Annotated in this window: 50 protein-coding genes, 1 tRNA gene and 2 pseudogenes (1 of these 53 running past the window's edge); 13 read left to right on the top strand and 40 right to left on the bottom strand. The window is 68.7% G+C overall.

Annotation, left to right across the window (positions count from 1 at the left end; genetic code table 11):
* The 9 genes from EDC36_RS10620 to EDC36_RS10580 form a co-directional block, all read right to left on the bottom strand.
* Positions 1-94: GTP-binding protein (locus EDC36_RS10620; RefSeq protein ID WP_018003793.1), on the bottom strand; the 94-nt coding region annotated here is incomplete at its 3' end.
* A 125-nt stretch (positions 95-219) separates the two neighbouring features.
* Complete coding sequence (fusA, locus tag EDC36_RS10615) at positions 220-2,322, bottom strand: elongation factor G (protein ID WP_132963232.1); 2,103 nt, start codon at positions 2,320-2,322, stop codon at positions 220-222.
* A gap of 104 nt (positions 2,323-2,426) precedes the next feature.
* Positions 2,427-2,897: a 30S ribosomal protein S7 gene (gene rpsG, locus EDC36_RS10610; protein WP_132963231.1), complete on the bottom strand. Its 471-nt coding sequence runs from the start codon at positions 2,895-2,897 to the stop codon at positions 2,427-2,429.
* Positions 2,898-3,100: 203 nt separating this feature from the next.
* Entirely contained in the window at positions 3,101-3,478 is a 378-nt protein-coding gene (gene rpsL, locus EDC36_RS10605) for a 30S ribosomal protein S12 (protein WP_132963230.1), read from the bottom strand.
* A 114-nt stretch (positions 3,479-3,592) separates the two neighbouring features.
* Positions 3,593-4,783 carry a D-alanyl-D-alanine carboxypeptidase family protein gene (locus EDC36_RS10600; protein WP_390617044.1) on the bottom strand — a complete coding sequence of 397 codons (1,191 nt, stop codon included), beginning with the start codon at positions 4,781-4,783 and terminating at the stop codon, positions 3,593-3,595.
* 70 nt (positions 4,784-4,853) lie between these two features.
* Positions 4,854-5,483, bottom strand: coding sequence for an alpha/beta hydrolase (locus tag EDC36_RS10595; RefSeq protein WP_132963228.1), 630 nt, complete (start codon positions 5,481-5,483; stop codon positions 4,854-4,856).
* An 11-nt stretch (positions 5,484-5,494) separates the two neighbouring features.
* Entirely contained in the window at positions 5,495-5,839 is a 345-nt protein-coding gene (locus tag EDC36_RS10590) for a (2Fe-2S) ferredoxin domain-containing protein (protein WP_132963227.1), read from the bottom strand.
* The gene (locus EDC36_RS10585) at positions 5,836-6,978 is read right to left on the bottom strand and encodes a VanZ family protein (RefSeq protein WP_132963226.1); all 1,143 of its coding nucleotides are present in this window, start codon (positions 6,976-6,978) and stop codon (positions 5,836-5,838) included. Before EDC36_RS10585 ends, EDC36_RS10590 begins: the two co-directional genes overlap by 4 nt.
* Positions 6,979-7,005: 27 nt before the next feature.
* Positions 7,006-7,434: a CopD family protein gene (locus tag EDC36_RS10580; protein ID WP_132963225.1), complete on the bottom strand. Its 429-nt coding sequence runs from the start codon at positions 7,432-7,434 to the stop codon at positions 7,006-7,008.
* Between the two features lie 59 nt (positions 7,435-7,493).
* On the opposite strand from EDC36_RS10580, the gene EDC36_RS10575 reads away from it, so the two are divergent.
* The 4 genes from EDC36_RS10575 (at position 7,494) to EDC36_RS10560 (ending at position 12,866) form a co-directional block, all read left to right on the top strand.
* A complete protein-coding gene (locus EDC36_RS10575) occupies positions 7,494-8,426 on the top strand; it encodes an SMP-30/gluconolactonase/LRE family protein (RefSeq protein ID WP_132963224.1) in 933 nt (310 codons plus the stop codon).
* Between the two features lie 76 nt (positions 8,427-8,502).
* The gene (glcE, locus tag EDC36_RS10570) at positions 8,503-9,648 is read left to right on the top strand and encodes a glycolate oxidase subunit GlcE (RefSeq protein WP_132963223.1); all 1,146 of its coding nucleotides are present in this window, start codon (positions 8,503-8,505) and stop codon (positions 9,646-9,648) included.
* A gap of 8 nt (positions 9,649-9,656) precedes the next feature.
* Complete coding sequence (gene glcF, locus EDC36_RS10565; protein ID WP_132963222.1) at positions 9,657-10,928, top strand: glycolate oxidase subunit GlcF; 1,272 nt, start codon at positions 9,657-9,659, stop codon at positions 10,926-10,928.
* 39 nt (positions 10,929-10,967) lie between these two features.
* The gene (locus EDC36_RS10560; protein WP_132963221.1) at positions 10,968-12,866 is read left to right on the top strand and encodes a sensor domain-containing diguanylate cyclase; all 1,899 of its coding nucleotides are present in this window, start codon (positions 10,968-10,970) and stop codon (positions 12,864-12,866) included.
* Here EDC36_RS10560 and EDC36_RS10555 read toward each other — a convergent pair.
* Positions 12,857-13,789 (bottom strand): LysR family transcriptional regulator, encoded by a 933-nt coding sequence (locus EDC36_RS10555; RefSeq protein WP_132963220.1) that lies wholly within the window; start codon positions 13,787-13,789, stop codon positions 12,857-12,859. The two genes, EDC36_RS10560 and EDC36_RS10555, sit on opposite strands and share 10 nt — an antisense overlap.
* An 85-nt stretch (positions 13,790-13,874) precedes the next feature.
* Here EDC36_RS10555 and EDC36_RS10550 point away from each other — a divergent pair, with 85 nt between their 5' ends.
* Complete coding sequence (locus EDC36_RS10550; protein ID WP_132963219.1) at positions 13,875-15,386, top strand: CoA-acylating methylmalonate-semialdehyde dehydrogenase; 1,512 nt, start codon at positions 13,875-13,877, stop codon at positions 15,384-15,386.
* A 61-nt stretch (positions 15,387-15,447) separates the two neighbouring features.
* Here EDC36_RS10550 and EDC36_RS10545 read toward each other — a convergent pair.
* From EDC36_RS10545 to EDC36_RS10435, 23 genes are all read right to left on the bottom strand, one after another.
* Positions 15,448-15,524, bottom strand: a tRNA-Met gene (locus tag EDC36_RS10545).
* 24 nt (positions 15,525-15,548) lie between these two features.
* Positions 15,549-15,956 (bottom strand): 50S ribosomal protein L17, encoded by a 408-nt coding sequence (rplQ, locus tag EDC36_RS10540; protein ID WP_132963218.1) that lies wholly within the window; start codon positions 15,954-15,956, stop codon positions 15,549-15,551.
* Positions 15,957-16,033: 77 nt separating this feature from the next.
* Entirely contained in the window at positions 16,034-17,020 is a 987-nt protein-coding gene (locus EDC36_RS10535; protein WP_132963217.1) for a DNA-directed RNA polymerase subunit alpha, read from the bottom strand.
* A gap of 110 nt (positions 17,021-17,130) precedes the next feature.
* Entirely contained in the window at positions 17,131-17,754 is a 624-nt protein-coding gene (gene rpsD / locus EDC36_RS10530) for a 30S ribosomal protein S4 (protein ID WP_132963216.1), read from the bottom strand.
* A 198-nt stretch (positions 17,755-17,952) separates the two neighbouring features.
* Positions 17,953-18,357 carry a 30S ribosomal protein S11 gene (gene rpsK, locus EDC36_RS10525; protein WP_132963215.1) on the bottom strand — a complete coding sequence of 135 codons (405 nt, stop codon included), beginning with the start codon at positions 18,355-18,357 and terminating at the stop codon, positions 17,953-17,955.
* A gap of 18 nt (positions 18,358-18,375) precedes the next feature.
* Positions 18,376-18,741: a 30S ribosomal protein S13 gene (rpsM, locus tag EDC36_RS10520; protein WP_132963214.1), complete on the bottom strand. Its 366-nt coding sequence runs from the start codon at positions 18,739-18,741 to the stop codon at positions 18,376-18,378.
* Between the two features lie 17 nt (positions 18,742-18,758).
* Positions 18,759-18,872 (bottom strand): 50S ribosomal protein L36, encoded by a 114-nt coding sequence (gene rpmJ / locus EDC36_RS10515; protein ID WP_132963213.1) that lies wholly within the window; start codon positions 18,870-18,872, stop codon positions 18,759-18,761.
* Positions 18,873-18,906: 34 nt separating this feature from the next.
* Positions 18,907-19,125, bottom strand: a complete 219-nt coding sequence (infA, locus tag EDC36_RS10510) for a translation initiation factor IF-1 (RefSeq protein ID WP_132963212.1) — start codon at positions 19,123-19,125, stop codon at positions 18,907-18,909.
* Positions 19,126-19,129: 4 nt separating this feature from the next.
* The gene (secY, locus tag EDC36_RS10505) at positions 19,130-20,446 is read right to left on the bottom strand and encodes a preprotein translocase subunit SecY (RefSeq protein ID WP_132963211.1); all 1,317 of its coding nucleotides are present in this window, start codon (positions 20,444-20,446) and stop codon (positions 19,130-19,132) included.
* Positions 20,447-20,475: 29 nt separating this feature from the next.
* Entirely contained in the window at positions 20,476-20,907 is a 432-nt protein-coding gene (gene rplO / locus EDC36_RS10500) for a 50S ribosomal protein L15 (protein WP_132963210.1), read from the bottom strand.
* A 16-nt stretch (positions 20,908-20,923) separates the two neighbouring features.
* Positions 20,924-21,109 (bottom strand): 50S ribosomal protein L30, encoded by a 186-nt coding sequence (gene rpmD, locus EDC36_RS10495; protein ID WP_132963209.1) that lies wholly within the window; start codon positions 21,107-21,109, stop codon positions 20,924-20,926.
* 16 nt (positions 21,110-21,125) lie between these two features.
* The gene (gene rpsE / locus EDC36_RS10490) at positions 21,126-21,647 is read right to left on the bottom strand and encodes a 30S ribosomal protein S5 (protein ID WP_132963208.1); all 522 of its coding nucleotides are present in this window, start codon (positions 21,645-21,647) and stop codon (positions 21,126-21,128) included.
* Positions 21,648-21,664: 17 nt separating this feature from the next.
* Positions 21,665-22,030: a 50S ribosomal protein L18 gene (gene rplR, locus EDC36_RS10485; protein WP_132963207.1), complete on the bottom strand. Its 366-nt coding sequence runs from the start codon at positions 22,028-22,030 to the stop codon at positions 21,665-21,667.
* Between the two features lie 11 nt (positions 22,031-22,041).
* Entirely contained in the window at positions 22,042-22,575 is a 534-nt protein-coding gene (rplF, locus tag EDC36_RS10480; RefSeq protein ID WP_132963206.1) for a 50S ribosomal protein L6, read from the bottom strand.
* A gap of 25 nt (positions 22,576-22,600) precedes the next feature.
* Positions 22,601-22,996, bottom strand: coding sequence for a 30S ribosomal protein S8 (gene rpsH / locus EDC36_RS10475; protein WP_132963205.1), 396 nt, complete (start codon positions 22,994-22,996; stop codon positions 22,601-22,603).
* Between the two features lie 20 nt (positions 22,997-23,016).
* Positions 23,017-23,322: a 30S ribosomal protein S14 gene (rpsN, locus tag EDC36_RS10470; RefSeq protein WP_132963204.1), complete on the bottom strand. Its 306-nt coding sequence runs from the start codon at positions 23,320-23,322 to the stop codon at positions 23,017-23,019.
* A gap of 8 nt (positions 23,323-23,330) precedes the next feature.
* Positions 23,331-23,870 (bottom strand): 50S ribosomal protein L5, encoded by a 540-nt coding sequence (gene rplE / locus EDC36_RS10465; protein ID WP_132963203.1) that lies wholly within the window; start codon positions 23,868-23,870, stop codon positions 23,331-23,333.
* Between the two features lie 2 nt (positions 23,871-23,872).
* On the bottom strand, positions 23,873-24,193 hold the full coding sequence (rplX, locus tag EDC36_RS10460) for a 50S ribosomal protein L24 (RefSeq protein ID WP_132963202.1): 321 nt from the start codon (positions 24,191-24,193) through the stop codon (positions 23,873-23,875).
* Between the two features lie 10 nt (positions 24,194-24,203).
* Positions 24,204-24,572, bottom strand: coding sequence for a 50S ribosomal protein L14 (rplN, locus tag EDC36_RS10455; RefSeq protein WP_043700216.1), 369 nt, complete (start codon positions 24,570-24,572; stop codon positions 24,204-24,206).
* Between the two features lie 202 nt (positions 24,573-24,774).
* Positions 24,775-25,152 carry a hypothetical protein gene (locus EDC36_RS10450; protein WP_132963201.1) on the bottom strand — a complete coding sequence of 126 codons (378 nt, stop codon included), beginning with the start codon at positions 25,150-25,152 and terminating at the stop codon, positions 24,775-24,777.
* A 91-nt stretch (positions 25,153-25,243) separates the two neighbouring features.
* Positions 25,244-26,680: an NAD(P)(+) transhydrogenase (Re/Si-specific) subunit beta gene (locus EDC36_RS10445; protein ID WP_132963200.1), complete on the bottom strand. Its 1,437-nt coding sequence runs from the start codon at positions 26,678-26,680 to the stop codon at positions 25,244-25,246.
* Positions 26,677-27,003: an NAD(P) transhydrogenase subunit alpha part 2 gene (locus EDC36_RS10440; protein WP_132963199.1), complete on the bottom strand. Its 327-nt coding sequence runs from the start codon at positions 27,001-27,003 to the stop codon at positions 26,677-26,679. The genes EDC36_RS10445 and EDC36_RS10440 overlap by 4 nt, the downstream gene beginning before the upstream one ends.
* A 22-nt stretch (positions 27,004-27,025) precedes the next feature.
* Entirely contained in the window at positions 27,026-28,171 is a 1,146-nt protein-coding gene (locus tag EDC36_RS10435; protein WP_132963198.1) for a Re/Si-specific NAD(P)(+) transhydrogenase subunit alpha, read from the bottom strand.
* Between the two features lie 211 nt (positions 28,172-28,382).
* Here EDC36_RS10435 and EDC36_RS10430 point away from each other — a divergent pair, with 211 nt between their 5' ends.
* Positions 28,383-28,886, top strand: coding sequence for an NUDIX hydrolase (locus tag EDC36_RS10430; RefSeq protein ID WP_132963197.1), 504 nt, complete (start codon positions 28,383-28,385; stop codon positions 28,884-28,886).
* On the opposite strand, the gene EDC36_RS10425 is transcribed toward EDC36_RS10430, so the two are convergent.
* Positions 28,870-29,607: a 16S rRNA (uracil(1498)-N(3))-methyltransferase gene (locus tag EDC36_RS10425; RefSeq protein ID WP_132963196.1), complete on the bottom strand. Its 738-nt coding sequence runs from the start codon at positions 29,605-29,607 to the stop codon at positions 28,870-28,872. The genes EDC36_RS10430 and EDC36_RS10425 overlap by 17 nt on opposite strands.
* Before the next feature lie 10 nt (positions 29,608-29,617).
* Complete coding sequence (locus EDC36_RS10420) at positions 29,618-30,763, bottom strand: aminoglycoside phosphotransferase family protein (RefSeq protein ID WP_132963195.1); 1,146 nt, start codon at positions 30,761-30,763, stop codon at positions 29,618-29,620.
* Positions 30,764-30,810: 47 nt separating this feature from the next.
* Between EDC36_RS10420 and EDC36_RS10415 the strand changes: the two genes are divergently transcribed.
* From EDC36_RS10415 to rsmA, 3 genes are read left to right on the top strand one after another with little or no spacing between them, the layout of a single operon-like run.
* Complete coding sequence (locus EDC36_RS10415) at positions 30,811-33,252, top strand: LPS-assembly protein LptD (RefSeq protein WP_132963194.1); 2,442 nt, start codon at positions 30,811-30,813, stop codon at positions 33,250-33,252.
* Positions 33,245-34,585, top strand: coding sequence for a peptidylprolyl isomerase (locus tag EDC36_RS10410; protein WP_132963193.1), 1,341 nt, complete (start codon positions 33,245-33,247; stop codon positions 34,583-34,585). Before EDC36_RS10415 ends, EDC36_RS10410 begins: the two co-directional genes overlap by 8 nt.
* Positions 34,582-35,400, top strand: coding sequence for a 16S rRNA (adenine(1518)-N(6)/adenine(1519)-N(6))-dimethyltransferase RsmA (rsmA, locus tag EDC36_RS10405; RefSeq protein ID WP_243646564.1), 819 nt, complete (start codon positions 34,582-34,584; stop codon positions 35,398-35,400). The genes EDC36_RS10410 and rsmA overlap by 4 nt, the downstream gene beginning before the upstream one ends.
* Positions 35,401-35,519: 119 nt before the next feature.
* Here rsmA and EDC36_RS10400 read toward each other — a convergent pair.
* From EDC36_RS10400 to EDC36_RS10385, 4 genes and pseudogenes are all read right to left on the bottom strand, one after another.
* Positions 35,520-35,915: pseudogene (locus EDC36_RS10400) on the bottom strand (barstar family protein); the annotation flags it as partial.
* 65 nt (positions 35,916-35,980) lie between these two features.
* Positions 35,981-36,316, bottom strand: coding sequence for a guanyl-specific ribonuclease (locus EDC36_RS10395; RefSeq protein WP_390617042.1), 336 nt, complete (start codon positions 36,314-36,316; stop codon positions 35,981-35,983).
* A gap of 166 nt (positions 36,317-36,482) precedes the next feature.
* Positions 36,483-38,819: an NADP-dependent malic enzyme gene (locus tag EDC36_RS10390; protein ID WP_132963191.1), complete on the bottom strand. Its 2,337-nt coding sequence runs from the start codon at positions 38,817-38,819 to the stop codon at positions 36,483-36,485.
* Positions 38,820-38,855: 36 nt separating this feature from the next.
* Positions 38,856-39,419, bottom strand: coding sequence for a hypothetical protein (locus EDC36_RS10385; RefSeq protein ID WP_132963190.1), 564 nt, complete (start codon positions 39,417-39,419; stop codon positions 38,856-38,858).
* Between the two features lie 130 nt (positions 39,420-39,549).
* Here EDC36_RS10385 and EDC36_RS10380 point away from each other — a divergent pair, with 130 nt between their 5' ends.
* From EDC36_RS10380 to EDC36_RS10370, 4 genes and pseudogenes are all read left to right on the top strand, one after another.
* Positions 39,550-40,293: a transporter substrate-binding domain-containing protein gene (locus tag EDC36_RS10380; protein WP_132963189.1), complete on the top strand. Its 744-nt coding sequence runs from the start codon at positions 39,550-39,552 to the stop codon at positions 40,291-40,293.
* A gap of 109 nt (positions 40,294-40,402) precedes the next feature.
* Positions 40,403-40,631: pseudogene (locus EDC36_RS13400) on the top strand (IS3-like element ISAav4 family transposase); the annotation flags it as partial.
* Between the two features lie 292 nt (positions 40,632-40,923).
* Entirely contained in the window at positions 40,924-41,277 is a 354-nt protein-coding gene (gene fdxA / locus EDC36_RS10375; RefSeq protein ID WP_132963188.1) for a ferredoxin FdxA, read from the top strand.
* Positions 41,274-41,675 carry a SirB2 family protein gene (locus EDC36_RS10370; RefSeq protein WP_132963187.1) on the top strand — a complete coding sequence of 134 codons (402 nt, stop codon included), beginning with the start codon at positions 41,274-41,276 and terminating at the stop codon, positions 41,673-41,675. The genes fdxA and EDC36_RS10370 overlap by 4 nt, the downstream gene beginning before the upstream one ends.
* On the opposite strand, the gene EDC36_RS10365 is transcribed toward EDC36_RS10370, so the two are convergent.
* On the bottom strand, positions 41,633-41,833 hold the 3' portion of the coding sequence (locus EDC36_RS10365; RefSeq protein ID WP_132963186.1) for an Rrf2 family transcriptional regulator. Its footprint extends 282 nt past the window's final position; 201 of the gene's 483 nt are visible here — the last part of the coding sequence; its start codon lies beyond the right edge, outside the window; the stop codon is at positions 41,633-41,635. The genes EDC36_RS10370 and EDC36_RS10365 overlap by 43 nt on opposite strands.

Genomic DNA, 41,833 nt, shown 5'->3' with positions numbered 1-41,833 from the left:
TGGCCGCCGTCAGCGTCGTCTTGCCGTGGTCCACGTGACCAATCGTGCCCACGTTGACGTGCGGCTTGGTCCGCTCGAATTTTTCCTTTGCCATGGCTGCAATCCTCGTGCAATCAAAGAACGTTCGCCCGTGCCTCGGTTAACGTCTGCCGCACGGACCGGCCACGGGCAGCCGGCCCACCGCACCCGTGCGGTGCGGCAGACGGGGGTACAACACGCTTACTTGGCGCGCGCGGCAATGATCTGCTCTTGGATGTTGCGCGGCGCTTCGGCGTAGTGCTTGAACTCCATCGTGTAGGTGGCGCGGCCCTGCGACATCGAGCGCAGCGTCGTGGAGTAGCCAAACATTTCGGACAGCGGCACCTCGGCGCGGATGACCTTGCCCCCGCCGGGCAGGTCGTCCATGCCTTGCACCATGCCGCGGCGGGACGACAGGTCGCCCATCACGTTGCCGGCGTATTCCTCGGGCGTTTCCACCTCGACGGCCATCATCGGCTCCAGGATCACCGGGTTGGCCTTCTTGCAGCCTTCCTTGAAGCCGAAGATCGCGGCCATCTTGAAGGCCTGCTCCGACGAGTCCACTTCGTGGTACGAACCGAAGTGCAGCGTGACCTTGACGTCGACCACCGGGTAGCCGGCCAGCACGCCGGTCTGCATGGCCTCTTCGACGCCCTTTTGCACCGCCGGGATGTACTCGCGCGGCACCACGCCACCCTTGATGGCGTCGATGAACTCGAAGCCTTTGCCGGGTTCGTTGGGCTCGATCTTGAACACCACGTGACCGTACTGGCCCTTACCACCGGACTGGCGCACGAACTTGCCTTCGGCCTCTTCGACGGTGGAGCGGATGGTTTCGCGGTAGGCCACCTGCGGCTTGCCGACGTTGGCCTCGACGCCGAACTCGCGCTTCATGCGGTCGACGATGATTTCCAGGTGCAGCTCGCCCATGCCGGCGATGATGGTCTGGCCCGACTCTTCGTCGGTGTAGACGCGCAGCGACGGGTCTTCGGCGGCCAGGCGGCTCAGCGCGATACCCATCTTTTCTTGGTCGGCCTTGGCCTTGGGCTCCACCGCCTGGGCGATCACGGGCTCGGGGAAGACCATCTTTTCCAGCACGATCGGCGCGGCCGGGTCGCACAGGGTCTCACCGGTGGTGACTTCCTTCAGGCCCACGCACGCCGCGATGTCGCCGGCGCGGATCTCTTCGATTTCCTGGCGGTGGTTGGCGTGCATCTGCACGATACGGCCGATGCGCTCCTTCTTGCCCTTGACCGAGTTGTAAACGGTGTCGCCCTTTTTGAGCACGCCCGAGTACACGCGCACGAAGGTCAACTGGCCCACGTACGGGTCGCTCATCAGCTTGAACGCCAGCGCGGCCAGCTTTTCGTCGTCGTCGGCGCGGCGCGTGGCTTCGTTGCCGTTTTCGTCGGTGCCCTTGACCGGCGGGATGTCCACCGGCGACGGCAGGAACTGGATGACGGCGTCCAGCATGCGCTGCACACCCTTGTTGCGGAACGCCGTGCCGCACAGCATCGGCTGGATTTCCACCGCGATGGTGCGCTGGCGCAGGCCGGCGATGATTTCCTCTTCGGTCAGCTCGCCGGTCTCGAGGTATTTGTTCATCAGCTCTTCGCTGGCCTCGGCGGCGGCCTCGACCATCTTCTCGCGCCACTCATGGGCCTGGTCCACCAGGTCGGCCGGAATGTCGCGGTATTCGAACTTCATACCCTGCGAGGCTTCGTCCCAGATGATGGCCTTCATCTTGATGAGGTCCACCACGCCCTGGAAGTTATCCTCGGCGCCGATGGGGATGACCACCGGCACGGGGTTGCCCTTCAGGCGGGTCTTGATCTGCTCGTAGACCTTGAAGAAGTTGGCGCCGACACGGTCCATCTTGTTGACGAACGCCAGCCGCGGCACGCGGTACTTGTTGGCCTGGCGCCACACGGTTTCGGACTGCGGCTGCACGCCACCCACCGCGCAGTACACCATGCAGGCGCCGTCGAGCACGCGCATCGAGCGCTCCACCTCAATGGTGAAGTCCACGTGGCCCGGGGTGTCGATGATGTTGAAGCGGTGCTCGGGGTAGTTCAGGTCCATGCCGCGCCAGTAGCAGGTGGTGGCGGCGGACGTGATGGTGATGCCGCGCTCTTGTTCCTGCTCCATCCAGTCCATGGTGGCGGCGCCGTCGTGCACCTCGCCAATCTTGTGGTTGACGCCGGTGTAGTACAGGATGCGCTCGGTGGTGGTGGTCTTGCCGGCGTCGATGTGCGCCGAGATACCGATGTTGCGGTAACGCTCGATGGGCGTGGTACGTGCCATGAGAATGCTCCAAATTCGGATGGGCAAAGCCCGCCGACCGGGATGACAGGGGTGGCGGCGGGCTTCGCTGGGGCTGCGGCTGCGCGGTGCGGGCGCGGCGCGCGTCAGAAGCGGAAGTGGCTGAAGGCCTTGTTGGCCTCGGCCATGCGGTGCACTTCGTCGCGCTTCTTCATCGCACCGCCACGGCCTTCGGTGGCCTCGATCAGCTCGTTGGCCAGGCGCAGCGCCATCGATTTTTCGCTGCGCTTGCGCGCGGCTTGCTTGATCCAGCGCATCGCCAAGGCCTGCCGACGCACCGGGCGCACTTCCACCGGCACCTGGTAGTTGGCGCCACCGACGCGGCGGCTTTTAACTTCGACGATGGGCTTGACGTTGTTGATGGCGGTGGCGAAGATTTCCAGCGGGTCTTTGCCGGTCTTCTTCTCGATGTGCTCCAGCGCACCGTACACGATGCGCTCGGCCACCGCCTTTTTGCCGCTCTCCATGATGACGTTCATGAACTTGGAGAGCTCGACGTTGCCGTACTTGGGATCCGGCAGGATTTCGCGTTTAGGGACTTCGCGACGACGTGGCATGACTGTGATTCCTTTCTTGCTTCAGTTGGCGGCCTGGTACGGCCAGCCGCGAGAACCCACCCTTGGGGCCTCACTTACTCGACCTCCTCAAGCTGCCGACGCAGCTTGCGGGGCCACACTGCCGAAACGCCGGCCAACGACGGGCATTTCGACACCGAGGTTGGACCGCCGCGCGCTGGGGCGCAACAGCCACCGCGCCAACGTCAGGCCTTCTTGGGCCGCTTGGCGCCGTACTTGGAGCGGCCCTGCTTGCGGTCTTTGACGCCTTGCAGGTCCAGCGAGCCACGCACGATGTGGTAGCGCACGCCGGGCAAGTCCTTGACCCGGCCGCCGCGCACCAGCACGACGCTGTGCTCTTGCAGGTTGTGGCCTTCACCGCCGATGTACGAGATGACCTCGAACCCGTTGGTCAGGCGCACCTTGGCCACCTTACGCAGCGCCGAGTTGGGCTTTTTCGGCGTGGTGGTGTAGACACGGGTGCACACGCCCCGGCGCTGGGGGCAGTTTTGCATCGCCGGGCTCTTGGACTTGGCCTTCTCAGCCGTCCGCCCGTGGCGCACGAGTTGGTTGATGGTTGGCATATCGTCCCTAAACGCGAAAGCAATAGATGAACCTTTCGGACAACTCCGAAAAGCCCTCAATGGTAGCACGGCAAGCAGCGGCAGGCAAGGGGGATGCGCGCAGCGCACCAGCCTTCAACGAATCCACAGCCGCAGCGCGCCCCACAGCCGCCCAAACCAGCCGGCTTCGTCCACCGTGGTCAGCACCTGCAGCGGCACATCGACCAGCGGTTCGCCCGCGGCCGACAGCACGCGCAGCGTGCCCAGCGGCTGGCCGGCCTGCAGCGGCGCCACCAGCGGGTCGGGACGCACCAGCTCAGTGCGCAAGCCTTTGGCTTGGCCCGCCGGCACGGCCACCACGACCCCGCCGGGGCGCCCGAGCGCGACGCTGCTTTGCTTGCCCTTCCACACCGGCGGTGTGGCCACCGGCTGGCCCGGGGCGCTCAGGCGCACCGCCTCGAACGCGGTGTAACCCCAGTTGAGCAGCTTTTGGCTTTCCACCGCGCGCGCGTTTTCGCTGGCGGCCCCGAGCACCACACTGAGCAAGCGGCGCTGGCCCGCCGGCCCCTCGCCCCAGCCCGGCACCGTTCGCCGCGCCGTGGCCACCAGGCAGTAGCCGGCGGTCGAGGTGTGGCCGGTCTTGAGGCCATCGACCGTCGGGTCGCGAAACAGCAGCAGGTTGCGGTTGGTCTCGTTGGCCGCCGGGGTGCCGGGGTAGCGGTAGCGCTGGATCGCGTAGTACCCCACGTACTCGGGAAAATCGCGCAGCAGCCGCGTGGCCAGCGTGGCCAGGTCACGCGCCGTGGTCAGGTGGCCCGGGGCGGGCAGGCCCTCGGGGTTGTGGTAGGTCGTGCGCGTCATGCCCAGGCGGCGCGCCTGTTGGTTCATCAGCTCGACAAAACGCTCCACCGAGCCGGCCACGCCCTCGGCCAGCGCCACCGTGGCGTCGTTGCCCGATTGCACGATCATGCCCTTGAGCAGATCTTCCACCGGCACCTGCATGCGCGGCTCGATGAACATGCGCGAGCCAGGCATCTTCCACGCCCGCTCGCTCACCGGCAACGTTTGCTGCAGCGTCAAGCGGCCCGCCTTGAGCGCATCGAACACCACGTAGGCGGTCATCAGCTTGGTCAGCGAGGCCGGCTCCACCGGTTCGTCCGGGTCTTTGGCCGCCAACACCTGGTCGGCCGTGACGTCGTACAGCAGCCACGCCCGCGCGGCGATGTCGGGCGGCTGCGGCGCCTGCGCCCACGCCGCGCGCGGCAAGCCCGCCGCCAGCAGCGCCGCCCCCAGCAACAGTCCCACCCCCAACACGCGCGTCCTCACACGGCACGCCAGCCACGACGCGCGCCGCCCCAACCACCACGATAACAACGACATGGCAATCCAACCCTCTTCAGGCCAGCGCCCGCAGGTGCTGCATGACCAGCCGCTTCAGCAACGGCAGGCGCCCGTGGAAAAAATGCTCGCCACCGCTGACCACCGTCACCGGCAACCCCTGCGGCCGCGCCCAGTCCAGCACGGCCGCCAGCGGCACGGTGTCGTCAAGCTCTCCATGCACGACCAGCGTGCGTGCGGCAAGTTCCTCGCCCAGCGCGGGCATGGGGTAGCGGCTGGCCGCCGGCCCCACCAGCACAAGCGCCTGCAGCGGCCGCTCGGTCGCCAGCGCGGCCGCGACCCGCGCCGCCATCGCCCCCCCGAACGAAAACCCCGCCAGCACCAACGGCCCCGACGCCGCGCAGGCCTGCACCACCGCGCGCAGGTCGTCTTGCTCGCCCACGCCGTGGTCGTGCTGCCCGCCGCTGGCCCCCACGCCACGAAAGTTGAACCGCACCGCCTGCCAGCCTTCGGCCACGCAGGCGCGCGCCAGCGTTTGCACGACCTTGTTGTGCATCGTGCCGCCGAACAGCGGGTGCGGGTGGGCGATCACCGCCACCCCCTGCGGCGTGCCCAGCGGGTGGTCGATGGCCAGCTCCAGCGGGCCGGCCGGGCCAGCCACCTGCCGGGCTTCGGTGTGGGCGTTCATCGTCGGCTGACTCAGCGCCCGACGTCGGGCGGCAAGCGCAGGCGCTCGACCACCACCCCGTCGCGCAGGTGCGACGTGACGATCTCGTCGATATCGCTGGCGTCCACGTAGGTGTACCACACGCCTTCGGGGTAGACCACCGCCACCGGCCCGCCGGCGCAGCGGTCCAGGCAGCCGGCCTTGTTGACCCGCACCTGCCCGGGGCCGGCCAATCCGAGCGCCTTGACACGCGCCTTGCAGTGCTCAAACGCCTGCTGGGCACCGTGTTGCGCGCAGCAGGCCTGCCCGCCGTCGCGCTCGTTGAGGCAAAAAAAGATATGGTGCCGGTAGTAGCCCGGCGGGGTTGCAGCGCTCATGGCTGGCGATTGTAGGTGGACGGCGCTGGCAGCAGCGCCAGCCGCGCCGCCACCCACGCCGCCAGCACGGGCCACGCCCAGCCCCACCACCGCAACAACCCGTGCAGGTGCACGTAGCGCGCGTCACGCCACGGACGCAACCACTCGACCAGGTAGGCGGGCTCCGCCACCCGGTTGAGCTGCACCAGCAACGCCGTGGCCATCAGAACACAGCCCAACGCCGCCACCCGCCCACCCAGCGGCAGCGCCAGCACCGCCAGTGCGGCGGCCAGCGCCAGCCCGAGCCGCACGGGGGCGGTCAGCCAGGCGCTGGCGTGCGCCGGCCCCAGCGCCAGGGCCGCCGTCAACGTGCCCAGCGCCAGCGCCACCACGCCCAGCGCCGCCGCCCACACGGCGCGCTGCCAGCGCCGGCGCACGCTGGCGTAGCCCAGCAGCAACGGGACGGCCAACGCCAGAGCCACCAACACCGCCTCGCCCAAGGGGCTGGCGGTGGCGTCCGCCGGCGGCGGCAGCCAGCCCTGCCACAGGGTGTCCTGCAGCAGGTCACCCAGGGCGGCCTGCACCGCCGGCCCGAAATGGCCGGTGCCAAAGGGCACCGGGGTCGGCGCCAGCACGGCGGCGGGCCACAGCAGCAACAGCGCCCAAGCCGCCTGGGCGCCCGGGCGCTGCCAGTCGCGGCGAAACTGCACCCACGGCATCAGCCAGCGCTCGCGCAGCAGCCAGGCGGCCAACGTCGCCCCCAACAGCGCCCCGGCGGCGTTGAGCACCACGTCCGCCTGCGACGGAACCCGCCGGGGCAAGTAGGTCTGCGCCGCCTCCAACCCCAGCGCCAGCAGCGTGGGCGCCACCACCCCGCCCCACCACGCCAGCCGCGCCGCGCCGCTGCGCCCCAGCGCCACCGTCGTCAGCCACCCCAGCGGCAGGTAGCCGACCAGGTTGCTGACCACATCAAAGGCGGTCCAGTACCGCGGCCAGGGCGCGGCCAGAAAAGCCCACGGGGCAACACCCTGGTCGCGCCAGCCTTCGAACGGGTACAGGCTCGCGTACACCACCAACAGCGCGTAGCCGAGCCACAGCGGCCACGCCAGCGACAGGTGTGGCCCCGTCCCGTGCGACGGCATCGCCGAGCGCGGGCGCATCACCGCGAACCTTTCCCGCGCTGCGTGTCAGAACGGTTTGACCACCACCAACGCCACCGCCAGCACCATCAGCAGCACCGGCAGCTCGTTGAACCAGCGGTACCACACATGGCTGTGGCGGTTGCGCCCCTGTTCGAAGGCGCGCAGCAGCCGTGCGCACCCATAGTGGTAGCCCAGCAGCACCAGCACCACCGCCAGCTTGGCGTGCAGCCAGCCGTTGCCTGGGCCGCGCCCGATGCCGTAGCCCAGCCACAACCACAGCCCCAGCCCCAGGGCCGGCACGGCCAGCAGCGTCATGAAGCGCAGCAGCTTGCGCGCCATCAGCAACAGCCGCTCGCGCTCGGCGGTGCTGTCGGGCGGCACCAACGCCAGGTTGACAAAAATGCGCGGCAGGTAAAACAGCCCCGCGAACCAACTGGCGACGAAAACGATATGGAAGGTTTTGACCCACAACATGGCGTGCAAGTGTAGGGCAGGGGCTGTTCGTTGGCGGTCATTCGGCCTAAGATTGCTCCATGAGCGCTGCGCCCACGCCCAACGCCACCGACGGTTGGACGGTGCTGACCGAGCCGCTGACGGCGTGGGGCAGCTCGCCCGTGTGGCGCGGCATCGAAGACCGTTTGTATTGGCTCGACACCAGCGTGGGCCGTGTGTGGCGGCTGCACGTGCCCAGTGGGCGCGCCGAGGCGTGGGACTTGCCTCAGCCGGCCAGCGCCCTCGTCCCCGCGCGCCAGGGTGGCTGGGTGCTGGTGCTGCGCGACAGCATCCACCACGCCACGCAGTGGCGCATGCCGACGCAGCGGCTGGCGCAAGCACCTTTTGACACCCGGCTGCAACGCTTTGCCGCCGCCCAATGCGACCCCTGGGGGCGGCTGTGGGTCGGCACCCGGGGCGAAGGCACGGCGCTGGGCACGGGCGGCGCCTTGTACTGCCTGCGCCCACGCGACCGCGTGCACCCGGAGCTGGCGCTGGCCCGCGCGGGTGTCGGCACCACCGACGGCCTGGCCTTCGGCACCGATGGGCGCATGCTGTACCGCTGCGATACGGCGGCAGCGGCGCTGCATACCTTGCCGCTGATCAGCGGCGGGCACTGGCCGGTGCAGCTGGGCATGCCGCTGCCGCTTTGGCGCCCAGACGCCGGCGAACCGATGCCGGGCCGCCCCAGCGCGGTGGCGGTGGACAGCGCTGGGCGCTGCTGGGTGGCGCTGCACGAAGGCGCGCGTGTCGTGTGCCTGAGTCCCAGCGGCCAAGTGGTGGCCGAGTTGCCGCTGCCGGCGTGTTGCCCCACCGGCCTGTGCTTTGGTGGGCGTGATCTGCGCACGCTGTTCGTCGTCACGTCACGGCAACACCGTACCGCCGAAGAATTGGCCAGCCACCCCGCCAGCGGCGCGGTGTTGGCGCACCCCATGCCGATCCCCGGCCTGCCGCCGGCCACCTACTGGGACTGACGGCCGCAACCCTGTTCACAGCGGTGCGTCAAAAACTTCACACCGCACGGCGTGTGCGCCGGCTACGATAGTGGCTATGGTCGAACCCGCCCCCCCAAGCCCTCAGGCGGCCGCCGACGTGGTGGCCCAATGGGCGCACACGATACGCACAACCGCCGCCCAGGGTGGCCGGTTGGCCATCCGCGGCGGTGGCAGCAAGGCGTTTTACGGTGAGCCCCTGGGTGGCGAGCTGCCGGTGCTGGACACGCGCGCGCTCAGCGGCGTGGTGCTGTACGAGCCGACCGAGCTCGTCGTGCGGGCCTTTGGCGGCACGCCGCTGGCCGCGCTGGAAAGCCTGCTGCACGCCCACGGTCAATGCCTGCCGTTCGAGCCACCCCACTTCGGCCCTGAAGCCACCGTGGGCGGCATGGTGGCGGCGGGCCTGGCCGGCCCGGCACGCATGGCCGCGGGCGGCGTGCGCGACTACGTGCTGGGGGTGCGCCTGCTCAATGGCCGCGGCGAGGACCTGTACTTCGGCGGCGAGGTGATGAAAAACGTCGCCGGCTACGACGTCAGCCGTGCCTTGGCCGGCAGCCTGGGGGCGCTGGGGGTGATCGTGGAAGTGGCGCTCAAGGTGCTGCCGCGCGCCGCGGGTGAATGCACGCTGCGGCTGCCGCTGCCGTTGCCCGAAGCGCTGCACCGGCTGGCGTGCTGGCGCGCGCAGCCCCGGCCGCTCAACGCCAACGCCTGGCTGCCCGACGACGGTGGTGTGCTGTGGCTGCGTTTGCGCGGGGCCCAGGCGGCCGTCGACGCCGCGCGCCAGCAGCTGCTGGCCGAGCTGCCCGGTGGCGCCAGCGCCGACCCCGACGAGGCGCAGGCGCTGTGGCAGGGGCTGCGGGAGCACACCCACCGGTGGCTGGCGACGCCCCCCAGCCCCGCGCACGGGCTGTGGCGGCTGGTCGTGCCCCCCACCACGCCCGCGTGGCCATCGTGGCCCAACACGCTGGTCGAATGGATGGGGGCGCAGCGCTGGGTATGGGCGCCGCTGGCCGACGGCGCAGACCTGCGCGCGCTGGCGCAGCAAGCCGGTGGCCACGCGACGCTGTTTCGCCCACCCGCCCAAACGCCCGACGCCGCGCCGCGCTTCAGCGCGCCCGAGGCCGCGCTGGCCGCACTGCAGCAGCGCGTGCGCGCCGCGTTTGACCCCCAACAGGTGTTTGCGCACCGCCTGCGCCTGGCTTGAAGGTAACGATGCAGACCCGCCTCGCCCCAGAATTCGCTGGCACACCCGACGGTGCGCTGGCCGACGCGATTTTGCGCCGCTGCGTGCACTGCGGCTTTTGCACCGCCACCTGCCCCACCTACCAGGTGCTGGGCGACGAGCTCGACGGCCCGCGCGGGCGCATCTACCTGATCAAGCAGATGCTCGAAGGCGCGCCGGTGACGCGCGCCACCCAGCAGCACCTGGACCGCTGCCTGACCTGCCGCAACTGCGAGACCACCTGCCCCAGCGGGGTGGCGTATGGGCATTTGCTCGACATCGGGCGCAAGGTGGCCGAGCAGCGCGTACCCCGCCCCTGGCCCGAGCGCGCGCTGCGCTGGCTGCTGCGCGAGGGCTTGACCTCGCCGCTGTTCGCGCCCGCGCTGCGCCTGGGCCAATGGCTGCGCCCGTGGTTGCCGGCGGCGCTGCGCGCCAAAGTGCCCGCGCGCCAGCAGCCTGGGGCTTGGCCCACCGCAGCGCACACGCGCCGCGTGCTGTTGCTGGCGGGCTGCGTGCAACCGGCCATGGCGCCCAACATCAACACCGCCACCGCACGCGTGCTCGACGCCGCCGGCGTGCAAACCATCGTGGCCCCCAAGGCCGGTTGCTGCGGCGCGTTGCGCCTGCACCTCAACGATCAGCTCGGTGCGCTGGCCGAGATGCGCGCCAACATCGACGCCTGGTGGCCCTTCATCGAACCCACCGACGGCAGCGCACCCGTGCAGGCCATCGTCATCAACGCCTCGGGCTGTGGGGTGATGGTCAAAGACTACGCGCACCAACTGCGTCACGACCCCGCCTACGCGGCCAAGGCCGAGCGCGTCAGTGCCCTGGCGCGCGACGTCAGCGAGCTGCTGCCCGAACTGCTGCCAGCGTGGCAGCAGCGCCTGGGCCCGCAGGGTCTGCCGGCGGGCGTGCCGCGGCAGCTCGCCTACCACCCTCCATGCACCCTGCAACATGGCATGCGGCTGCGCGGCGGCGTGGAGCAAGCCCTGCGCACGCTGGGCTTTGAGGTGCAGTTGCCCGCCGAAAGCCACCTGTGCTGCGGCTCGGCCGGCACCTACAGCGTGCTGCAGCCCCACCTTGCAGACACCTTGCGCGCGCGCAAGCTGCAACACCTGCACGCCGCCGGGGCACCCCAGGCGATTGTGTCGGCCAACATCGGTTGCATCACGCACCTGCAGGCGGGCACGGCGTTGCCGGTGCACCACTGGGTCGAGGTCGTGGACCAAGCCCTGCGGGCAGCGGCCAATCCCACCTGACGTACGCGGCGCCCGGACGGGCGTGTACGATCATGCGCCATGGATACCGTGGCCGCGTGGGCGGTTTGCCTCTCCGGCGCTGGGCGGGCTGGTGCCCGCGCCCTCGCGTTGGTTGGCGTGGCGGTGCTGCTCGGCCTGCTCGTGCTGGCCACGCCGGCACGCGCCGGCGTGGCGCTGCAAACCCCCACCGTGGACGTGGCCATGTTGCAGGGTGGGTCGATGTGGTTGCGGCCGTTGGCGCGCACGTTGCGCGAGGATGCGGTACCGCGCCCGCCGCCCACCCCCCTGGCGCTGTTGCAGACCGACCTGCCCTGGCAGCCGGTGCGTGACCTCGAACCGATTTTCGGGTTCGGCTTCGACCGGCAGGCGTGGTGGGTGCATGTGGCGCTGCGACACGACGGCCCCGCGCCCCTGGAGCTGGTGCTGGAAGCGGCCGAGCCGCTCATCGACGACATCCGTGTGTGGGTGTTCGACCGCGGCCGTGGCACGTGGGTGGCGCAGGCGCACCAAGGCGACCGCGTCGTCGGTGCCATGCGGGCGCTGGAGCATCGCCACCTGGCCCTGCCGTTGACATTGCAGCCTGGGCAGCAGGTGGATCTGCTGGTGCGCGTGTTCGCGGTCGATGGCGAACACGATCCGCTGCCGCTGCGCCTGTGGAGGGCGGCGGCATTTTTCAGCCACGCCCAGCTTGAGGCCTGGATGTACGGCGCGTACTACGGCGCCCTTGGCGTGCTGCTGCTGTACAACCTGCTGCTGTGGGCCGGCACCCGCGAGCCCCCTTTTGGCCTGTACGCGCTGTACCTGGGCAGCTTTTTGCTGTGGAACCTGACCTACCGCGGCTACGCGCTGCTGTACCTGTGGCCGGACGCGGTGACGTGGAACCAGATCGCGCTGGTGGGGTTTTCCGCGGCGATCTACGCCACGATGGCGCTGTTCGCGTGGACGTTGCTCGACCTGCCCCGCCGCACCCCGTGGCTGGCGCGGCTGCAAGCGGTGCTGGCGCTGGCGGCGTTGGCGCATGCGGTGTGGATCGCGCTCGACCCTCAGGCGGCCACGTTCGCCACGCTGGACCTGGTCGGGCTGGCGATGTTTGGCGTGCTGCTGCTGGCCGCGCTGCGCGTGGCCTGGCAGGGCGAGCGGGTGGCGTGGATCTACCTGGCGGCCCAGGGCAGCCTGCTGGCCGGTGCCGGGGTGTACTACGCGATCAAGTTGGAATGGCTGGCACCGGGACCGCTGGCGCTGCAGGCGCTCAACCTCGGCTCGGCGGGCGAATTTTTGCTGTTGGCGCTGGCGCTGGCCTACCGCATCAACCAGCTCAAAGCGCAGCGTGACCTGGCGCAGGGACGCCTGATGGAGACGCTGCACCAGATGAACGAGCGCCTGGAGCGCGAGGTCGCCGAGCGCACGGAACAATTGACCCAAGCCAACCAGGCGTTGACCAAACTCGCCACCCACGACCCGCTCACCGGCCTGTACAACCGCCACACGTTACTCGAACGCCTGACCGAAGAACTTGCGCGGGCACGCCGACACCCTCAACCGCTGGGGTTGCTGATGCTGGACCTGGACCACTTCAAACCCCTTAACGACCGCGGTGGGCACGCTTACGGCGATCATGTGTTGCGCCAGCTCGGTGTGTTGCTGCACCCGCCGCTGCTGCGCACCACCGACCGTGCGTTCCGCGTCGGCGGAGAGGAATTTCTGGTGCTGGCCCCCGACACCGACGCCGACGGCCTGCAGACCCTGGCCGAGCGCGTGCGCAGCGCCGTGCATGCTCAGGGCTGGCCGCACCCGGACGCCAGCATCGGGTGGGTCACCGTGTCGGTGGGCGCCACGCTGTCGCGCCCCGACGACACGCCGGAGACGATCTTCGCCCGGGCCGACCAAGCGCTGTACGAAGCCAAGCGCCTCGGGCGCAACCGCGTCGCCTACGCCTGATCGGGGGCGTCGGCCAGCGCGGCGCGCAGGTGCGCCACCAGCGCCGCCACCGCCGCCGGCACGTGCGGCGTCCACGGCCGGATGGCCCAGATCGACGGCGCGAAAGCGTCCACCGGGCGCCAGTCGGGCAGCACCTCGTGCAGCGTGCCGGCGGCCAGCGCCGCGCGTGCGCTGAAGTCCGGCACCAGCGCCACCCCCAGCCCCGCCAGCGCCGCGTCACGCAGCGCCTCGCTGTTGGTGGCCGCCAGCGGCCCCTGCACCGGCACCGTGACGCGCTCGCCGCCGTGCACCGGCTCGAACGTCCACAGCGGCCGCGCCCCCGGCCGCGGGTAGTGCAGGCATGGACACTGGCTGAGCTGCGCCGGGTGTTGCAACGCGCCCTGACGCTGCACGAACGCGGGGGACGCCACCAGCACCGAGCGGGTGGCGCACAGCCGCCACGCGACGTGGGTGTCGGGCGGGGCGTGCGTGTGGCGCACCGCCAGGTCGAACCCTTCGGCCGCCAGCGACACCAGGCGGTCGGACAAGTCGAGCTCGACGCGCACGCGCGGCTGCGCCTGCGCAAACGTCACCAGCAGCGGCACCAGCACCTGGCGCGCCAGCGCCACCGGCGCGGTCATGCGCACCAGCCCGCTGGGTTGGCCGGCCAGGTCGCGCACCCGCGCCCAGCCCTGCTCGATCTCGGCGTACGCCCCAGCCACTTCGTCCACCAGACGCTGGCCAGCGTCGGTCAGGCGCACGCTGCGGGTGGTGCGGCGCACCAGGGGCACACCGGCGGCGCGCTCCAGCTCGGCGATGCGCTGGCTCACCGCCGCTTTGCTGACGCCCAAGCGACGCGCCGCCGCCGTGAAGCTGCCCTGCGTGGCCAGCACGGTAAGCCAGTGCAGATGCCCCCACCATTCGGGGTTGTGGGTCTTGGCCATGACACTATTGTTCACCAAAACGAACAATGCTTTCACGTCCGTGGGCTTGTGGCCGCGCCCGACGGTGCCTAGACTGGCCACCATCATGACGCCCACCCTCATTCCCCACTGGATCGATGGCCGCCGCCACGGTGGCCACGGCGAACGCCACCAACCCGTCACCAACCCTGCCACCGGCGCCGTCAGCGGCCAGGTGGCGCTGGCCGACCACGCCGTGGTCGACGCCGCCGTGCAGGCCGCCACGGCCGCATGGCCGGCCTGGGCCGACACCCCGCCGCTGCGGCGCGCGCGCGTCCTGTTCCGTTTTTTGGAACTGCTGCACCGGCACCACGACGAGCTGGCGCGCGCCATCACCGCCGAGCACGGCAAGGTGTTGGCCGACGCCCACGGCGAAGTGACGCGCGGCATCGAAATCGTCGAGTTCGCCTGCGGCATCCCGCAGCTGCTCAAAGGCGACTACACCGAGCAGGTGTCCAGCGGCATCGACAATTGGACGCTGCGCCAGCCGCTGGGCGTCGTGGCCGGCATCACACCGTTCAACTTCCCGGCCATGGTGCCGATGTGGATGTTTCCGCTGGCGCTGGCGTGCGGCAACACCTTCGTGCTCAAACCCAGCCCGTTGGACCCCACGCCGCCGCTGCTGTTGGCCGAGCTGCTGCGCGAAGCGGGCCTGCCCGACGGGGTGTTCAACGTCGTGCAGGGTGACCACGTCGCGGTGCAGGCGTTGCTGGAGCACCCCCAGGTGGCGGCGCTGAGCTTTGTGGGCTCCACCGCGGTGGCGCGGCATATCCACGCCAGCGGCGCTGCGCATGGCAAGCGCGTGCAGGCGCTGGGGGGCGCCAAGAACCACATGGTGGTCATGCCCGACGCCGACCTCGACCAGGCGGTGGACGCCCTGATCGGCGCGGCGTTTGGCTCGGCGGGCGAGCGTTGCATGGCGATCTCGGTGGCCGTGTTGGTGGGCGACGTGGGCGAGCGCATCGTGCCGGCGCTGGTGGAGCGCACGCGCGCGCTCAAGGTGCGCCAGGGGCTGGACCCCGAGGCCGAAATGGGGCCCATCGTCACCGCGGCGGCGCGCCAGCGCATCGCCGACCTGATCGAGGCCGGTGTGGCCGAAGGTGCGCAGCTGCTGGTCGACGGCCGCACGTTCGACGCGCGCCAGGCCGGCCCCGGCTGCGAAGCGGGCTTTTGGCTGGGTGGCACGCTGTTCGATCACGTGCAGCCGCACATGCGCATCTGGCAGGAAGAAATCTTCGGCCCGGTGCTGGCGTGCGTGCGCGTGCCCACGCTGGGCGACGCGGTCGAGTTGATCCACCGCCACAGCTACGCCAACGGCGTGGCGTGTTTCACGCGCGACGGCCACACTGCGCGCGAGTTCGCCCGCCGCATCCAGGTTGGCATGGTCGGCATCAACGTGCCCATCCCGGTACCGATGGCCTGGCACGGCTTCGGCGGCTGGAAGGCCAGCCTGTTTGGCGACCTGCACGTCTACGGCGAAGAGGGGGTGCGCTTTTACACGCGGCAAAAGAGCGTCATGCAGCGCTGGCCGCAAAGCACGCCCAAGGGGGCGTCGTTCGTGATGCCAACCGCGCACTGAACGCGACCGCAAGCGGGCAAGAAAAAACCCGCTGGCTTGGTGGGCCAGCGGGTTTTGTGTTTGGTTGCGCGGGGTGGATTTGAACCACCGACCTTTGGGTTATGAGCCCAACGAGCTACCAGACTGCTCCACCGCGCGTCAGAGACAAAAATTATAGCACGATCATTCGGCCTTGTCGCCGCCTTCGGCCGCCGGGGTGGCCTCGGTCGGCTCGGGGCGGTCCACCAGCTCCATGTAGGCCATCGGCGCGTTGTCGCCCACGCGGAACCCCATCTTCAGGATGCGGGTGTAGCCGCCCGGGCGGGTCTGGTAGCGCGGCCCCAGCTCGTTGAACAGCTTGACCACCGTGTCGCGGTCGCGCAGGCGGCTGAACGCCAAGCGGCGGTTGGCCACCGTGGGGTTCTTGGCCAGCGTGATCAGCGGCTCGACCACACGGCGCAGCTCTTTGGCCTTGGGCAGCGTGGTCTTGATGGCCTCGTGCTTGAGCAGCGAGTTGGCCATGTTGCGCAGCATCGCCTGGCGGTGGGCGCTGGTGCGGTTGAGTTTGCGCAGTCCGTGTCCGTGACGCATGGGAAGGCTCCTTTCGTTGTCGTCACCGGCGGCCGGATCAGGTACCGCCGGGGGTCACAGGTTGAGGAAAGAACGGCTCAGTGTTTTTCCAGCCCGGCGGGGGGCCAGTTTTCCAGCTTCATGCCCAGCGTCAGGCCGCGCGACGCCAGCACTTCCTTGATCTCGTTGAGCGACTTGCGACCCAGGTTGGGGGTCTTGAGCAGCTCGTTTTCGGTGCGCTGGATCAGGTCACCGATGTAGTAGATGTTCTCGGCCTTGAGGCAGTTGGCCGAGCGCACGGTGAGCTCAAGCTCGTCCACCGGACGCAGCAGGATCGGGTCGAACGCGGGCGTGCCGGCCTTGGCGGGCGTGCCGCTGTCGAACGCCGTGCCGCCTTCGAGCTGGGCGAACACCGACAGTTGCTCCACCAGGATCTTGGCCGCGGCGCGCACCGCTTCCTCCGGCCCGATGGTGCCGTTGGTCTCGATGTCCAGCACCAGCTTGTCCAGGTCGGTGCGCTGCTCCACACGTGCGTTTTCCACCGCGTAGCTGACGCGCTTGATCGGCGAAAACGACGCGTCGAGCACGATGCGGCCGATGCTGTTGCGGTGCTCGTCGCCCTTGCGCACGTTGCCCGGCACGTAACCGCGGCCCTTTTCGACCTTGATCTGCATGTCCAGCTTGGCGCCGGGCGCCAGCGTCGCGATGACGTGGTCGGGGTTGAGGATTTCAACGTCGTGCGGCGTCTGGATGTCGGACGCCCGCACCACGCCTTCGCCTTCCTTGCGCAGGCTCAGCGTGACCTCGTCACGGTTGTGCAGCTTGAACACCACGCCTTTGAGGTTGAGCAGGATGTGCACCACGTCCTCTTGCACGCCGTCGATGGTCGAGAACTCGTGCAGCACACCGGCGATCGTGACCTCGGTCGGCGCGTGCCCGACCATCGACGACAGCAGCACACGGCGCAGGGCGTTGCCCAGCGTGTGCCCGTAGCCCCGCTCGAAGGGCTCCAGCGTCACCTCGGCGCGGTTGGCGCCCGTGCGCTCGACGTGGATGGTCTTGGGTTTGAGCAGGTTATTCAGCATTCGGACTTCCTTCCATACCCCGGCCCATGGGCCGAACGAGGCCGATGGAGCACAAAATCCCGGACCCCGCCAGCGGCAGGACCCGGGTCATTTCAATGGCGCACGCCCGATCAACGCGAGTACAGCTCGACGATCAGCGATTCGTTGATGTCGGCGCCGAACTCATCGCGGTCCGGCACCTTCTTGAACACACCTTCGCACTTGTCGGCCGCGACCTCAACCCACGCCGGGAAGCCGATCTGCTTGGCCAGCTCCAGCGCTTCCTTGACGCGGGTCTGGTTGCGCGCCTTTTCGCGCACCGCCACCACGTCGCCCGGCTTGACCAGGTACGACGGGATGTTGACCGTTTGCCCGTTGACCGCGATGGCCTTGTGCGACACCAGCTGACGCGCCTCGGCACGCGTGGAGGCAAAGCCCATGCGGTACACCACGTTGTCCAGACGGGACTCCAGAATCGCCAACAGGTTGGTGCCGGTGTTGCCCCGACGGCGGTCGGCTTCGGCGAAGTAGCGGCGGAACTGACGCTCCAGCACGCCGTACATGCGCTTGACCTTTTGCTTTTCACGCAACTGCAAGCCGAAGTCGGACGTGCGCGCACCCGAGGTGCGGCCGTGCTGGCCGGGCTTGGTGTCGAATTTGGCTTTGTCGCTGATCGAGCGGCGCGCGCTCTTCAGGAACAGGTCGGTGCCTTCACGGCGAGCGAGTTTGGCCTTGGGGCCGAGGTAACGTGCCACTGGTTGTCCTTTCCTAACTGCCGCGGCCAACGTTTGCCGCGGGAGCCAGCGCCGGTGGGCTTACCCATGCCGGGGCGCCTGCGCTGGCGGTGGTCCTCAAAACTGCGCAGCGAGCGAAGGCATGGCTGCGCCCTCGCTCGACTGAATCGAACCGCAAATTATAGCCCGAAAACGCGCCTGGTGGGGCGAGCACGCGCCTCAGATTCGGCGGCGCTTGGGCGGGCGGCAGCCGTTGTGGGGGATCGGCGTCACGTCGGAAATCGACGTGATGCGGATGCCCAGCGCACCCAGCGCGCGCACCGACGACTCACGCCCCGGACCCGGGCCCTTGATCTCGACGTCCAGGTTCTTGATGCCCTGCTCCATCGCCGCGCGGCCGGCGGCTTCGGCAGCCACCTGGGCGGCAAACGGCGTGGACTTGCGCGAGCCCTTGAAACCCTGGCCACCGGCCGACGACCACGCGATCGCGTTGCCCTGGCGGTCGGTGATGGTGATGATGGTGTTGTTGAACGAGGCGTGCACGTGCGCGACGCCGTCCGCGATGTTCTTGCGGACTTTTTTGCGCACGCGCGCCGCGGCGTTGGCGGTAGGAGCTTTGGCCATGACTGTCCTTGGATGGGATTACTTCTTCAGCGGCTGGGCGGCACGGCGCGGGCCCTTGCGCGTGCGCGCGTTGGTCTTGGTGCGCTGGCCGCGCACCGGCAGACCACGGCGGTGACGGAAGCCGCGGTAGCAGCCGATGTCCATCAAACGCTTGATGTTCATCGTCACCTCGCGGCGCAGGTCACCCTCGATGGTGAACTGGCCGACCTGTTCGCGGATTTTTTCCAGCTCGGCGTCGGTGAGGTCCTTGACCTTCTTGGAGTACGGAATGCCACAGGCGTCGCAAATCTGACGCGCGCGGGTGCGCCCGATGCCGTAGATGGCGGTCAGGCCGATCTCGGTGTGCTTGTGCGGCGGAATGTTGATACCGGCGATACGTGCCATGATGGTCCTCGCAAAACTCAGCCTTGACGCTGCTTGTGACGCGGGTCGCTGCAGATCACGCGCACCACGCCGTGGCGGCGGATGATCTTGCAGTTGCGGCACATTTTCTTGACGGAAGCCGAAACGCGCATGGTGGTTTCTCCTTGTGACGGGGTGGGCGCCGCCTTACTTGGCGCGGAAGACGATGCGGGCGCGCGACAGGTCGTAGGGCGTCAGCTCCACCTTGACCTTGTCGCCCGGCAGGATGCGGATGTAGTGCATGCGCATCTTGCCCGAGATGTGCCCGAGCACGACGTGACCGTTTTCCAGCCGCACGCGAAACGTCGCGTTGGGCAGGTTTTCGATCACCTCGCCCTGCATTTCAATGACATCGTCCTTCGCCATGTCTTTATGCACCCGTGGCCTTGAACGAGGCCTTCTTCAACAACGATTCGTACTGCTGCGACATCATGTAGTTTTGCACCTGGGCCATGAAGTCCATGGTGACCACCACGATGATCAACAGCGACGTGCCGCCGAAGTAAAACGGCACGTTGTACTTGAGGATCAGAAACTCCGGCAGCAGGCACACCAACGTGATGTAGATCGCACCGACGAAGGTCAGCCGCAGCAGGATGCGGTCGATGTAGCGAGCCGTCTGTTCGCCCGGACGGATGCCCGGCACGAACGCGCCGCTCTTTTTCAGGTTGTCGGCCGTCTCGCGGCTGTTGAACACCAGCGCCGTGTAAAAGAAGCAGAAGAACACGATCGCGGCGGCGTACAACGCCACGTAGATCGGCTGCCCCGGCGACAGCGCGGCGGCGATGTCGCGCAGCCAACGCATGCTGTCACCGGTGGACACCCAGCTCACCAGCGTGGAGGGCAACAGGATGATCGACGACGCAAAGATCGGCGGAATCACCCCGGCCATGTTGAGCTTGAGCGGCAGGTGCGAGGACTGGCCCCCGTAGACGCGGTTGCCGACCTGGCGGCGCGCGTAGTTGACCAGAATCTTGCGCTGCCCGCGCTCAACGAACACCACGCCGTAGGTCACCAGCACCACCAGCGCGACGATGAAGATGGCCACCAGGATGCTCATGGCGCCGGTGCGCACCAGCTCCAGCAAACCGCCGATGGCGTTGGGCAACCCCGCCGCGATACCGGCGAAGATCAGGATCGAAATCCCGTTGCCCAGACCGCGCTCGGTGATCTGCTCGCCCAGCCACATCAGGAACATCGTCCCCGCCACCAGGCTGACCACCGCCGTGAAGCGGAAACCGAAACCCGGGTTGATCACCAGACCGGGCGAGCCCTCCAGCGCCAGCGCGATGCCCAGCGCCTGAAACAGCGCCAGCGCCACCGTGCCGTAGCGCGTGTACTGGGTGATCTTGCGCCGCCCGGCCTCGCCTTCCTTCTTGAGCTGCTCGAACGCCGGCACGACGTAGGTCATCAACTGCATGATGATCGACGCCGAGATGTACGGCATGATCCCGAGCGCAAACACCGTGAAGCGCGACAGCGCTCCGCCCGAGAACATGTTGAACAGGCTCAGGATGCCGCCCTGCTGCCCTTTGAAGAGCTGCTCGAGCTGCACCGGGTCGATGCCCGGCACCGGGATGTGGGCCCCGATACGGTAGACCACCAAGGCCCCGATCAGGAACCACACCCGGCGCGCCAGGTCACCGTACTTGCCGGTCTTGGCCAGAGTGGTTGCGTTGGTCGCCACGCGCGTCCCCGCTTACCGTGTGTCGTGGCTCAGGCCACGCTGCCGCCGGCGGCCTCGATGGCCGCCTTGGCGCCGGCGGTGGCCGCCACACCGTTCAACTTGACCGCGATGCTGAGCTCGCCGGTCTTGATGACCTTGACCTTGCGCGCCAGCAGCGGCACCAGCCCCGCTTGCTTGAGCGTGAGCATGTCCACTTCGGACTTGCCCAGCGCCTGCAGGTCGGCCAGCGTGACCTCGGCGTTGAACTTCAGCGTCGGCGACTTGAAGCCGCGCTTGGGCAGCCGGCGCTGCAGCGGCATTTGACCGCCTTCGAAGCCGACCTTGTGGTAGCCGCCCGAACGCGACTTTTGGCCTTTGTGACCGCGCCCGGCGGTCTTGCCCAGCCCGGAGCCGATACCGCGCCCCACGCGGCGGCGCGGCTTTTTGGCACCCGCTGCGGGCTTGAGGGTGTTGAGTTCCATCACGACACTCCGGTTCTCAGAGCACCTGCACCAGGTAGCTCACCTTGTTGATCATGCCGCGCACCGCAGGGGTGTCCTGCAGTTCGCGCACGCTGCCCAGCTTGCGCAGACCCAGCCCGCGCACCGTGGCGCGGTGGCTTTCCTTGCAGCCGATGGGGCTGCGCACCAGCTTGACCTTGACGGTGTTGGTGGTCGTCGTCATCGCATGTCCCCTGTGGTCAGGCGCCCACGAGCTCTTCGACCGACTTGCCGCGCTTGGCAGCCACTTCGGCCGGCGTCGTGGACTTGCGCAGCGCGTCCAGCGTCGCGCGCACCAGGTTGTACGGGTTGGTCGAGCCGTGGCTCTTGGCCACGATGTCGGTGATGCCCATGACCTCGAACACCGCACGCATCGGGCCGCCGGCGATGATGCCGGTCCCCTTGGGCGCGGGCATCATGATCACGCGCGACGCGCCGTGCTCGCCGACCACCTCGTGGTGCAGGGTGCCGTTTTTGAGCGACACCTTGAACATCGAGCGGCGGGCTTCGTCCATCGCCTTTTGCACCGCCGAGGGCACTTCACGCGCCTTGCCCTTGCCCATACCGATGCGGCCATCGCCGTCGCCCACCACGGTGAGCGCCGCAAAGGCCATGATGCGGCCGCCCTTGACCACCTTGGTCACGCGGTTGACCGCGATCATCTTTTCCCGCAGGCCGTCGTCGTTGCCTTCGGTTTTGACGTTTGCTTGCATTTTTGCCATTTGCGTCACCCGATCCGTCAGAACTGCAGGCCGCCTTCACGCGCCGCTTCGGCCAAGGCCTTGACGCGACCGTGGTACTTGAAGCCCGAGCGGTCGAACGCGACCTTTTCGATGCCGGCCGCACGCGCCTTTTCGGCGATGCGCTTGCCGATGATGGCCGCCGCCGCCACATTGCCGCCCTTGCCGTGGCCACCCAACTGGGCGCGCACTTCGGGCTCCAGCGTCGAGGCCGACGCCAGCACACGGCTGCCGTCCGGCGAAATGATGTTGGCGTAGATGTGCAGGTTGGTGCGGTGCACCTGCAGGCGCACGGCGCCCTGCAGCGCGATGCGCACGCGGGTTTGGCGGGCGCGACGCAGACGCTGTTCCTTCTTGTTCAACATGTGCGCGCTCCTTATTTCTTCTTGGTCTCTTTGATGACGACCGTTTCATCCGCATAGCGGATGCCCTTGCCCTTGTAGGGCTCGGGCGGACGCACCGCACGGACCTCGGCGGCCACCTGACCGACACGCTGGCGGTCGGCGCCCTTGATGAGGATTTCGGTCGGCGTCGGCGTCTCGACCTTGATGCCTTCGGGCATCACCATCTCGACCGGGTGGGAAAACCCGACGCTGATGTTGAGCTTGTTGCCCTGGGCCGCGGCCTTGTAGCCCACGCCCACCAGCGTCAGCTTGCGCTCAAAGCCCTTGCTGACGCCGACGACCATGTTGTTGACCAACTGGCGCACCGTGCCGCTGAGGGCATCGGCTTCGCGCGTGGCGTCCACCGGGGCGAAGGTGAGCTTGCCGCCGTCTTGCGCCACCTTGACGCGCGGGTTCAACGGCAGGCTCAGCGCGCCCAGCGCGCCCTTGACCTGGATGCTGTCGGCACCGATGGCCACCTCGACCCCTTGGGGGATGGTGACGGCGGCTTTTGCTACACGAGACATCTGTCTTGCTCCTTCCTGCCGCGCATCAGGCCACGTAGCACAGCACTTCGCCACCGACACCGGCGGCGCGCGCCTTGCGGTCGGTCATCACGCCCTTCGGGGTGGTGACGATGGCCACACCCAGGCCGTTCATGACCTGCGGGATGTCCTTGGCGCCGCGGTACACGCGCAGGCCCGGACGGCTGACGCGCTCGATGCGCTCAATCACGGGACGGCCGGCGTAGTACTTGAGCGCGATTTCGAGCTCTTTCTTGCCGCCTTGCTCCTTGATCTGGAAGCCGTCGATGTAACCCTCGTCCTTCAGCACCTGCGCAATGGCGGTCTTCAGCTTGGACGCCGGCATCGTCACCGAGGCCTTTTCGACCATCTGGGCGTTGCGGATGCGGGTCAGCATGTCGGCGATCGGATCACTCATGCTCATTTGGGGTTCTCCTTCGCGCCTTACCAGCTGGCCTTGATCACGCCGGGAATCTCGCCGGCAAAGGCCAGTTCGCGAATCTTGGTACGGGCCAGACCGAACTGGCGGAACGTGCCGCGCGGACGACCGGTGATGCCGCAACGGTTGCGCTGGCGCGTCGGGTTGGCGTTGCGCGGCAGCTTTTGCAGCGCCGCACGGGCCGCGTCACGCTCCTCGGGGGTGCGCTTGGCGTCCTTGGCGATGGCTTTCAACTCGTTGTACTTGTTGGCGAACTTGGCAACCAGGCGGTCGCGCTTGAGTTCACGCTGAAGCAAAGCTTGCTTGGCCACGGCACACCTCAGTTCTTGAACGGGAAACGGAACCCCGCGAGCAGCGCCTTGCACTCCTCGTCGGTCTTGGCCGTGGTGGTGATGCTGATGTTCAGACCACGCACCGCATCGACCTTGTCGTATTCGATTTCGGGGAAGATGATTTGCTCTTTGACCCCGATGTTGTAGTTGCCGCGGCCGTCGAAGGCCCGCGCCGACACGCCACGGAAGTCGCGCACACGCGGCAGCGCGATCGTCACCAGGCGGTCCAGGAATTCGTACATGCGCGCGCCGCGCAGCGTGACCATGCAGCCAATGGGCTGACCCTCGCGGATCTTGAACCCCGCGATGGCCTTGCGGGCACGGGTCACGACGGGCTTTTGACCGGCGATCTTGGTCAGGTCGGCCACGGCGTTTTCGAGCACCTTCTTGTCGGCCACCGCCTCACCCACACCCATGTTGAGCGTGATCTTGGTGATGCGCGGCACCTCCATGACGGACTTGTAGCCGAACTGCTTTTGCAGCGCCGGCGCGATCTTTTCGCGGTAGAGCTGTTGGAAACGTGCCATGGTCAAGCCACCTTGATTTCTTCGCCGCTGGACTTGTAGACGCGCACCTTCTTGCCGTCGGCCAGCACCTTGATGCCCACCCGGTCAGCCTTGCCGGTGGCCGGGTTGTAGATGGCCACGTTGGACTGGTGGATCGGCATGGTCTTTTCGACGATGCCGCCGGCCACGCCCTTGAGCGGGTTGGGGCGCACGTGCTTTTTGACCACGTTGACGCCTTCGACGACGACACGCTGCTCGTCGGCGCGACGCAGCACACGGCCGCGCTTGCCCTTGTCGCGGCCGGCGATGACGATGACCTCGTCGCCCTTGCGGATCTTGTTCATGACGACTCCTTTACAGGACTTCGGGCGCCAGGGACACGATCTTCATGAAGCGCTCGGTACGCAGCTCGCGCGTCACCGGGCCGAAGATGCGGGTGCCGATCGGCTCCAGCTTGTTGTTGAGCAGCACGGCGGCGTTGCCGTCGAACTTGATGAGCGCGCCGTCGGGACGGCGGATCCCCTTGGCGGTGCGCACCACCACGGCGTTGTAGACCTCGCCTTTTTTGACGCGGCCACGCGGCGCGGCTTCCTTGATGCTGACCTTGATGATGTCGCCCACGCTGGCGTAGCGGCGCTTGGAGCCGCCCAGCACCTTGATGCACATCACGGACTTGGCGCCCGTGTTGTCCGCAACATCGAGTCGAGTTTGCGTTTGGATCATGATTGTGTCGTCCCAACTTGAATCCCTGTGCCACCGTGGCGCAGGCGATCAGTCTTGGGCCCGTCGCGGCAGGTTGCCCCGCCTGGTTGGGCAGAAAAAATAGATACTTCACCCCTAACGGGGCGAAGCTCTGCATTATGGCACACCCGCCAAGCGGTGTCAACAACCGCAGGCGAGCCGGGCGCGCCCCGGGGGCGGGCCCTCACGGCCGGTCCCATCGGTTGGCGTGCAGCCACACGTAGCCGCAAAACAGGTTGCGGCGGCGAAACGGCCCGGGCGTTTCGCAAAGCATGTGCGCGCGGGTCTCGGGCTTGACACCCCAAAACTTGGGCGTGCTCAAGAAGCGCTCGCGCTTTTCTGTCCACGCGGGCGCCCGCAGATCCGAGCGGTGGGCGATGAACTCGGCCATGCCCGCCAGCAAGGCATCGATCCACGGCTCGCCCACAAGCTCGGGCTCTTGCTCGATCATGCTGGCTTGGCGCTGCGGCGCCCGGTTGTCGGGGTGGGACAGCTCGTCGACAAACGCCTTGGCAAACAAGTTGAAGTGCTGCGCGCCGTGCTGGCGCGTCAGCTGCGCCACGCGCGCCAAGGAGTGCCGTGGCGCGGCTGGCACGCTGTGGGGCGCGGGCGTTGGCGTCGGGGGCGCGGGGCTGGCCGACGTGGCGGCCGCCTCATTCGATGGCTTTGACGATGTCTTCGACCACTTTCTTGGCATCACCAAACACCATCATGGTCTTGTCCATGTAAAAGAGCTCGTTGTCCAGCCCGGCGTAACCGGTGGCCATCGAGCGCTTGTTGACGATGACGGTGCGCGCCTTGTACGCCTCCAAAATCGGCATGCCGTAGATGGGGCTGCCCTTTTGCAGCGCGGCCGGGTTGACGACGTCGTTGGCGCCCAGCACGATGGCGACATCGGTTTGCCCAAACTCGGGGTTGATGTCCTCCATCTCGAACACCTGGTCGTAGGGCACCTCGGCCTCGGCCAGCAGCACGTTCATGTGCCCGGGCATGCGCCCCGCCACCGGGTGGATGGCGTACTTGACGCTGATGCCTTTGTCGGTGAGTTTTTGCGCCAGCTCTTTGACGGCGTGCTGCGCGCGCGCCACCGCCAGGCCGTAGCCGGGCACGATGATGACGCTTTCGGCGTTGGACAGGATGAAGGCGACGTCATCCGGGCTGCCGCTGCGCACGGTGCGCTGCTGCTGCGTGCCCTGCGCCGCGGCCGGGTCGGCCCCGAAGCCGCCCAGGATGACGTTGATGAACGAGCGGTTCATCGCCTTGCACATGATGTAGCTGAGGATGGCGCCCGAGGAGCCCACCAGCGAGCCGGCGATGATCAGCATCGGGTTGTTGAGGCTAAAGCCGATGCCGGCCGCGGCCCAGCCGGAGTAGCTGTTGAGCATCGACACCACCACCGGCATGTCGGCGCCACCGATCGGGATGATGATGAGCACCCCCAGCACGAAGCTGAGCGCCAGCATCAGGTAAAACGCCGGTGCGCTTTCGGTGACGGCGTACGCCACGCCCAGCGCCACCGTGGCCAGCCCCAGCACCAGGTTGAGCAGGTGCTGGCCGGCGAACACCACCGGCGCGCCCTGAAACAGCCGGAATTTGTACTTGCCGGAGAGCTTGCCAAACGCGATCACCGAGCCGCTGAAGGTGATGGCGCCGATGGCCGCGCCCAAAAACAGCTCGACCTTGTTGCCCAGCGGGATGGGCGGCACGCTGCCATCGGCGCCACGCTGCACGATGCCGAAGGCGTACGGCTCGGTGGCCGCGGCGATGGCGATGAACACCGCGGCCAGGCCCACCATGCTGTGCATGAAGGCCACGAGCTCGGGCATCTTGGTCATTTCGACGCGCTTGGCCATGACGGCGCCGGCGCTGCCGCCAGCCAGCAAGCCCAGCAGCACCCACACCATGCCTTGGGCACCACCGCCCGACAGCTCCACGATCAGCGCCGCCGTGGTGAGGATGGCGATGGCCATGCCGACCATGCCAAAGAGGTTGCCGCGGATCGAGGTCGTCGGGTGGCTCAAGCCTTTGAGCGCCTGGATGAAACAGACGCTGGCCACCAGGTACAGCAGCACCACCAGGTTCATGCTCATGCGCGCTCTCCTTGCTCGGCCGCGGCGGGCTTGCGCTCTTTTTTCTTGAACATTTCGAGCATGCGGCGCGTGACCAAAAAGCCGCCAAAGACGTTGACGGCGGCCAACGCCACCGCCAGCACGCCCATGGCCTTGCCCAGGCCGGTTTCGGTCAGCGCCGCGGCCAACATCGCGCCCACGATGACGATGGCCGAGATGGCGTTGGTCACCGCCATCAGCGGCGTGTGCAGCGCCGGCGTGACGTTCCACACGACGTGGTAGCCCACGTAGATGGCCAACACAAAGATGATCACGTTGTACAGGATCGGGGATACGGCTTCCATTGGCGTTCTCCAGGCAGGGCCATCAGGTGCGGCGACGCAGCTCGCCCGCGTGCGTCACCAAGCAGGCGGCCACGATGTCATCGTCCAGGTTGAGCTGCAGCTGCCCTTCCTTGGTGACGATGAGCTTGAGAAAGTCCAGCACGTTGCGCGCGTACAGCGCCGAGGCGTCGGCGGCCACCATCGCGGGCAGGTTGGTGTGGCCGATGAGGGTCACCCCGTGCACGCTGACCACCTGGTCGGGCACGGTCAGCGGGCAGTTGCCACCGGGCTGGCCATGCGGCCCCAGCGGGCCGCGCCCGGCGGCCAGGTCCACGATGACCGAGCCGGGCTTCATGCTGCGCACCATCTCCTCGGTGACCAGCGTGGGCGCGGGGCGGCCGGGGATCAGCGCGGTGGTGATGACGACGTCGGCCTGGGCCACGCGTTTGGCCACCTCGGCGCGCTGGCGCTGCAGCCAGCTCTCGGGCATGGGGCGGGCGTAGCCGCCCACGCCTTGGGCGCATTCCCGCTCCTCGTCGGTTTCGTAGGGCACATCGATGAATTTGGCCCCCAGGCTCTCCACCTGTTCCTTGACGGCAGGGCGCACGTCGGAGGCCTCGATGACCGCGCCCAGCCGCTTGGCCGTGGCAATGGCCTGCAAGCCCGCCACGCCCACGCCCAGCACGACGACGCGCGCGGCCTTGATGGTGCCCGCGGCCGTCATCAGCATCGGAAAGAGGCGCTGGTAATGGTTGGCCGCCAGCATCACCGCCTTGTAGCCGGCGATGTTGGCCTGGCTGGACAGCACGTCCATGCTCTGCGCGCGCGTGGTGCGCGGCGCCGCTTCCAGCGCGAACGCGGTCAACCCGGCCGCGGCCAGACGCTGCAGCCCCTCGACATCAAAAGGGTTGAGCATGCCGATCAGCGTCGCGCCCGCCTTCATCTGCGCCAGCTCGTCCACGGCCGGCGCACGCACCTTGAGCACCAGCTCGGCGCCGAGCGCCGTGGCCGCATCGACGATCTCGGCCCCGACGGCGCGGTAGGCCTCGTCGGGCGCACTGGAGGCCACGCCGGCGCCCGTTTGCACCAGCACGTGGTGGCCTTGCGCCACCAGCTTTTTGGCGGTTTCGGGGGTCACGGCCACCCGGGTTTCCAGCGCCGCCGTTTCGGCGGGCACGCCTATGCGCATGGGTGTTCTCCTCGCTTGGGGTTGGTGTGGTTGTCGCGCAGCCCTACAGGTTAGCGGCAAAGCGCGCGACAAGCCATCGCCCGCCCGACACATGACCCTCGGGATTACCCGCAAACGGCTGCGCCCGTGGTGATGCCACTATAAGTGATCCTTGATATTGTGCGGTCAGGCGACGCCGGCGCGCAACAACACCACCGCGATAATGCGCCCCATGCCGAACCAACGCTTCCAAGCCAACGTCACCGTGGCCGCGATCATCGAGCGCGAGGGGCGCTACCTGCTGATCGAAGAGCACACGCCGGAGGGGCTGCGCCTGAACAACCCCGCCGGGCATCTGGAGCAGGGCGAAGACCCCGTGCAGGCGTGCGTGCGCGAGGTGCTGGAGGAAACCGCCCATCCGTTCACGCCCACGGCGTTGTTGGGCGTGTACCTGTCGCGCCTGCGCCGCCCCGCCACGGGCGAGGACATCACCTACGTGCGCCTGGCCTTCGTCGGCACGGTGGACGACGCGGTGCCCGGGCGCGCGCTGGACGAAGGCATCGTGCGCACCGTGTGGATGACGTTGGACGAGGTGCGCGCCAGCCGCGCGCGCCACCGCAGCGCGCTGGTGCTGCGTTGCATTGAAGACCACGCCGCCGGGCGACGTTTGCCCCTGGAGGCCGTGCACACCGACGTGTCGGTGCGAACCCCCGTCGTGCTCAAGGGGCAAGCGTAAGCACGGTCAACGCCGCCAGCGCCGCCGTCTCGGTGCGCAACACCCGCGCCCCCAGGCTCACCGGCTGCAGACCGGCGTGGGCCAGCGTCGCTTCTTCGTCCGGGGCAAGCCCACCCTCCGGCCCGAGCACGACGTGGCACGGCCCGGGGTGCGCCGCCGCCCACCGGGCCAGGGTGGGCGCGTCGGGTTGCAGCGACAGCCACAACCCCCTACCGAGGCCAGTGCGCACCGGGTCGGCCAGCCAGTCGGCCAAGGCGCGCACCGGCTGCACCACAGGCACCCGGTTGCCGCCGCATTGTTCGCAGGCGGCCACCGCCACCGCTTGCCAGTGCGCGATCTTTTTGTCGGCGCGCTCGCCGCTCAAGCGCAGCACGCTGCGCTGGGTCAGCAACGGCTGGACGCTGGCCACGCCCAGTTCGGTGGCCTTTTCGACCAGCCAATCCATGCGCTCGTTGGCGGGCATGCCCACGGCCAGGTGCACGGCGCGCGCGGGCTCGCGCTGCACCGCTTCGTGCGCCTGCACCTGCACGGTGACGTCGCGCCGCCCGATGGCGGTGATGGTGGCGCGCCACTGGCCGCCGTGCAGCGGGTCGCCAAACAGCGTCAACGCGTCGCCCGGCTGCAGGCGCAGCACCTGCACGTGGCGGCTGGCCGCAGGCGGCAGCACCACGGTTTGGCCGGGTTGCAGCGGCTGCGGGTGGTGAATGCGGGGCGCGTCCATGGCCACCGCGTCAGAGCGCGCGCCCGAACGAGTAGGCCGTGGTGGTCTCGATGCCCTCGACGGCGTCGATGAGCTTGAGCAGCGGCGCCAGCTCGCGGTAGCGCGCCGCGGTGTGACGGATGTAGCCGATGAAGCGCGGCGCGTCCGCCAGGTACTGCGGCTTGCCGTCGCGCAGCGTTAGCCGCGCGAAGATGCCCGCGACCTTGAGGTGGCGCTGCAGCCCCATCCACTCCACCGCACGGTAAAAGGCCCCAAAGTCGTACGACCAGTCCTCGTGCTCCAGGAGCCCGGCGCGGCGCGCCGCGTCCCAGTAGCGAATCGTGACGTCCAGCACCACCTCCTCATCCCACGACAGGAAGGCGTCGCGCATCAGGCTGGCGATGTCGTAGGTCACGGGGCCATGCACCGCGTCCTGAAAGTCCAGCACCCCCAGCCGCCCCTCGGGGTGGCGGGGGTCGAAGCCGCCGTCGGGCAGCATCAGGTTGCGCGGCATGAAGTCGCGATGCACCCACACGGTGGGCTGCGCCAGCACCCGGCGCACGATCAGGTCGAACGCCTCGTGCAAGGTTTGCTGCTGCGCCACCGACAGCGCCACGCCCTTGTGGCGCGCCAAGTACCAGTCGGGAAAGAGCGCCAGCTCGCGACGCAGCAGCGCCTCGTCGTAGGGCGGCAGCGCCTGCGGCCGGGTGGCGCGCTGCCAGGCCAGCAGCGCTGCAATGGCATCTTTGAAGTACGGCAGCGCCGCCTGCGGCTGCTGCGGGTCGAGCACGTGCAGCAATGTGCGCGTGCCCAGGTCGGTCAGCAGCATGAAGCCGTGCGCCTCGTCCCAGGCCAGCACCTGCGGCGCGCGCACCTCGGCCTCGCGCATCAACCCCGCCACCCGCACAAAGGGACGACAGTCCTCCTGCGCGGGCGGCGCGTCCATGATGATGAGCGTGCCCCCGCCGTGCGTGGGCGCGCGCTCGACGCGCAGGTAGCGCCGGAAGCTGGCGTCGGCGCTGGCCAGGCGCAGCGTGGCCGGCTGCAGGCCGTGGGGTTCGGCCACCGACTGCAGCCAGGCGTCGAAGGCGGCGGCACGCGCCGGGTCGGCCCAGACGACGGGGGCAGGAACGGCAGGCGCGGCAGCAGGTTCGGTCGGCATGGTTGTGGGGCTCATGGATAATCGCTGCGATTCTACGAACGCCCGTGCCGTCCGCGCCTGCCATGCGCCTTGCGTCCCAACCCCACACCCCCTGTGGCCCGGCCCCTGCCGCCGCGCGCCGCCCGCTGGCGGTGCTGGCGGCGCTGCTGGGAGCGGCGCCGGCGCTGGCCCCGGCCCAGGGGTTGGTGCTGCAACCGTCGTTGACGCTGCAGGAGCTGCCCGCGGCGCTGCGCGCCCGGCTGCCCGTCACCGTGGAGGGCGCGCGCATCGCGGGCCGTGTGGATGAGCGCCTCGACGTCGAAGGCGGGGCCGTGTTGCGCCGCCACGACCTGGTGCTGCGCGCCGACACGCTCAGCCACACCAGCGCCGACGACACCGCGATCGCGCAGGGGCACGTGCGCGTGGTGCGCTTGGGCAACGTGTACGAAGGCACGCGGCTGCAGCTCAAGCTCGACACGTTCGAGGGCCGCTTCGACGACGTGCGCTTTGAGCTCGGACGCACCGGCGGGCAGGGTGAGGCCGCGCGCGTCGACTTCCTCGACGAGCACCGCTCGGTCGCCCATCGGGTGCGCTACAGCACCTGCCCCCGCCCGGCCAGCGGCCCGTGGCAGCCGGCGTGGGCGGTGACCGCCGACGAGGTGCGGCTGGACATGGCCAGCGACACCGGCGAGGCGCGTGGCGGCCGCCTCGAGTTCCAAGGGGTGCCGTTGCTCGCGGCCCCCTGGCTGAGCTTTCCGCTGTCCGACGCGCGCAAAAGCGGCTGGCTGCCGCCGACGCTGAACCTGGACAACACGAGTGGCTTCGAGACCACGGTGCCGTATTACCTCAACCTCGCGCCCAACCGCGACGCCACGCTGTACCCGACGCTCATGACGCGCCGCGGCCTGGACCTGGGTGGCGAGTACCGTTACCTGGAGCCCACTTACAGCGGGCAGTTGCGCGCGGCCTACCTGCCCAACGACAGCCTGCGCAGCATGGACCGCTGGGCTTACGCGGTGCAGCATCAACACACGCTGCCCGCGCTGGACTGGCTGCCCGGGGCGGGGTTGCGGCTCAACCTCAACCGCGTCAGCGACGACGATTATTGGCGCGACTTCCCGCGCACCAGCGTCATCACCAACCTGTCGCAGCGCCTGTTGTCCAACGAAGCGGTGCTCAGCGGCGGGCAGGGCGAGTGGAGCTACAGCCTGCTGGCGCAGCGCTGGCAAACGCTGGGGGCCGCGCCCAGCATCGTCAACATCCCGGCCGAGACCATCGTGGCGCCGTACGACCGTGTGCCGTCGCTGGCGCTGCGCTGGCGCCCGGCGGCCTGGGGTGGTGCGCTGGAGGGCTGGCGCCTGAGCGCCGACGCCGAGCTGACGCAGTTTCGCACCGACCGCACCCCCGTGGTGTGGGATGGCGTGTCGGCCGGCGAGCAACGCAGCGACGTCAACGGCACGCGCACGCTGGGCGTGCTGCGCCTGAGCCGCCGCTGGGAGACGCCGGGCTGGTTTGTCGAGCCCAGTGTGCAGTTGCACGCGCGCCACTACCGCTTCGAACAAGCGCTGGGCGACGGCCGGCGCAGCGCCAGCGTGGTGCTGCCCACCGCCGCGCTGGACGCCGGCCTGGTGTTTGAGCGCGCCACCACCTGGGGCGGGCGGGCGCTGGCGCAAACGCTGGAGCCGCGCATCCTGCTGGCCGCCACGCCGTACCGCGACCAGCGCCTGCTGCCGGTGTACGACAGCGCGGCCTACGACTTCAACCTGGCCACCATCTACGCCCCCAACCCCTACGCGGGCAACGACCGCATCGCCGATGCGCGCACCGTCACCTACGGCATCACCACGCGGCTGTACGCGCAAGACAGCGGGGCCGAGCTGGCCAGTCTGGGCGTGGCGCAGCGCGTGCGGCTGCGCGAGCAGCGCGTCACGCTGCCCAACGAGACCGCGCTGGCCACCGGGCGCAGCGACATCCTGATCGGCTCCACACTGCATTGGGACCGCCAGTGGTCGTTCACCGGCACGTGGCAGTTCAACACCGAGCAGCGCACCTCGGTGCGTACGGTGCTGTCGGCGCGCTACCAGCCCGGGGCGTACCGCGTGCTCAACGTCGCCTACCGCAACAACGAAACCACGGGCGCGCGCAGCCGCTTGCTCGACATCGCCTGGCAGTGGCCGCTGGCGGCGCTGGGCGGCTCCATGCCCAGCGCCGTGCCCGGCCAAGCGCTGGGGCCGGGGCGCTGGTACGGCGTCGGCCGCGTCAACTACAGCTTGCTGGAGCGGCGCGTCGTCGACCTGGTGGCCGGCTTCGAATACGATGCCGGCTGCTGGATTGGCCGCATCGTGCTGGAGCGGCTGCAGCAAAGCGCCAGCCAAGCCAACCAGCGCATCCTGTTTCAACTGGAGTTTTCGGGCTTTTCGCGCCTGGGCAGCAACCCGCTGCAGGCGCTGCGCCAGCACATCCCGCGCTACCAGTACCTGCGCGAAGACGTCGATCCGCCCAGCCGCTTCCAACGCTATGAATAAACCAAACCGCACCTTGCATGCAGCGGCCACGCTGCTGACCATCGCCCTGGCGCTGGGCGGCACGGGGGCCGCGGCGCAGCCGCTGGGCGCGCGCCCCGGGTCCACAACCGCCTCGGCCAGCCTGGACCACATCGTGGCGCTGGTGGGCGGGCAGCCCATCACCGCCAGCGAGGTGCGTGCGCGGCTGGCACGCATCGAGGTGCCGGCCGACGCCTCGAGCAGCGCCCGAGCCAGCCTGGCGCGCGAGGTGCTGGAGCGCCTGATCGACGAGCGCGCCCTGCTGCAGGTGGCGCAGGAGCAAGGCGTGCGCGTCAGCGACGCCGAGGTCGATGCCGCCGAGGCCGAGGTGGCGCGCCGCAACGGCCTGAGCGTGGAGCAACTGCGCCAGCGCCTGCCTAGCGCCGGTCTGACGCCGGCCAGCTTTCGCGCCAACCTGCGCGACGAGCTGACGCTGCAGCGCCTGCGCGAGCGCGAGGAGGCGCGCGCGCGCGTCAGCGAAGCGGACATCGACGCCTGGCTGCGCGAGCGGGAACGCCCCAGCGACCCAGCCCAAGTGGCGCTGGAGCTGGCGCAGGTGCTCATCCCCGTGCCCGAAAACGCCAGCGCCGCGCAACAGGCCCAGGCCCAGCAACAGGCCGACGACGTGGCGCGCCGCGCCCGCGCTGGCGAGGACTTCGCCGCGTTGGCACGTCAGTATTCACGGGCGCCCGAAGCGACCCAGGGCGGGCGGCTGGGGCTGCGCACGGCGGATCGCTACCCCACGCTGTTTTGGGACGCCGTGCGTGGCCAGCCCCCGGGCAGCATCGTCGGTCCGCTGCGCAGCGGCGCCGGCTGGCACGTGCTGAAGGTGCTGACGCAGCGCCACGTGGACCTGCCCGACCCCACCGTGACCCAAACCGAGGTGCGCCACATCCTGCTGCGCGCCGACACCGACGCGCAGCGTCAAGCCGCCATTGAGCAGCTGCGCGCCCTGCGCGAGCGCATCGTGGCGGGCCAGATCAGCTTCGAGCAAGCCGCACGCCAAACCAGCCAGGACGCCAGCGCGCGTGACGGCGGGCGGCTGGGCTGGGCCGCGCCAGGCCTGTTCGTGCCGGAGTTCGAACAAGCGATGGACGCGCTGGCGCCGGGTCAGGTGTCGGAGCCGGTGGTGTCGCGCTTTGGCGTGCACCTGATCGAGGTGCAGCAACGCCGCGAGGTGCCGCGCAGCGCGCGCGAGCTGCGCGACGCCGTGCGCGCGCTGCTGCGTCAACGCAAAGCCGACGAAGCGCTGGCCGAACTTGTGCGCGAGGCGCGCGCGCGCACCTACGTCGAATACCGCGAGCCGCCGCAGTGAGCCCCCTCCGACCCGACCCCGCCACGCTGGAAGGCCACCGCGCGCGCAAGCGCTTTGGCCAACACTTTCTGAGCGATCCGGCCATCATCGACGCCATTGTGCGCGCCATCGACCCGGAGCAGGGCGACTGCGTGGTCGAGATTGGCCCGGGCCTGGGCGCGCTGACGCAACCGCTGCTGGAGCGGCTGCAGCGCCTGACCGTGGTCGAGCTGGACCGTGACCTGGCGGCGCGGCTGCGCCAGCAAGCCGGGCTGGAGGTGGTGCAAGCCGACGTGCTGACGGTGGACTTTGGCGCCCTGGCCCAGCGCTGCGCCCCCCGGCGGCTGCGCGTGGTGGGCAACCTGCCCTACAACATTTCCACCCCCATCCTGTTTCACCTGCTGCGCTGGGCGCCTCAGGTGCAGGACCAGCATTTCATGCTGCAAAAAGAAGTGGTCGACCGCATGGTGGCGGCGCCCTGCACGGCCGCCTACGGACGGCTGAGCGTGATGCTGCAGTGGCGCTATGCGATGGAGCACGTGCTGCACGTGCCCCCCAGCGCCTTCACACCGCCGCCGCGCGTGGACAGCGCCGTGGTGCGCATGGAGCCGTACCCGGCGCCGGCGCCGCTGGACGCAGCCCGGCTGGAAGCGCTGGTCAAGGTGGCGTTTTCGCAGCGGCGCAAGCTGCTGCGCCACACCCTGGGGCCATGGCTGGCCGAGCAGGGCTACGGCGGCACGTTCGACCTGCAGCGCCGCGCCGAGGAAGTCCCGGTGCAGGACTACGTGGCGCTGGCGCAGGCGCTCAGCCCGCCTCAGGCGGCGCTGAGCCAGTAGCCGGCGTTGAACGGGCTGCTCATGCGCAGCGCCTGCGGGCTGACGTCGACCAGCTTGTCGGTCAGCAACGGCTCGTCGGCCTGCTCCAGGTCGGCCGGGCGCGGCGCGCGCGCCACCGAGAACGAATAAAAGCACCGGAACGGCACCTTGCGCTCGGCCCAAAAGTCGGCCACGTCGCGGAACACGTCGAGCAGCTGCTCGCGCGCTTCCTTGTCGAACTTGGGGCTGGTGGGGATGTGCTCCAACACACACACAAACCCCGTTTGCGGGCCCGACTTGTACACCGTGTCGGTCAGGCAGTCGTACAGCGCGTCGAGGTTTTTGCCGTTGTGCGGCGGCAGTTGGAACTGCGTCGAGATCAGCTCCAGGATGTCTTGCTTGTTGAGCGCCGTGGCCAGGTTGGCGTACAGGAAGTGGTGGCCCAGCGTCTCGGCCGCCGCCTGCAGGTCTTTGACCGTGAAGGCGCGGATCGACTGGACGATGTTGGGTCGCACGTTGCGCAGCGGCTGTTCCATGATGGGCGTCGGATGATGGCTACAAAAGTTCAAGGCAACGCGAACCAGCGCCTGGGCCCGCCGCTTCACGGCACGATGCGGCGAAAGCTCGCATAGTGGTCGGCCGTGTAGTAGCAAGCCTCGGGCACCGTGGGCGTCCACCCCCCGCAAACGATGCGCCGCGCACCCCGGTGCTTGAGGCCCGGCGTGGGCACCGTGTATTCACGGTAGTACCCACGCTTGGCCGGCGGCAGCAACCGTTCACGGTTGGCAAACACCGTACCGTCTTTTTCGTACGGAAAGGGCCCCCCTTGGCGAATCAACTGCATGACCTGACGCGCCTCGGGCGGCAGCTCGGCCAGCGCCACGCTGTCGTCCAGGGGCCCGCGCGCCAGCGCCAGCGCGCACACCCCCAGCCACAGCCCCAGCACCACCCACCACGCACGCAGCGGGCGCAGCCACGTCCTCAGCACCGTTCGTTCGCCTTGGGGTAAACCCTAAAAACAAGGGCGCAAGTGTGCCGCAAGCGTCGCCAGATTGCAAGATCTTGACAATCTTGGGCGCTTGTGCTTCACCGTGCCGACGCCCTTACCGCGCCTGCGTGGCATCCCCCGCCACGGCGCGCGGTCCGACGTTGGCTTCGGCCACGGTCAGCGCCGTCATGTTGACGATGCGCCGCACCGTGGAGCTGGCCGTCAGGATGTGCACCGGCTTGGCCACGCCCAACAGCATCGGCCCAATCGCGATGCCACCGCCGGCGGCGGTTTTGAGCAGGTTGTAGCTGATGTTGGCCGCGTCGATGTTGGGACACACCAGCAGGTTGGCCTCGCCGCTCAAGGTGCTGCGCGGCATGATGGCTTGACGCATCGCCGCATCCAGCGCCACGTCGCCGTGCATCTCACCGTCCACCTCCAACCACGGCGCCTGCTCGCGCAGCATGGCCAAGGCCTGGCGCATCTTGACGGCGCTGGGCGCGTCCGACGAGCCGAAGTTGGAGTGCGACAGCAGCGCCGCCTTGGGCGTGACGCCAAAGCGCATGATCTTGCGCGCCGCCATTTGCGTGATGGCGGCGATTTGCTCGGCGCTGGGGTCGAGGTTGATGTGCGTATCGACCAAAAACACCTGCCGCCCGGGCAGCAAAATGGCGTTCATGGCCGCGTAACAACTGGCCCCGGGGCGCAGCCCGATGACTTGGTCGATGTAGTTGAGGTGCATGGCCGGCGTGCCCCAGGTGCCGCAGATGAGGCCGTGCACCTCGCCGTGGCGCAGCAGCATCGCGCCAATCAGCGTCAGGCGCCGGCGCATCTCGATCTTGGCCAGCTGCTCGGTGACGCCACGGCGCTCCATGATGCGGTGGTAATCCTGCCAAAAGGTTTTGTAGCGGTGGTCGTGCTCGACGTTGACGACGTCGTAGTCCACCCCCTCGCGCAGCCGCAGCCCAAAGCGCTCGATGCGCTGCGCGATCACGCTTGGGCGGCCGATCAGCACCGGGCGCGCCAGCCCCTCGTCCACCACCACCTGCGCGGCGCGCAAGACGCGCTCTTCCTCGCCCTCGGCGTAGGCCACGCTCTTGTGGCGCGCCTGCTTGGCGATCGCGTACACCGGCTTCATCAGCGTGCCCGACGCGAACACGAAGCTTTGCAGCCGCTCGCGGTACGCGTCCATGTCGGCGATCGGGCGCGTGGCCACACCGCTGCGCGCGGCCGCCTCGGCCACCGCCGGCGCGATGCGCATCATCAGCCGTGGATCGAACGGCTTGGGAATCAGGTACTCGGGCCCGAAGGCCAGCTTTTCCCCCGCGTAGGCCTGCGCCACGACGTCGCTTTGCTCGGCCTGGGCCAGCTCGGCGATCGCGTGCACGGCGGCGATCTCCATCTCGTCGGTGATGGTGGTGGCGCCGCAGTCCAGCGCCCCGCGAAAGATGTACGGGAAACACAGGACGTTGTTGACCTGGTTGGGGTAGTCGCTGCGCCCGGTGGCGATGACGGCGTCATCGCGCACCGCGCGCACCTGCTCGGGCAGGATCTCGGGCGTGGGGTTGGCCAGCGCCAAAATCAAGGGCCGCGGCGCCATGCGGGCCACCATCTCGGGCTTGAGCACCCCGCCCGCCGACAGGCCCAAAAAGACATCCGCGCCCTCAATGACCTCGGCCAGCGTGCGCGCGTCGGTGACCTGGGCGAACTGCGCCTTGTCGGCGTCCATCAACTCGGTGCGGCCTTGGTACACCACGCCGGCCAGGTCGGTCACCCAAATGTGTTCACGCGGCAAGCCGAGTTTGACCAGCAGGTTCAGGCACGCCAGCGCCGCCGCCCCGGCGCCGCTGGTGACCAGCTTGACCGAGCGGATGTCCTTGCCCACCACCTTGAGGCCGTTGAGGATGGCCGCGCCGACCACGATCGCGGTGCCGTGCTGGTCGTCGTGGAACACCGGGATGCGCATGCGCTCGCGCAGCTTGCGCTCGACATAAAAGCAGTCCGGCGCCTTGATATCTTCGAGGTTGATGCCGCCGAAGGTGGGCTCCAGCGCGGCGATGATATCCACCAGCCGGTCAGGGTCTTTTTCGTTGATTTCGATGTCGAACACGTCGATGCCGGCGAACTTCTTGAACAGCACCGCTTTGCCTTCCATCACCGGCTTGGCCGCCAACGGCCCAATATCGCCCAACCCGAGCACGGCCGTGCCGTTGGTGATGACGGCCACCAGGTTGCCGCGCGCGGTGTAGCGAAACGCCTGCGTGGCGTCGGCGGCGATTTCCTCGCACGGCGCGGCCACGCCAGGCGAGTACGCCAGCGCCAGGTCACGCTGGTTGGACAGCGCCTTGGTGGGGGTGATGGCAAGCTTGCCCGGCTGCGGGCGCTCGTGGTAGTCCAGTGCGGCGCGCTTGAGCTGGGCGCGCGCGTCGGTTTGATCGTTCACGGTCGGCATCTCCAACGGTGCGGGGCACGCTGCGGCCAAGGCCGCTCAGCGGTTCAATGCCCAACGGAGGCGCCCATTGTAAAAAGCGCCTACCACCCCTGCGGCCTGCAGGTCGCTCAGACCGGTGCGCTGTTGCGCGCTTGCGCGGGCTGGCAAACAACCGCCCGGTTGCCCCCTTGCCGCTTGGCTTCGTACAAGGCGGTGTCGGCGGCTTGCACCAACGCCGCGCCATCGGCTGGGTCGCGCGGCACCCGGGCGCACGCGCTGCTCCAGCCGCGCGTTGGCCTCCAACAGATCTTGGTTTTGCACCGCCAGCACATGGTACAGCTGCCCCACCATGCGCAGCAGGTTGGCCACGCGGCGATCCCGTGGGTCTTCTTCCTGCTGGTAGGCCTGCACAGGGTGCATACCGAGGCGGATCAAACGTAGCCTGCTGGGCTGCGGGCTGAGCGCCTGCCCGTGAAACATCGCACGGTTGAGGGCGTTGAACAGGTCCACCAAGTGGTGGTGCTGTTGGTCGACGCTGTCGATGCCGGTCAGCAGGGTCGTGTCCCACACGAAAACATCGTCGGGTGTGGGCGTGACGGCGGGCTGCGACGCGGCTTGCATGGGGCGACAGTATGGCACTTGACCGTTGAGCGGCCAAGGAGGCCCGCACGGTTTGAGCGATACTTACTTGTTTGCGCTGCGTCAAGATCTTCGATAACCCACAACGCGCCAAGTGCACCCTGCTTTCACCATGACCACGGCCCCTGACCACGTATCCGCCCAGACGCCCCTCGCCCCCACCGGCACCCTGCGCGCCGTCATCAACCTGGGCAACGCCATGCTGGCGCGGCGCGGCCCCGAGGGTCAGCCCACGGGTGTTTCGGTGGACCTGGCCCACGCGCTGGCGCAGCAGCTTGGCGTGCCGTTGGCGCTGCATGTGGTCAGCACGGCCGCCGAATCGGTGGCCGCGGTGCGCCAGGGTCTGGCGGACGTGGGCTTTTTTGCCATCGACCCCAAGCGCAGTGACGGCGTGGCGTTCAGCGCCCCCTACCTGCTGATTGAAGGCAGCTACCTGGTGCGCGCCGACGCGCTGCAGCAAACCAACGACGATGTCGATCGCCCCGGCACGCGCGTCGTGGTGGGGCAGGGCAGCGCCTACGACCTGTACCTCAGCCGCACACTGCAGCACGCGACGCTGGAGCGCGCCTCCTCGACGCCCGCGGTGGTGGAGCAGTTCCTGGCCAGCGGCGCCGACGTGGCCGCGGGCATCCGCCAGCCGCTGTTGGCCGAGGCGCAGCGCCGTGGCGGCTTGCGCGTGCTGCCGGGGCGCTTCATGGTCATCGAACAAGCCATGGGCTGTCCAGCCGCGTACGGCGCGGAGGCGCGCGCCACGCTGGCGGCGTTCGTCGAACACGCCAAAGCCAGCGGGCTGGTCGCCCAACTGCTGGCCAGGCACGGGGTGGAGGGTGCCTCGGTAGCACCCGCGGCGGGCTGAGCGCTGCGGAACGACCAGCCATCGGTAGTAGGCCAACAGGCCGACGCTGGAGCGCGGCCCAGGGCGACGATCAGGTGTCCAATAAACACCATTGTTGATTGCACCTCCGCGACTGCGACGCGAGAACCGCCGCCTGCAGATGGAGCGTGCCATCCTGGCAAAGGCTACGGCCTGGTTTGCCGCCAAGGTCGACAAGACGCTGACAGCGTCTACGAACTGATGCGTGCCAACCAGGCGCACCTTCCCCGTGCGCACCATGTGCCGCGTGTTGCGGGTCTCGCCCAGCGGCCACTACGACTGGCGTGGGCGCCGTCCCTCGCGGCGTGCGCAGGATGATGAGGCGCTGCCAGCCTGCCGTGCGCAGGACCTGGTGCAGCGCCACTTCCAGGCGCAGGCTGCTGCCCCGTCCCCGAACCCTCCAGCATCCACCCCAACCCAGGCTCGGCTCCCAAGCCCTCAGCCGTCCGTGAAAGCAGGGTAACTCCAACTCAAGCCGTGAGCGTGGCCGCCGGCTCGCACGGGGTGAGCTTTGTGGTGCGCGATGACCACGCTGCCCATGGATGCATGGCGCGCCCGTCAGCGATGCGCAGCATAATATGTAATCGTTATGCATATTACAAGGAGCCGTCCATGACCCACGTCGTGCTGGAAGCTTGCATACGCTGCAAATACACCGACTGCGTGGACGTCTGCCCTGTGGACGCCTTCCGTGAAGGGCCGAACATGTTGGTCATTGACCCGGACGACTGCATCGATTGCGCCGTGTGCGTCCCCGAATGCCCCGTTGAGGCCATCGTGCACGAAGATGACGTGCCTGCACGGCAGCTCGCGTTCATCCGGCTCAATGCCGAACTGGCCAAGCAGTGGCCCACCATCGTGCGCAGCAAGTCCGCCCTACCTGACGCGGACCAGTGGGCACAGGTGACCGACAAGCTGCCCTACCTGGACCGGGGACAACCCCATCGCAAGGCACCTCAGCCATGACCAGCCTTGGTTGGTGGTGGTGGCACCTGGCAGCGGTAACCACCAGCCTGAGTTTCTTCACCGTGCGCTGGGTGGCCGCCCTGCTGGGCAGGCCATGGGTCTGGGCGCGGACCACGCGCGCGGCGGCGGTGTTGGCGGATTCGGTGTTGCTGATGGCCGGTGTGGGGTTGATGCTGACGCGCGGCTGGTGGCCCACCGTGCCCGTTTGGCTGTGGTTCAAATGGTGTTTGCTGGTGCTGTACATCATGCTGGGCCACCTTGCACTGCGCACTACGGTGCCTGCACGCACGCGCGTCCTGGCGGGGGTGGTGGCGCTGGTCGTGGCCGCGCACATCGTGGGCGCGGCCGTCGCCCATCACCCCGCTGGGTTCTGGTTCGCCGCTGGGCGGACGGGCTGAAGCGGCAGCACCGTTGCAGCGGGCACCGTCCCCACCGGCACCAGGTCAGCCAAGGTGTAGCCATCCAGCACGCCCAGGTACGCGCGCAAAGCCGCATTGAGCGCCACCCGCAAACGGCAGCCCGGCATCAGCAAGCAGGCCTCCTCCCCGCCAGGGCC

The organism is Tepidimonas ignava, from assembly GCF_004342625.1.
Lineage (GTDB): Bacteria > Pseudomonadota > Gammaproteobacteria > Burkholderiales > Burkholderiaceae_C > Tepidimonas > Tepidimonas ignava.
The sequence above is the reverse complement of the archived record's forward strand: the minus strand, read 5'-3'. Positions and strand labels throughout refer to the sequence as shown.

Excerpts from the sequence above, each read along its gene's own strand:
- fusA (WP_132963232.1), bottom strand. The coding sequence starts at position 2,322 with ATGGCACGTACCACGCCCATCGAGCGTTACCGCAACATCGGTATCTCG.
- rpsG (WP_132963231.1), bottom strand. The coding sequence starts at position 2,897 with ATGCCACGTCGTCGCGAAGTCCCTAAACGCGAAATCCTGCCGGATCCC.
- rpsL (WP_132963230.1), bottom strand. The coding sequence starts at position 3,478 with ATGCCAACCATCAACCAACTCGTGCGCCACGGGCGGACGGCTGAGAAG.
- EDC36_RS10595 (WP_132963228.1), bottom strand. The coding sequence starts at position 5,483 with ATGAACGCCCACACCGAAGCCCGGCAGGTGGCTGGCCCGGCCGGCCCG.
- EDC36_RS10590 (WP_132963227.1), bottom strand. The coding sequence starts at position 5,839 with ATGAGCGCTGCAACCCCGCCGGGCTACTACCGGCACCATATCTTTTTT.
- EDC36_RS10585 (WP_132963226.1), bottom strand. The coding sequence starts at position 6,978 with ATGCGCCCGCGCTCGGCGATGCCGTCGCACGGGACGGGGCCACACCTG.
- EDC36_RS10580 (WP_132963225.1), bottom strand. The coding sequence starts at position 7,434 with ATGTTGTGGGTCAAAACCTTCCATATCGTTTTCGTCGCCAGTTGGTTC.
- EDC36_RS10575 (WP_132963224.1), top strand. The coding sequence starts at position 7,494 with ATGAGCGCTGCGCCCACGCCCAACGCCACCGACGGTTGGACGGTGCTG.
- glcE (WP_132963223.1), top strand. The coding sequence starts at position 8,503 with ATGGTCGAACCCGCCCCCCCAAGCCCTCAGGCGGCCGCCGACGTGGTG.
- glcF (WP_132963222.1), top strand. The coding sequence starts at position 9,657 with ATGCAGACCCGCCTCGCCCCAGAATTCGCTGGCACACCCGACGGTGCG.
- EDC36_RS10560 (WP_132963221.1), top strand. The coding sequence starts at position 10,968 with ATGGATACCGTGGCCGCGTGGGCGGTTTGCCTCTCCGGCGCTGGGCGG.
- EDC36_RS10555 (WP_132963220.1), bottom strand. The coding sequence starts at position 13,789 with ATGGCCAAGACCCACAACCCCGAATGGTGGGGGCATCTGCACTGGCTT.
- EDC36_RS10550 (WP_132963219.1), top strand. The coding sequence starts at position 13,875 with ATGACGCCCACCCTCATTCCCCACTGGATCGATGGCCGCCGCCACGGT.
- rplQ (WP_132963218.1), bottom strand. The coding sequence starts at position 15,956 with ATGCGTCACGGACACGGACTGCGCAAACTCAACCGCACCAGCGCCCAC.
- EDC36_RS10535 (WP_132963217.1), bottom strand. The coding sequence starts at position 17,020 with ATGCTGAATAACCTGCTCAAACCCAAGACCATCCACGTCGAGCGCACG.
- rpsK (WP_132963215.1), bottom strand. The coding sequence starts at position 18,357 with ATGGCCAAAGCTCCTACCGCCAACGCCGCGGCGCGCGTGCGCAAAAAA.
- rpsM (WP_132963214.1), bottom strand. The coding sequence starts at position 18,741 with ATGGCACGTATCGCCGGTATCAACATTCCGCCGCACAAGCACACCGAG.
- rpmJ (WP_132963213.1), bottom strand. The coding sequence starts at position 18,872 with ATGCGCGTTTCGGCTTCCGTCAAGAAAATGTGCCGCAACTGCAAGATC.
- infA (WP_132963212.1), bottom strand. The coding sequence starts at position 19,125 with ATGGCGAAGGACGATGTCATTGAAATGCAGGGCGAGGTGATCGAAAAC.
- rplO (WP_132963210.1), bottom strand. The coding sequence starts at position 20,907 with ATGGAACTCAACACCCTCAAGCCCGCAGCGGGTGCCAAAAAGCCGCGC.
- rpmD (WP_132963209.1), bottom strand. The coding sequence starts at position 21,109 with ATGACGACGACCACCAACACCGTCAAGGTCAAGCTGGTGCGCAGCCCC.
- rpsE (WP_132963208.1), bottom strand. The coding sequence starts at position 21,647 with ATGGCAAAAATGCAAGCAAACGTCAAAACCGAAGGCAACGACGACGGC.
- rplR (WP_132963207.1), bottom strand. The coding sequence starts at position 22,030 with ATGTTGAACAAGAAGGAACAGCGTCTGCGTCGCGCCCGCCAAACCCGC.
- rplF (WP_132963206.1), bottom strand. The coding sequence starts at position 22,575 with ATGTCTCGTGTAGCAAAAGCCGCCGTCACCATCCCCCAAGGGGTCGAG.
- rpsH (WP_132963205.1), bottom strand. The coding sequence starts at position 22,996 with ATGAGCATGAGTGATCCGATCGCCGACATGCTGACCCGCATCCGCAAC.
- rplE (WP_132963203.1), bottom strand. The coding sequence starts at position 23,870 with ATGGCACGTTTCCAACAGCTCTACCGCGAAAAGATCGCGCCGGCGCTG.
- rplX (WP_132963202.1), bottom strand. The coding sequence starts at position 24,193 with ATGAACAAGATCCGCAAGGGCGACGAGGTCATCGTCATCGCCGGCCGC.
- rplN (WP_043700216.1), bottom strand. The coding sequence starts at position 24,572 with ATGATCCAAACGCAAACTCGACTCGATGTTGCGGACAACACGGGCGCC.
- EDC36_RS10445 (WP_132963200.1), bottom strand. The coding sequence starts at position 26,680 with ATGAGCATGAACCTGGTGGTGCTGCTGTACCTGGTGGCCAGCGTCTGT.
- EDC36_RS10440 (WP_132963199.1), bottom strand. The coding sequence starts at position 27,003 with ATGGAAGCCGTATCCCCGATCCTGTACAACGTGATCATCTTTGTGTTG.
- EDC36_RS10435 (WP_132963198.1), bottom strand. The coding sequence starts at position 28,171 with ATGCGCATAGGCGTGCCCGCCGAAACGGCGGCGCTGGAAACCCGGGTG.
- EDC36_RS10430 (WP_132963197.1), top strand. The coding sequence starts at position 28,383 with ATGCCGAACCAACGCTTCCAAGCCAACGTCACCGTGGCCGCGATCATC.
- EDC36_RS10425 (WP_132963196.1), bottom strand. The coding sequence starts at position 29,607 with ATGGACGCGCCCCGCATTCACCACCCGCAGCCGCTGCAACCCGGCCAA.
- EDC36_RS10420 (WP_132963195.1), bottom strand. The coding sequence starts at position 30,763 with ATGAGCCCCACAACCATGCCGACCGAACCTGCTGCCGCGCCTGCCGTT.
- EDC36_RS10415 (WP_132963194.1), top strand. The coding sequence starts at position 30,811 with ATGCGCCTTGCGTCCCAACCCCACACCCCCTGTGGCCCGGCCCCTGCC.
- EDC36_RS10410 (WP_132963193.1), top strand. The coding sequence starts at position 33,245 with ATGAATAAACCAAACCGCACCTTGCATGCAGCGGCCACGCTGCTGACC.
- EDC36_RS10390 (WP_132963191.1), bottom strand. The coding sequence starts at position 38,819 with ATGCCGACCGTGAACGATCAAACCGACGCGCGCGCCCAGCTCAAGCGC.
- EDC36_RS10385 (WP_132963190.1), bottom strand. The coding sequence starts at position 39,419 with ATGCAAGCCGCGTCGCAGCCCGCCGTCACGCCCACACCCGACGATGTT.
- EDC36_RS10380 (WP_132963189.1), top strand. The coding sequence starts at position 39,550 with ATGACCACGGCCCCTGACCACGTATCCGCCCAGACGCCCCTCGCCCCC.
- fdxA (WP_132963188.1), top strand. The coding sequence starts at position 40,924 with ATGACCCACGTCGTGCTGGAAGCTTGCATACGCTGCAAATACACCGAC.
- EDC36_RS10370 (WP_132963187.1), top strand. The coding sequence starts at position 41,274 with ATGACCAGCCTTGGTTGGTGGTGGTGGCACCTGGCAGCGGTAACCACC.